General features: G+C 51.4%; 52 protein-coding genes (2 of these 52 running past the window's edge). 21 read left to right on the top strand and 31 right to left on the bottom strand.

Annotated elements, in window-relative coordinates; translation table 11 throughout:
* Together IE117_RS06535 and IE117_RS06530 are read left to right on the top strand one after the other, a co-directional pair.
* A protein-coding gene (locus IE117_RS06535) for a DUF1553 domain-containing protein (protein WP_189563501.1) crosses the window boundary here: on the top strand, positions 1-2,123 show its 3' portion. The gene continues 1,147 nt to the left of window position 1, outside the view; the window shows 2,123 of its 3,270 coding nt (coding positions 1,148-3,270); the start codon falls outside the window, past its left edge; it ends in the stop codon at positions 2,121-2,123.
* A 93-nt stretch (positions 2,124-2,216) separates the two neighbouring features.
* The gene (locus IE117_RS06530) at positions 2,217-3,740 is read left to right on the top strand and encodes a DUF1501 domain-containing protein (RefSeq protein WP_189563500.1); all 1,524 of its coding nucleotides are present in this window, start codon (positions 2,217-2,219) and stop codon (positions 3,738-3,740) included.
* 69 nt (positions 3,741-3,809) lie between these two features.
* On the opposite strand, the gene IE117_RS06525 is transcribed toward IE117_RS06530, so the two are convergent.
* The 4 genes from IE117_RS06525 to IE117_RS06510 all read right to left on the bottom strand — a co-directional run bounded on the left by IE117_RS06525 (position 3,810) and on the right by IE117_RS06510 (position 6,633).
* The gene (locus tag IE117_RS06525; protein WP_189563499.1) at positions 3,810-4,676 is read right to left on the bottom strand and encodes an aldo/keto reductase; all 867 of its coding nucleotides are present in this window, start codon (positions 4,674-4,676) and stop codon (positions 3,810-3,812) included.
* A gap of 41 nt (positions 4,677-4,717) precedes the next feature.
* Positions 4,718-4,903: a hypothetical protein gene (locus IE117_RS06520; RefSeq protein ID WP_189563498.1), complete on the bottom strand. Its 186-nt coding sequence runs from the start codon at positions 4,901-4,903 to the stop codon at positions 4,718-4,720.
* A gap of 225 nt (positions 4,904-5,128) precedes the next feature.
* Positions 5,129-6,217, bottom strand: coding sequence for an MBL fold metallo-hydrolase (locus tag IE117_RS06515; protein WP_189563497.1), 1,089 nt, complete (start codon positions 6,215-6,217; stop codon positions 5,129-5,131).
* A gap of 137 nt (positions 6,218-6,354) precedes the next feature.
* Positions 6,355-6,633 (bottom strand): hypothetical protein, encoded by a 279-nt coding sequence (locus IE117_RS06510; protein WP_189563496.1) that lies wholly within the window; start codon positions 6,631-6,633, stop codon positions 6,355-6,357.
* A gap of 176 nt (positions 6,634-6,809) precedes the next feature.
* On the opposite strand from IE117_RS06510, the gene IE117_RS06505 reads away from it, so the two are divergent.
* The 3 genes from IE117_RS06505 (at position 6,810) to hslV (ending at position 8,369) form a co-directional block, all read left to right on the top strand.
* On the top strand, positions 6,810-6,983 hold the full coding sequence (locus tag IE117_RS06505) for a hypothetical protein (protein ID WP_189563495.1): 174 nt from the start codon (positions 6,810-6,812) through the stop codon (positions 6,981-6,983).
* A gap of 31 nt (positions 6,984-7,014) precedes the next feature.
* Complete coding sequence (locus tag IE117_RS06500) at positions 7,015-7,677, top strand: MOSC domain-containing protein (protein ID WP_189563494.1); 663 nt, start codon at positions 7,015-7,017, stop codon at positions 7,675-7,677.
* A gap of 152 nt (positions 7,678-7,829) precedes the next feature.
* A complete protein-coding gene (gene hslV / locus IE117_RS06495; protein WP_189563493.1) occupies positions 7,830-8,369 on the top strand; it encodes an ATP-dependent protease subunit HslV in 540 nt (179 codons plus the stop codon).
* A 59-nt stretch (positions 8,370-8,428) separates the two neighbouring features.
* Here the strand turns inward: hslV and dacB are convergent, their stop codons facing one another.
* Positions 8,429-9,946 carry a D-alanyl-D-alanine carboxypeptidase/D-alanyl-D-alanine endopeptidase gene (gene dacB / locus IE117_RS06490; protein WP_189563492.1) on the bottom strand — a complete coding sequence of 506 codons (1,518 nt, stop codon included), beginning with the start codon at positions 9,944-9,946 and terminating at the stop codon, positions 8,429-8,431.
* 342 nt (positions 9,947-10,288) lie between these two features.
* Here dacB and IE117_RS06485 point away from each other — a divergent pair, with 342 nt between their 5' ends.
* The 5 genes from IE117_RS06485 (at position 10,289) to IE117_RS06465 (ending at position 18,030) form a co-directional block, all read left to right on the top strand.
* Complete coding sequence (locus tag IE117_RS06485; RefSeq protein WP_189563491.1) at positions 10,289-11,212, top strand: phytanoyl-CoA dioxygenase family protein; 924 nt, start codon at positions 10,289-10,291, stop codon at positions 11,210-11,212.
* A gap of 95 nt (positions 11,213-11,307) precedes the next feature.
* Positions 11,308-12,801, top strand: a complete 1,494-nt coding sequence (locus IE117_RS06480; RefSeq protein ID WP_189563490.1) for a Gfo/Idh/MocA family protein — start codon at positions 11,308-11,310, stop codon at positions 12,799-12,801.
* Positions 12,802-12,954: 153 nt separating this feature from the next.
* Complete coding sequence (locus tag IE117_RS06475; protein ID WP_189563489.1) at positions 12,955-15,315, top strand: DUF1549 domain-containing protein; 2,361 nt, start codon at positions 12,955-12,957, stop codon at positions 15,313-15,315.
* Positions 15,316-15,414: 99 nt separating this feature from the next.
* Positions 15,415-16,845: a DUF1501 domain-containing protein gene (locus tag IE117_RS06470; RefSeq protein ID WP_189564260.1), complete on the top strand. Its 1,431-nt coding sequence runs from the start codon at positions 15,415-15,417 to the stop codon at positions 16,843-16,845.
* Between the two features lie 153 nt (positions 16,846-16,998).
* Positions 16,999-18,030: a glycosyltransferase family 9 protein gene (locus IE117_RS06465; RefSeq protein ID WP_189563488.1), complete on the top strand. Its 1,032-nt coding sequence runs from the start codon at positions 16,999-17,001 to the stop codon at positions 18,028-18,030.
* Between the two features lie 22 nt (positions 18,031-18,052).
* On the opposite strand, the gene IE117_RS06460 is transcribed toward IE117_RS06465, so the two are convergent.
* Positions 18,053-18,724, bottom strand: a complete 672-nt coding sequence (locus IE117_RS06460) for a YggS family pyridoxal phosphate-dependent enzyme (RefSeq protein WP_229580410.1) — start codon at positions 18,722-18,724, stop codon at positions 18,053-18,055.
* Positions 18,725-18,837: 113 nt separating this feature from the next.
* Between IE117_RS06460 and IE117_RS06455 the strand changes: the two genes are divergently transcribed.
* The 4 genes from IE117_RS06455 to rplI all read left to right on the top strand — a co-directional run bounded on the left by IE117_RS06455 (position 18,838) and on the right by rplI (position 20,969).
* Positions 18,838-19,779 (top strand): DUF8428 domain-containing protein, encoded by a 942-nt coding sequence (locus IE117_RS06455; RefSeq protein WP_189563487.1) that lies wholly within the window; start codon positions 18,838-18,840, stop codon positions 19,777-19,779.
* 84 nt (positions 19,780-19,863) lie between these two features.
* Entirely contained in the window at positions 19,864-20,247 is a 384-nt protein-coding gene (rpsF, locus tag IE117_RS06450) for a 30S ribosomal protein S6 (RefSeq protein ID WP_189563486.1), read from the top strand.
* Positions 20,248-20,250: 3 nt separating this feature from the next.
* On the top strand, positions 20,251-20,502 hold the full coding sequence (gene rpsR / locus IE117_RS06445) for a 30S ribosomal protein S18 (RefSeq protein ID WP_189563485.1): 252 nt from the start codon (positions 20,251-20,253) through the stop codon (positions 20,500-20,502).
* 23 nt (positions 20,503-20,525) lie between these two features.
* A complete protein-coding gene (gene rplI, locus IE117_RS06440) occupies positions 20,526-20,969 on the top strand; it encodes a 50S ribosomal protein L9 (RefSeq protein WP_189563484.1) in 444 nt (147 codons plus the stop codon).
* A gap of 98 nt (positions 20,970-21,067) precedes the next feature.
* Here the strand turns inward: rplI and IE117_RS06435 are convergent, their stop codons facing one another.
* The 4 genes from IE117_RS06435 to IE117_RS06420 form a co-directional block, all read right to left on the bottom strand.
* The gene (locus tag IE117_RS06435) at positions 21,068-21,787 is read right to left on the bottom strand and encodes a superoxide dismutase (RefSeq protein WP_308439266.1); all 720 of its coding nucleotides are present in this window, start codon (positions 21,785-21,787) and stop codon (positions 21,068-21,070) included.
* 178 nt (positions 21,788-21,965) lie between these two features.
* On the bottom strand, positions 21,966-22,754 hold the full coding sequence (locus tag IE117_RS06430) for a hypothetical protein (protein ID WP_189563483.1): 789 nt from the start codon (positions 22,752-22,754) through the stop codon (positions 21,966-21,968).
* Positions 22,755-22,868: 114 nt separating this feature from the next.
* Positions 22,869-23,471 carry a recombination mediator RecR gene (gene recR, locus IE117_RS06425; protein ID WP_189563482.1) on the bottom strand — a complete coding sequence of 201 codons (603 nt, stop codon included), beginning with the start codon at positions 23,469-23,471 and terminating at the stop codon, positions 22,869-22,871.
* A 33-nt stretch (positions 23,472-23,504) separates the two neighbouring features.
* Positions 23,505-23,780, bottom strand: a complete 276-nt coding sequence (locus IE117_RS06420) for an ATP-dependent Clp protease adaptor ClpS (RefSeq protein ID WP_189563481.1) — start codon at positions 23,778-23,780, stop codon at positions 23,505-23,507.
* Positions 23,781-23,923: 143 nt separating this feature from the next.
* Here IE117_RS06420 and IE117_RS06415 point away from each other — a divergent pair, with 143 nt between their 5' ends.
* A complete protein-coding gene (locus IE117_RS06415) occupies positions 23,924-25,390 on the top strand; it encodes a sodium:solute symporter (protein ID WP_189563480.1) in 1,467 nt (488 codons plus the stop codon).
* Between the two features lie 233 nt (positions 25,391-25,623).
* Here IE117_RS06415 and IE117_RS06410 read toward each other — a convergent pair whose 3' ends face one another.
* The 9 genes from IE117_RS06410 to galE form a co-directional block, all read right to left on the bottom strand.
* Entirely contained in the window at positions 25,624-25,953 is a 330-nt protein-coding gene (locus tag IE117_RS06410) for an MGMT family protein (RefSeq protein WP_189563479.1), read from the bottom strand.
* Positions 25,940-26,527 carry a DUF3109 family protein gene (locus IE117_RS06405; protein WP_189563478.1) on the bottom strand — a complete coding sequence of 196 codons (588 nt, stop codon included), beginning with the start codon at positions 26,525-26,527 and terminating at the stop codon, positions 25,940-25,942. Before IE117_RS06405 ends, IE117_RS06410 begins: the two co-directional genes overlap by 14 nt.
* Before the next feature lie 90 nt (positions 26,528-26,617).
* On the bottom strand, positions 26,618-28,780 hold the full coding sequence (locus IE117_RS06400) for a LysM peptidoglycan-binding domain-containing protein (RefSeq protein ID WP_189563477.1): 2,163 nt from the start codon (positions 28,778-28,780) through the stop codon (positions 26,618-26,620).
* Between the two features lie 24 nt (positions 28,781-28,804).
* Entirely contained in the window at positions 28,805-29,449 is a 645-nt protein-coding gene (locus IE117_RS06395; protein WP_189563476.1) for an O-methyltransferase, read from the bottom strand.
* A gap of 346 nt (positions 29,450-29,795) precedes the next feature.
* A complete protein-coding gene (locus IE117_RS06390) occupies positions 29,796-31,721 on the bottom strand; it encodes a LysM peptidoglycan-binding domain-containing protein (protein ID WP_189563475.1) in 1,926 nt (641 codons plus the stop codon).
* A 289-nt stretch (positions 31,722-32,010) separates the two neighbouring features.
* Positions 32,011-32,331: an O-methyltransferase gene (locus IE117_RS06385; RefSeq protein ID WP_189563474.1), complete on the bottom strand. Its 321-nt coding sequence runs from the start codon at positions 32,329-32,331 to the stop codon at positions 32,011-32,013.
* A gap of 227 nt (positions 32,332-32,558) precedes the next feature.
* Positions 32,559-33,419: a glucose-1-phosphate thymidylyltransferase RfbA gene (rfbA, locus tag IE117_RS06380; protein WP_189563473.1), complete on the bottom strand. Its 861-nt coding sequence runs from the start codon at positions 33,417-33,419 to the stop codon at positions 32,559-32,561.
* 115 nt (positions 33,420-33,534) lie between these two features.
* Positions 33,535-34,599: a dTDP-glucose 4,6-dehydratase gene (gene rfbB / locus IE117_RS06375; protein WP_189563472.1), complete on the bottom strand. Its 1,065-nt coding sequence runs from the start codon at positions 34,597-34,599 to the stop codon at positions 33,535-33,537.
* Between the two features lie 96 nt (positions 34,600-34,695).
* A complete protein-coding gene (gene galE, locus IE117_RS06370; RefSeq protein WP_189563471.1) occupies positions 34,696-35,712 on the bottom strand; it encodes a UDP-glucose 4-epimerase GalE in 1,017 nt (338 codons plus the stop codon).
* A gap of 146 nt (positions 35,713-35,858) precedes the next feature.
* Between galE and IE117_RS06365 the strand changes: the two genes are divergently transcribed.
* Positions 35,859-36,698, top strand: a complete 840-nt coding sequence (locus IE117_RS06365) for a transglutaminase-like domain-containing protein (protein ID WP_189563470.1) — start codon at positions 35,859-35,861, stop codon at positions 36,696-36,698.
* Between the two features lie 121 nt (positions 36,699-36,819).
* On the opposite strand, the gene carB is transcribed toward IE117_RS06365, so the two are convergent.
* The 4 genes from carB to IE117_RS06345 form a co-directional block, all read right to left on the bottom strand.
* Complete coding sequence (gene carB, locus IE117_RS06360) at positions 36,820-39,663, bottom strand: carbamoyl-phosphate synthase large subunit (protein WP_189563469.1); 2,844 nt, start codon at positions 39,661-39,663, stop codon at positions 36,820-36,822.
* Positions 39,664-39,871: 208 nt separating this feature from the next.
* On the bottom strand, positions 39,872-40,687 hold the full coding sequence (locus IE117_RS06355) for a hypothetical protein (RefSeq protein ID WP_189563468.1): 816 nt from the start codon (positions 40,685-40,687) through the stop codon (positions 39,872-39,874).
* Between the two features lie 48 nt (positions 40,688-40,735).
* Complete coding sequence (locus tag IE117_RS06350; RefSeq protein WP_189563467.1) at positions 40,736-42,451, bottom strand: hypothetical protein; 1,716 nt, start codon at positions 42,449-42,451, stop codon at positions 40,736-40,738.
* 6 nt (positions 42,452-42,457) lie between these two features.
* Positions 42,458-42,988, bottom strand: coding sequence for an NADH-quinone oxidoreductase subunit C (locus IE117_RS06345; protein WP_189563466.1), 531 nt, complete (start codon positions 42,986-42,988; stop codon positions 42,458-42,460).
* A gap of 73 nt (positions 42,989-43,061) precedes the next feature.
* Here IE117_RS06345 and IE117_RS06340 point away from each other — a divergent pair, with 73 nt between their 5' ends.
* Positions 43,062-43,319 (top strand): (2Fe-2S) ferredoxin domain-containing protein, encoded by a 258-nt coding sequence (locus IE117_RS06340; protein WP_189563465.1) that lies wholly within the window; start codon positions 43,062-43,064, stop codon positions 43,317-43,319.
* A 91-nt stretch (positions 43,320-43,410) separates the two neighbouring features.
* On the opposite strand, the gene IE117_RS06335 is transcribed toward IE117_RS06340, so the two are convergent.
* The 3 genes from IE117_RS06335 to nuoB form a co-directional block, all read right to left on the bottom strand.
* Positions 43,411-43,941, bottom strand: a complete 531-nt coding sequence (locus IE117_RS06335) for a ferritin (RefSeq protein WP_189563464.1) — start codon at positions 43,939-43,941, stop codon at positions 43,411-43,413.
* A 116-nt stretch (positions 43,942-44,057) separates the two neighbouring features.
* Positions 44,058-44,402 carry a hypothetical protein gene (locus IE117_RS06330; RefSeq protein WP_189563463.1) on the bottom strand — a complete coding sequence of 115 codons (345 nt, stop codon included), beginning with the start codon at positions 44,400-44,402 and terminating at the stop codon, positions 44,058-44,060.
* Between the two features lie 123 nt (positions 44,403-44,525).
* Entirely contained in the window at positions 44,526-45,062 is a 537-nt protein-coding gene (nuoB, locus tag IE117_RS06325) for an NADH-quinone oxidoreductase subunit NuoB (protein WP_189563462.1), read from the bottom strand.
* A 186-nt stretch (positions 45,063-45,248) separates the two neighbouring features.
* On the opposite strand from nuoB, the gene IE117_RS06320 reads away from it, so the two are divergent.
* Positions 45,249-46,595 carry an autotransporter outer membrane beta-barrel domain-containing protein gene (locus IE117_RS06320; RefSeq protein WP_189563461.1) on the top strand — a complete coding sequence of 449 codons (1,347 nt, stop codon included), beginning with the start codon at positions 45,249-45,251 and terminating at the stop codon, positions 46,593-46,595.
* A 9-nt stretch (positions 46,596-46,604) separates the two neighbouring features.
* On the opposite strand, the gene IE117_RS06315 is transcribed toward IE117_RS06320, so the two are convergent.
* A complete protein-coding gene (locus IE117_RS06315) occupies positions 46,605-47,669 on the bottom strand; it encodes a hypothetical protein (RefSeq protein WP_189563460.1) in 1,065 nt (354 codons plus the stop codon).
* Between the two features lie 2 nt (positions 47,670-47,671).
* Positions 47,672-48,301, bottom strand: coding sequence for an ABC transporter ATP-binding protein (locus tag IE117_RS06310; RefSeq protein ID WP_189563459.1), 630 nt, complete (start codon positions 48,299-48,301; stop codon positions 47,672-47,674).
* Between the two features lie 106 nt (positions 48,302-48,407).
* Between IE117_RS06310 and IE117_RS06305 the strand changes: the two genes are divergently transcribed.
* Positions 48,408-49,265 carry a sterol desaturase family protein gene (locus IE117_RS06305; RefSeq protein ID WP_189563458.1) on the top strand — a complete coding sequence of 286 codons (858 nt, stop codon included), beginning with the start codon at positions 48,408-48,410 and terminating at the stop codon, positions 49,263-49,265.
* Positions 49,266-49,276: 11 nt separating this feature from the next.
* On the opposite strand, the gene IE117_RS06300 is transcribed toward IE117_RS06305, so the two are convergent.
* From IE117_RS06300 to IE117_RS06290, 3 genes are all read right to left on the bottom strand, one after another.
* Positions 49,277-50,995, bottom strand: a complete 1,719-nt coding sequence (locus IE117_RS06300) for a helix-hairpin-helix domain-containing protein (RefSeq protein ID WP_189563457.1) — start codon at positions 50,993-50,995, stop codon at positions 49,277-49,279.
* A 91-nt stretch (positions 50,996-51,086) separates the two neighbouring features.
* Entirely contained in the window at positions 51,087-52,604 is a 1,518-nt protein-coding gene (locus IE117_RS06295) for a SusD/RagB family nutrient-binding outer membrane lipoprotein (RefSeq protein WP_189563456.1), read from the bottom strand.
* Positions 52,605-52,734: 130 nt separating this feature from the next.
* A complete protein-coding gene (locus IE117_RS06290; RefSeq protein WP_189563455.1) occupies positions 52,735-55,911 on the bottom strand; it encodes a SusC/RagA family TonB-linked outer membrane protein in 3,177 nt (1,058 codons plus the stop codon).
* Positions 55,912-56,084: 173 nt separating this feature from the next.
* Here IE117_RS06290 and IE117_RS06285 point away from each other — a divergent pair, with 173 nt between their 5' ends.
* Both IE117_RS06285 and IE117_RS06280 read left to right on the top strand, forming a co-directional pair.
* Entirely contained in the window at positions 56,085-57,194 is a 1,110-nt protein-coding gene (locus tag IE117_RS06285) for a Gfo/Idh/MocA family protein (RefSeq protein WP_189563454.1), read from the top strand.
* A 76-nt stretch (positions 57,195-57,270) separates the two neighbouring features.
* Positions 57,271-57,671, top strand: the 5' portion of a protein-coding gene (locus tag IE117_RS06280) for a YybH family protein (RefSeq protein ID WP_189563453.1). It continues 121 nt past the right edge of the window; the window shows 401 of its 522 coding nt (coding positions 1-401); it begins with the start codon at positions 57,271-57,273; its stop codon lies off the right edge, out of view.

Genomic DNA, 57,671 nt, shown 5'->3' with positions numbered 1-57,671 from the left:
ACGCCATGCCCTCGCCCACCATGCTACTGCCCACACCTGAGCAGGACTCCATACTGGCTTTCATGCAAAATACTGTCGGACAGCAGCACAAACAGCTGCTTGACGCCCGGAAAAATGGCAAAGGTGATTTTGAGAATTGGTTAAAATCGAAAGCCTATACCCGTTTGAAAAGCCAAAGTATTCCCGGGAATGGTTTACAGGCCAAATTCAGCTTTGACAATAATTCGCTGAAAAATGAGGTCAATCCCAAGCAACTAGCCTACACGACACTGCAAGGCAATAACAAGCAAAAGGAGGTATTTGTGGCAGGGCACCGCGGACCGGGCGTTCACCTGGACGGCGACGCCTGGCTGGATCTGGATCGGGTCGGCATATTCAGCAAGTCCGAGCCATTTAGCGTAGGGATGTGGGTTAACATCCCGAAAGAAATGGAGGAGGGCGTGATTTTTCACAAGAGCCAGGCAGAGCGGTTGTATAACTTTCGGGGGTACCACGTATACTTGAAAGACAATAAGTTGGAAATGAGCATGGCGCATGTCGCGCCTTCCAACGCGATTAGCAAAGTCAGCCGCAGGGAAGTACCCCGTGCCAAGTGGATTCAACTCACCATGACCTACGACGGATCGTCCAAAGCCGCCGGACTTAAACTTTATCTGGACGGCGACCCTATGCCAATGCTGGTCACGAAAGATCAGTTGACGAAGGAAATTCTCTTCGACACCGCACGGGTGAAGCCGCAACCTGGTCTGCAGATTGGCGGTTGGTGGCGTGGGTACGGCCTCAAGAACGGTCAGGTGGACGACATCGTGGTCTATAACCGGGCGCTGACACCCTACGAGGTCGAGATTTTGAGCGAGAAAAAACGGTGGGAGGCAGTCGCTGCCAAAGCCCCCGGCCAATTGACGGCCGAGGATAGTCTGGCTTTGAAGGAGTACTATTTTTCGGCGGTCCATTCCCCGACTCTGGCGGCACAGAAAGCATTGATGAAAACCCGCATGATCCTTGCCGACAGTACCGAAAAAGTGCAGGAACTGATGATAATGCAGGAAACACCTAAACCAAAACAGGCTTTTGTACTGGAACGTGGGGATTACGATGCTTTGGGCGCAAAAGTATATCCCGGTACGCCGGAGCGGATTTTTGCTTTTTCGAAGAACCTGCCCAAAAACCGCTACGGTCTTGCCCTGTGGGTCACACACAAAGACAATCCACTCACCGCCCGCGTGGCGGTGAACCGTTACTGGCAGTTGTTTTTTGGTGTGGGCCTAGTCAAGACCGCCGAAGACTTTGGCAACCAAGGCGAGATGCCTTCACACCCCAAATTACTCGACTGGTTGGCGCTTACTTTTCAAGGTTCAGGCGGCCCCGCTCCGGCGAACCGGTCGTACGGGTGGGATGTTAAAAAGCTAGTCAAGACCATGGTGATGTCGGCTACCTACCGGCAGGATTCGAACGCTTCGCGGGATCTTTTGGCCACGGATCCACAGAACCGGATGCTGGCGCGCGGCCCTGCGCGCCGCCTGACCGCCGAAATGATGCGCGACAATGCCTTGGCAGCCAGTGGCCTGATGAACTATGAGATTGGCGGCAAAAGCATCAAACCCTACCAGCCCGATGGCCTCTGGCGCATCAACGGCGCAAAATATGAACCGGACAGCGGCGAGGTAGTTTACAAGCGGAGTGTGTATGTCATTGTGAAACGTTCCGTACCCAACCCGACACTGGGTACTTTCGACGCAACATCCCGCAGCTCGTGCATCGTACGCCGACAAAAAACTAATACGCCTCTGCAGGCCCTAGTGACGCTCAACGACCCGACTTACGTAGAAGCGGCCAAAGTACTGGGTGAGCAAATGACGAAGGAGAAGAATCCTCAGGTGGCCGTTGTTCAGGCTTACCGTAAGCTGACTGGCCGCAGGCCCGATCAAAAGGAAATAAGTTTGCTGCTGAAACTGAAAAGTCAGCAGACCGAGCTCTTTACCAAGTCTCCCAAGAAGACAGAAGGCTGGCTCAAAGCCGGACAATACAAAATCGACAAGTCGCTGAGTGCCGCCGAGCTTGCGGCCAACGCTGTGGTTGCTAGCACCATAATGAACTCCGACGCTGCTATCACGAAGCGCTGATTTACTCTTTCAAGAATAGAAGAATTGTATGTCGATGGGTAATACTGATATAAAAAGTACCACCGGAGCGATCCTGTGCCAACTACCAATGATATGAACCACCATGAAGACGAATTCAGGCTGCATACTCCGGAATTCAATAAGCTCAATACGAAGCTCGACCGCCGTCATTTCCTGACCAAAACATCGCTTGGCATGGGTGCTCTGGCATTGGGTTCGCTTTTTGGCGCCAACAAATTGTTTGGTGCCGGAGCGGCAGGCGCGGCTTCGCAGAATCCCGGCGAACTCTCCGAAGATTCGCAGGAAGCTATTCTACGGGCTTTGCCGCATTTTGCGCCCAAAGCCAAGCGTGTCGTTTACCTCTTCATGAGTGGCGGGCCTTCGCAGTTGGAAACCTTCGACTACAAGCCCAAGCTGAATGAAATGTTTGCAAAGCAATTGCCTGATTCAGTCCGTAAAGGGCAAAGGCTGACGGGTATGAGCGCCAGTCAAAGCAGTCTGCCGATTGCTCCCTCGGTTTATAAATTTGCCAAGCATGGGCAGTCTCAAACCTGGGTCAGTGAACTGATGCCCTACACCGCCAAAGTGGTGGACGATCTTTGTATCATAAAGTCGCTGTACACCGATGCCATCAACCATGATCCGGCCATCACGTTTTTCCAGACCGGCAGCCAACTACCGGGTCGCCCGTCTATTGGATCGTGGGTGAGCTACGGGCTGGGTTCGGATAATGAGAATCTCCCTACTTTTATTTCGCTGGTGTCCAAAAACGCCAGCGGACAACCCTTGTATGCCCGGCTGTGGGGCAACGGCTTCCTGCCCACCGAGCATCAGGGGGTGCAGTTCCGCTCAGGCAAAGACCCGGTGCTATTCCTGAACAACCCCGAAGGCTACGACGGGGCAGACCGCCGCGAAATGCTGCAGTACCTGAAGCAACTCAATGAGCTGCAAAATGCCCCCATTGGCGACCCGGAAGTCGATGCGCGCATTGCGCAATACGAAATGGCCTACCGGATGCAGACTTCCGTACCCGAGGTAATGGACACTTCGGATGAGCCGGATTCGGTTTTTGAGATGTACGGCCCTGACAGCCGCGACGCAGGCACCTACGCGGCCAACTGTTTGCTGGCGAGAAAACTACTGGAAAAGGACGTAAAGTTCGTGCAACTCTACCATCAGGGTTGGGATCAGCACGGCGGCTTGCCGGGCGGTATCAGACACCAATGCAAGAACACTGACCAGGCCACGGCAGCCCTGGTGCAAGACCTGAAGCAAAGAGGGTTGCTTGACGACACACTTGTAATCTGGGGCGGAGAATTTGGGCGTACGGTTTATTCACAAGGTCAACTAACGGAAGACAACTACGGTCGTGATCATCACCCGCGGTGTTTTACAATGTGGATGGCCGGAGCGGGTGTAAAACCCGGCATCAGCTACGGGGAGACGGATGATTTTAGCTATAACATCACCCAGAACCCCGTTCACGTGCACGATTTTCAGGCCACCATGCTACACCTGCTCGGCGCTGACCATGAGCGGCTGACTTATAAGTTCCAGGGACGTCGTTTCCGCCTGACAGACGTGCACGGCAAAGTTGTGAAGGATATCCTTACCTGACAGCTACGAAGAAGCCCCCACTTTGACCAAAGCGGGGGCTTTCAGGCTGTGAATATATGTACTTATCGATCAGGCTGTGGCCTCATTCAATTCTTGAAGATCTTCTTCTTCCAGCTTCAAGGAAGCTGCCGCTACGTTCTCTTCCAGATGCGCAACCGATGAAGTACCAGGAATAGGCAGCATCACGGGCGAGCGTTGCAACAGCCACGCCAAAGCCACCTGATATTCGGAAACACCGTGCTTCTTCGCGACCTTCTGGATCGTTTTCTGGCTATTGATGCTACCCGCTGAAAGCGGATACCAGGGAATAAAGCCTACATTCTGTGCTTCACACCATTTTAAGGAATCCTCCCAACGACGCTCGTTAAGGTTGTACATGTTCTGAACGGTAGCAATGTCTACTGTCTTGCTGGCTTGCTCCAATTGCTCCGCGCTCACCTCCGAAAGGCCGATGTAGCGAATGAGGCCTTCTTTTTGGGCATCTTTTAAAACGCCCAGACTATCTTCCATCGGTACTTCAGGGTCGATCCGATGAAGCTGGTACAAATCAATGCGTTCCACCTTGAGACGCTTCAGACTACCCTCCAACGCGGACCGCAGGTATCCGGGACGTCCGTTCGGCTCCCACTTATTAGGACCAGGGCGTGTCAATCCGCCTTTTGTCGCGATAAGCATCCCTTTCGAATAAGGATGAAGCGCTTCGGCAATAAGTTCCTCTGATACGTTAGGGCCGTAGCTGTCGGCCGTATCAATAAAGTTAACACCAAGCTCGGGTAGCCTGCGCAGTACGCGCAAAGCCTCTCTTCGATTATCGGGTGGGCCCCAGATTCCGCTTCCGGTAATGCGCATCGCTCCGAATCCCAACCGGTTTATGGTTAAATCATTTCCTATATTAAATTGGCCTGAGGAAGCCGCACTTAAAGTTTTATCATTCATTTTTGTCAAGTATTTTTCATTTTGAAAGGAAAAATGCCCCTTCAATAGATCCCCGCCAGTTGCATTCTTTTGAAGATACCCAGACTGTCGAAGTTGTCCGAAAGTAGTCGCCGTGCTTTGGCGCGTCTTCTCATTCGCCGCGTCGAGGCTCCTTCAAAGTACTGATGGTACTCGACCCAAAAACGATAAGCCGCTCTCCTGAATTTACTCCTCTTTCTCTCTTCCATGACCGCCAAAGTTTAAGGTAAAATAATGTATTCTTGAATTTCCCCAGTGAGTCAAAACTTCTGTGCCATTCCCCAAAAAGAAACAGGATTGCCGACTTAACTCGGCAATCCTGTCTAAAAGGTATATATACGTTGCTACGCTACGATGTTGTTGAGAAATTTAATCAACATAAATTGACTAAGGTGTTGGCCAAATTCCCGAGGAAGAGCTCATTTTTTGAGTTTTTAACGCCACCATGCATTACCAGGAAGATTTTCGCCAATCGTGAAGGGCTGCCCAATCATCGGTGTCACCAATGGCAGGCCCAGCTCCTGCGCCCGCAACGACACCCGCTCGATTGGCTCATACCACGGGTGCAAAGCGAGTGTAAACTTGCCCCAGTGTACAGGCAACAGTACTTTTGCCCGTAGGTCGAGAGCGGCCTGAGCAGTCTCTTCGGGCATCATATGGATGTAGGGCCAGTTTTGGTTGTACTGCCCACATTCAAGCAGTGCCAGATCGAACGGCCCGTACTTCTCACCTATCTCCCTGAAATGGGTATCGTACCCAGAGTCGCCACCCAGATACAGCTTGTAGCCAGGCCCGTCCAATACAAACGACGACCATAAGGTTTGACCTCGCTTGAAGAGTCGCCCCGAAAAGTGACGTGCGGGCAGCGCGGTGAAGCGGAGGCTACCTTCGAGTTGCGCCTCTTCGTGCCAGGCCAGTTCGGTTATCATTTCTGGTGAGTAGTCCCAGCGCTCCAGATGCGCTCCTACGCCCAGCGACGTCACCACTTGCTTTACTTTGGGACGAAGCTGGCTGATCGTTTTATAATCCAGGTGGTCGTAGTGATCGTGCGTGAGCAACAAAATGTCAATTTCGGGCATATCAACTACTCCATATACGTTGCTTCCAGGGTAGTTTTTACCAAAAAAGGCAACTGGCGAAGCATTTCCGCTAAATACCGGATCGACCAGAATCGTTTTGACCGCGATCTTGAGCAGGTAGGATGAGTGCCCGAACCAAACTACTGTGGCTCCGTCAGATGGTAAGGTACTTAGGTCGGTCTTTACAGAGGGCAGCGGTTGGCTCGGTTGGCGATCTTTGCCCGGCCGCAGATAATCCCGCATGCTGCTCGCCATGCTACCTTTGGCCATGACTGGCGTCGGGCTAATATTCTGAAAACTACCGTCGCGGTAGTTCGTGACTTCTTTGATGCGACTGAGTCGGGTTCCGGATGGAGTGTGCCCAAAGACACGGCTTCCCAGATATTTTTTTGCAATAAAAGCGAGGACTGAAGACGACAGGAGTACTATTAGTAGGAGAGGCATAGTTTGTATATTCCTTAGACTGGGCGATATTAAGCGAAAGGTAAACAGAATAGATTTTAGTCGACTTAATCAACGCGTCCATTTAGCCCTTCGCCGCTAGATTCTACCGGATTGCTTAGGAGTAGTTGGTGGGCAAATCACTTTCTTGCCAACTCAGCCATTGATTTTTTCACGCTCCGCCAAGACTCGGGAATACCCTTTATGGGCAGATATGTTTTTACCCAGATCCTTGCGGAAGAATCGTCCTTTTTATGTTCTTCGGAGAGCGGCCCCCAACCACTGCCACCCGGCCCGAAACCTTCCACAAAAGTCAACGGCAGGCGTAATATTTCGCTACCTTCCTTCTGCCCTTCTCTGTTTTGGCAAGAAGCAAAGATGCAAGCGGTTAGTAGAAAGAAAATCAGTCTATTTCTCATTTTGCCGGTTGCTGGTTTAGCATGGTCATCTTGGCTACCAAAAGCAGGCATCCCCCCCTCCCTACCTGCTGCTCCATCCTGAACGTTTGGCCATCAGACGCCGTTATCAATTCAATTCCGGAATAAACTGGCACTAATCTGCATTTTCCCAACATCTGGAAAAACCCCGGCACCATATGAATACTACGTCACCCAAAAAAACAAAGAAGCAGGATGAAGAAATCTTCATTCAGGATGAATGCGGCGATACCTTGTGGGACGCCGTATTAGCTCAACCCCATCTCAATCAGACAGTCCGCGAGGAACAACCGGCCAAAGACCCGAAGCGGAACTCCAAGCCTAAAAATTAACAAATTCCTTATCCTAAAAACGTGCTGAGTTGTGCAAATTCATTCTGTCAACGTCGGGCTGCCCCGTACGGTCGAGTGGGAAGGGCGGATAGTTACCACGGGCATTTTCAAAGAGCCCGTCACCGGGCCGATCCCGCTGAATTTTGTCAATTTGCAGGGGGATCGCCAGGCCGACTTAACCGTTCACGGCGGGCCTGATAAGGCGGTTTATGCCTACGACCTGACACATTATGCAGTTTGGAAATCTGAAATCGCCCGCTCCGACTGGACACCCGGTCTTTTTGGTGAGAACCTCACGACCGAAGGATTGCTCGAATCCGAAGTACGAATCGGGGATCTTTTTCGGGCAGGCACGGCACTCTTGCGAGCAGTTCAGCCCCGGTTTCCGTGTTATAAGTTAAACGTACGCTTCGACGACCCTGGCATGACCCGACGATTTGCTCAGCTGGGGCGTCCAGGCATTTATTTTCGGGTAGTCGAACCGGGGATCATCGCGGCGGGGGATGCTCTGGCACTTACAGAAGCCGCTGAAACTGACGTCACGATCCAGACGGTAAACGATGTCGTTTTAAAACAAAAGGGTGACTATGAACTCGTCGCCCGCTTAGCTTCGCTGCCGCATCTGGCCGAATCGCTACGCGCCAAGTTTTCCAATCATGTGTCGCGCCAGCAAAGTCAGGATAAGCTATCGTGAAGTCTTCGTAAAAGTGGGCATCATACGCCAAAAGAAGATTTGTAAAGTTTCGTTCCGAACGTTCCCACTCAAATCCCGGTTATACTTCCCGATTCAGGCTCCGGCCAGAATCATTTTTTTTAGGTAAGTACCTCCAATCATTATATATCAAAATGGAAAAGATACATGCTACCACCGTCCTGGGCGTCCTGCACAATGGGATGCTGGCCCTCGGGGCCGATGGACAGGCCACGATGGGAAATACCGTCGCCAAGAGTAATGTCAAAAAAGTTCGCGCTTTACAGGGCGGCAAAATCCTGGTAGGCTTCGCCGGGTCCACGGCGGATGCCTTTTCGCTGTTGGAAAAATTTGAGGAAAAACTCAACGCCTACGGCGGCAACATGAAGCGCGCCGCCATCGAACTCGCCAAAGAATGGCGTACCGATCGGTACCTGCGTAAGCTGGAAGCGATGATTATCACGGCCAATCAGGAAGAGATTTTGGTCATCTCCGGCACAGGCGATGTGCTGGAACCCGAAAACGGTATTGCCGCCATTGGGTCAGGTGGCAACTACGCCTTATCCGCCGCCACCGCCCTCAAAAAACACGCCTCTCAACTCACCGCCGAAGAAATGGTCCGCGAAGGGCTGATGATCGCGGGTGATTTGTGCATTTACACGAATCAGAACCTCACGGTAGAAAAAATTGGATAAAAGGAGATGGGAGGAAAGGAAACTACCTGCGCCAGCATCCTTTTCTCCCATTCATCCTTTCAAAGTTCCCCCAAAAGCACCAGCAATTCCCTAAGCCGAAGACTCACCGTGCGGCTGCCATCCGGAAGGTACTTGTGAGCGATCATCGTGAAACTAAGGCGCTCTCCTTCCCTGGTGGTGACGTAGCCCGCGTAGGCGCGGGTGCCACCGATAGAGCCACTCTTGGCGCGGACGTTACCGGCGGCCTTAGTGCGCCGGCCAATGTTTCGGACGGTTCCGGTTTCGCCGAGAACGGCGATGCTATTGTAGAAATCAGTAAAATTCTTGTCTTTGGTAGCGGCGTTCAGTACGTCGGTCAGATTCTGCGCCGTGAGCGATCCGGTGGGCGATAGGCCGCTGCCGTCTTTGACGAAAAAACCGCGCATATCCGCCCCTTTCTTTCGCCAATAATCTGCTTCGGCCTCGGCGGCTTCGTCAAAGTCTGGCTTTCCATTGAGGCGGACGCCCGCCGTTTTCAGAAAAGCGTCGGCGTAAAGATTGATGCTCCACCAATTGGTTTGCTGGGCCAATTCCCGTAGCGTGGGTGAGTTATATTGGTCGATGACGGTGCGCGGCGCGGCAATGGCCGGAGACTTGGGTAGTACGCCGGGTTCACCGGCAACCCCGACGCCGCCTGCTTTCAGGGCTTGTGAAAGGCCAAAAGCGGCCACGTAGGCGGGCCGCGGCACGGCTCCTTTCACCGTAAAAGCGGATGAGCCACGCGGCACCGTCCCGGTCAGCAGAACCTGGTCACCGAGCGGACTGGCGTAAATATACACCTGATCGCCCGACCCGGCTTCACCCGTTGTAACGCGGTTTTCCAACTTCAAATAAGACAAATCAGGTTCCAGCTTGATCACCTCGGTCGGGTCGCCTACGTCGCGGCCTGCCTTAAAGGAAACGCGGTACAGGTTCTCGCGGAAATTCAGGCCCTGCACTCCCGCACCATAGTAGTTGCCCAGATCACCCCACACCCAGGTATCAGCAAGATTCTTATCATCAAAAATGGTAGGATCGGCCACAACCTGCCCCTGCACATAGCGGATGCCCGCCCGGCGCACGGCGACGGTCCAGCGGTTGAGCAATTGATCGCCGTCGGGGACACCGTCGAAACGGTCGCTGCCCAGCGACGGATCACCCGTACCGCGCAGGTAAAGGTTGCCCCGTAAGGTATCTTGAACGATTTGTCCGTCGTACTCCAGGTAGGTAGGATACGTGTAGTCCCCGCCCAGCACTGACAAAACGGTGGCTGTGGAAACCAGTTTAAGTGTGGAGGCCGAGGGTACTGACTGCTCTTGGTTGATACCCAGAATTGTCCGATCGTTTTTGGCAGATTTCAGGCAGAAGGTAAAAACGCCGTTCCGCATGAGTTCGGAGTTCTGCAGCTCGACTACGGCATCCGACAATCGGTCCAGGGCCAGCGAATCGATCGACTGAGCGTGGAGTGTTCCTACGCCTAAGACCAGTGAGAAAATCAGATACGACTTTTGGGCAATGACTTGAACGTTACGCCGAAAACGTTGGAGGGAATGGTACATTTCAGTGGATTGGTAGTATCTCTTTGAGCGGAGAAATCTCCTTTTGGCAACTACATTTTTGATGCCCTTGGAACAAAACTACGCGGGCAGGTTTAACTTTCTGACCTTTTGGGTTTGAAGAATCTTCACGAAAACAGAATCAGCCGAAAGCCAGTGCTGGATTCAACCTTACGACCTTTTTTGAATTTCGCCAAAAATTCCTCCAAACTACCCATCACATAAAAGGTATGCCATTGGCAGAAAAGCTATTTTGATTAACTTCGGGTTTCAGACTATTAGGCAGATAAAGTCGTAGTAGTCCCTATTCAAGGTACATTCAATACTTCACAATCCTCCTCAAAAATGAAAGACTATCACATGAATACGCCCTGGGTCGATTCACCCTTTTTCCAGCAGGAACTGGAAGAATCGCCTTTGGATGAAGCCACCAAAGAGATGGCCCGCCAGTACGCTGAGCGTGGCTATCTCATCATGGAGACCGGCTTGCCGGAAAGTACCTTCGACCGGATTGTCGAGCTTCTTGCCCCGCACTACAACGACCCGAGGTTGCAGGATGCCTGGAAAATCACTCCGCTTGTAAAAGAAGTGGCGGGCTGCGAGCGAATCATGGACATGCTGCGAATTCTGTATCGTCGGGAGCCTTTCCCCTTCCAGACGCTCAACTTCCACGTGGGCTCGCAGCAGAAAACGCACAGCGATTCAATTCATTTCTATTCCGTGCCCCAGCGCTTCATGTGCGGTGTATGGGTGGCCCTGGAAGACACCGACGAGTCGAACGGACCATTGCATTACTATCCAGGCAGCCACAAACTACCTTTTTACGACATGGCCGACATCAGTCTGCAGGGCTCGAAAGATGTCACGCAATACAACCAGTACCTCACCTATGAGAATTTTGTGCAGGACCTGATGGAAGCAACCGGGCAAAAGAAAGAGGTGTTTCACGTCAGGAAAGGGCAGGCGCTGATCTGGTCGGCAAACCTGTTTCACGGAGGTGAGCCCATTCTGCGACCCGGCAGCACCCGGCACAGCCAGGTGACCCATTATTTCTTTAAAGATTGCATGTATTACTCGCCCATTTGGTCGGATATCCCCATCGAAAAGATGTATATGCGTCGCCCGACTAACATTCTTACGGGTGAATTGATCGAAAATACCTATCTGAACCAGCCCGTTATGGGCCGGACAGGCTACAGCCCTTTTACCGAATACAAGAACAACCTCGAGAAGACGTTAAGAAGTCTGAAACGCAGCTTGTCCAAATAAAACCAAATTTTCCAGCAACAGAAAGAGGGTAATTTGTACTAAAAGCCCCCTTTTATATTTTATACGTTGTATCAAAAACCTAGTTAACCTTAATCATGGATCATAAAGACCAAAAAGGCACCGTTTCGCGGCGCAAATTCTTAAAAAACGGCACGGCGGCAGCAGTGGGTGCCTCCGCACTCGGCAGCTTCTTCATTGTGCCGCGTCACGTGCTGGGTAAAGGCTTCCGCGCGCCCAGTGATAAGCTGAATATCGCCGGTATTGGTATAGGCGGCAAAGGTTCATCCGATGTCAGGAATGCCTTTAATAATGGTAAAGAAAATATTGTGGCCCTCTGCGACGTGGATTGGGAACGCGGAAAGCAGAGTTTCGATGCGCATCCCAATGCCAAGAAATACAAGGATTTCCGTAAGATGTTTGATGAAATGGGCAAAGATATCGATGCCATAACCATCTCGACGCCCGATCACCAGCATGCCGTGGCCGCCATGGCCGCCATGCAGCTCGGCAAGCACGTATACGGTCAGAAGCCGCTTACGCACGACATCTACGAAACCCGAATGCTCACCGAAGGCGCCCGGAAATACAAAGTCGTAACCCAGATGGGCAACCAGGGTGCTTCCAATCCCGGTCAGCAGCAGATGATCGACTGGTTCAAGAAAGGACTGATCGGTACCGTAAATGAGGTGCACATCTGGACCAACCGTCCCGTGTGGCCGCAGGGTATTCCGGTACCCACGGGCAAAGGTCCCGCACCTTCTACTATCGATTGGGATTTATGGGTGGGCACTGCTCCCTGGGTGGAGTACACTCCCGCGTATCATCCCTTCAAGTGGCGGGGATGGTGGGATTTTGGTACGGGCGCTCTTGGCGACATGGGCTGTCACCTGATCGACCCTCCTTTCCGGGTGCTGGGTCTGGGCTATCCCACGGAAGTGGAGTGTAGTGTGGGCTCGGTGTTCCTGAAAGACTGGGACCCTGAGTACATTCCGGAGGGCTGCCCCCCCTCGTCGCGCACGCAACTGAAATTCCCGGCTACTAAAAATAACAAATCGGAAGTCAAGATGGTGTGGTACGATGGCGGCCTGCGCCCCGCCCACCCCGACTTGATTCCCGCCAACGATCCGCTGGGCGACGATGACAGCTCTAACGGTGCCATCCTGATCGGCGATAAGGGAGTGATGACCTGCGGTACTTACGGCCTCGTACCGAAGCTTTACACCAAAGACGGTAAGAAAATGGAAATGACCAAGAGCGGTGAGTTCGATACCAAGTACACACCATTGCCTGAGTATGGTCACCATGTCGCCTGGACCGACGCCTGCAAAGCTGGCTTTAACAGCAAGGAACACAAAGAGCTGCGGTCGTCTTTCGACTACGCTGGTCCCTTGAACGAAACCGTCATCATGGGTAACCTCGGCATCCGCAGCTACACGCTTCGCGAGCCACGCGCCGACGGTAAGGGTTTCACTTTCCCTGGCCGCAAAAAACTGTTGTGGGATGGCAAGAACATGAAAGTGACCAACTTTGATGCCGCCAACCAGTTCGTGAAGCGTGACTACCGCGGAGACTGGACGCTGGGAGCGTAAAGTTTTCAAATTTTTGTGATTTAGCGAGACCATTTTCGGCTCCTCTATCCTGTAATTAATTGAAGGTCTGCTGGTGGCATCGGCAGACCTTCTTTTTTAGTAGAACTTCTGCCCTGTTACCTTTATTCTTAACAAGAAAAAAAATCACCTCTGATGCAGGAAGCAATACAAAACTTCTGGCTTTGGCAATTTCTGGGCCGGCTCCATCCGCTGATTGTACATTTCCCGGTAGGTTTGTTGTGCGTGGCCCTGCTACTGGAAATTCTCGATTGGCGCAGTCACAACAAAAACTTTCGCGCGGGTACCGCCGCCTTGGTCTGGATCGGCACGGTGAGTTCGGTGGTAGCGGTGGCGTTCGGATTATTGCTGGCCAACGTGGAAGACTACAGCGGAGAAGCGGTAGAATTTCACCAGTGGGCGGGCATAGCCACCATGTCGCTGTCATTGCTGACCCTATGGCTGCTACGCTCAGGGCGTATGGGGGCATTTCATTCCATGCTGATTCTCACCGTAGTTGGAGTCAGCGTCGCGGGACATTACGGCGCTATGCTCACTCATGGCGACGACTACCTTACCAGCGTTCTGCCTCATACTAATGAAGCACGGGAAACTGATTTTGATGCGACTCAATTTTCATTTGCTTCCAATGATGGTCAGCCCCTTTCCGAAACACAGGTGGCGGAATTGAACCTGGAAGTACGCTCCATCCTGGCGCATAACTGTTACAGTTGCCACGGGGCTACCAAGAGCAAAGGTGAACTACGGCTCGACAAGCGGGAGTTTATCGACAAAGGCGGCGAAAACGGTATCGTATTGGTGGCTCGTCAGCCCGAAAAAAGTGAAATGATCCGGCGTATCAAACTACCCACTGGCCACGACGATGCCATGCCAACCAAAGGCAAGCGACTTACAGAGAAAGAAGTGGCAGTTCTCGAATTCTGGATCAAGCAGGGTGCACCCTGGCCCAGTGGGGAGGAGAAGAGTATTTTCCGCGTCGCTCCGCTCGAGCCGCGTAACCCTGATTTACCGCCTGCCGTGGCCGGGCTCTCCAATCCCGTGGACCGATTTGTCAACGTTTATTTTAAGCAAAATAAAGTCGCCTGGCAGGAATCCGTGAGTGATCGTGTTTACATCCGTCGGGTATTTCTGGATGTGATCGGTTTGTTGCCACCGCCTCAAAAGGTAGTAGCATTCATGGCGGATAGCCGCCCTGACAAAAGGGAAACACTGGTGCGGGAACTACTGAACCGTAACGAGGACTATGCCCAGCACTGGCTCACGTTTTGGAACGACGCCCTGCGCAACGATTATTCGGGCACGGGCTACATCACGGGCGGGCGCTCCGATATCACGAAATGGCTGTATAATTCCCTGAAATCCAACAAGCCCTACAACTGGTTTGTGCGTGAACTCGTGAGTCCTACCAAAGAGTCCGCTGGATTTGTGAAAGGCATCAAATGGCGCGGTACTATCAATTCCAGCCAAAGGGTCGAGATGCAGGCCGCGCAGAATGTGGCGCAGGTATTTTTAGGGTTGAACCTCAAATGTGCTTCGTGCCACGACAGCTTCGTGAGCGACTGGAAGCTGGCCGATGCCTACGCTTTTGCCAATATTTTTTCTGACACGCTCCTGGAAATCAATCGCTGCGACCAGCCCACCGGGAAGATGGCCGGACGGGCCATACTTTTCAAGGATTTAGGCGAAATTAGCGTAGACGCTCCTACTGAGGAACGGCTCCGCGAACTGGCCGATTTCCTGGTCCAGCCTAAGGACGGACGTCTGTACCGTACACTGGTTAATCGGATTTGGGCGCAACTCATGGGGCGCGGAATCGTCGAGCCGGTGGATGTAATGGACAATCTGCCATGGAGCCAGGACCTGCTCGATTGGCTGGCCTATGACTTTGTACAAAACGGCTATGACATCAAAAAACTGATGTTTACGATACTGACTTCTAAAACCTATCAAATGCCTTCTGTCGGTGTAAAGGAGCCGGACATACTCACCTCACCCAATTACGTCTTCAACGGCATGGTACGCCGCCGCCTCACCGCCGAGCAGTTCGCCGACGCGGTGAGCGTGGCCTTCAACCCCGTCTACCCTGATTCAGCGGTTGAGTTCAAGCGCTTACCCGAAACCATCGCCCAGGAAATTCCCTTCCCCCGGGCTGCGCTAGTGAAAAACGACCCGTTCCTGACCGCGTTGGGACGGCCCAATCGCGAGACAGTAAGTACCGGCCGCAGTTCACAGGCGAACTTGTTGCAAGCCCTCGAACTGACTAACGGTGAGAAGTTCAATTCTTCCATTGAGCAGGGAGCGGAGCGCTGGAAAGCCAAGTACCCGCAGTCAGATGCTCTCATAAAAGCTCTTTATCGCCGGGCATTAGGTCGAAATCCGGTTTCAAAGGAACTAGCGGTGGCCGAAAAAATGCTGGGTAAGACCCCCAGTGTCGAAGGAATAGAGGATTTGGCCTGGGCAATTGTGCTGCATCCTGAATTTCAGCTGATATTTTGAAGGAAGGATAAAGGCAAAAAGGACTTTACAACTTATGAAAACTACGGCGCCAGAAATTTTACTCCCTCCTCCTTCATGCGAACGTTACTTAAAAGTACCATGACACAAACCTGGAATCGCAGAGAATTTTTACAGCGCACAAGCGCTGCCACGCTGGCTGCATTGGCGGCGGGTGCGCCGGTGTCCGGTTTTTTATCAAGTTGCAGCAAAGTACAGGGCCGCACCGATGGCACCGCTGACACGGTGATCCTGTTGTGGATGGCCGGAGGCATGGCCCATACCGAAACTTTCGACCCCAAGCGCTACACACCTTTCGAGAAAGACATGGAAGGTAATCGCGTGCTAAGTACTTTCCCTTCGGTACCGACGGCACTGGATGGCATTCACTTCTCCGAGGGCCTGGAAGCCATTGGTAAAGTGATGGACAAAGGCGCATTGATCCGCTCCTACGTTGCCGCTGACCTGGGCCATATCCTGCACTCCCGGCATCAGTACAACTGGCACACCTGCTACGAACCGCCCCAGACTGTGGCCGCACCGCACATAGGGGCATGGATTGCCAAAGAATTAGGCCCCAAAAACCCGGTCATTCCGGCTTTTGTGGATATAGGACAGCGGTTCACCGTAGGTGAGGCGGAAGAATTAAAAGCTTTTCACACGGCGGGATTTCTGGGCAATGAGTTTGGTCCCTTTTTCATTCCCGACCCGACGCAGGGACTGGATAGCGTCCGCCCGCCCATAGGCATGGACGCCAAACGATTCGAGCGACGCAACCAGCTGTATAATGATCTGATCAGCAGCAGCCCGGTGGGCGAATACGGCAGCGACTACCAGAAGGAATCACTGCGCCGCTCGATGGAGCAAGCTTATGCACTGCTTAATTCGCCCGAGGCCAAAGCCTTCGACCTCAGCACCGAACCGCAGGAAAGCTACGATAAGTACAACACCGGAAAATTCGGCCTAGGCTGCTTGCTGGCGCGTCGGCTCACTGAACAAGGTGCGCGGTTCATCAGCGTCACGACCGAGTACGAGCCGTTCAAAGGCTTCGATACCCACGAGAATGGGCATACCCGGATGGCCGATATGAAGAAGATGATCGATGGCCCCGTGGCGCAACTAATTAAGGATCTGGACCAAAGCGGGCATCTCGACCGCACGCTGGTGGTACTGGCCAGCGAATTCAGCCGCGACATGATGGTGGAGGGCCGCCCCGATCAAAAGGTCAAGGAACAGGTTAATCAGCCGGATATTCTTTCGGATATGAAGTTCTACGGCATGCACCGCCACTTCACCGATGGCTGCTCCATGCTGATGTTTGGCGGTGGCGTGAAACGCGGCTTTGTCTATGGCAAAACCGCCGACGAACGGCCCTGCAAATCCATCGAAAATCCAGTAAAAATCGACGGTATTCATCAGACGATCTACCACGCGCTGGGCATCCCACCGGATACTAACTACGAGGTTGAGAGACGGCCTTTTTATACTACCCCGGATGGCAAAGGGAAAGCGGTGATGGAGCTGCTGGGGTAATAGGAGGTACTTTCCGTATCTGCCTCCTTTATGTACAATTCTGTATACGTCCAAAACTCTATCTTTCAGCCACAAGAAAGTACCAAACGCCAGGCACAAACCCCAAAACAATTTTCTTCCCTAACTTGCGGCGCAAATGAACGCCGCACACGAATGAGCCTGCAATCCTTTATCGCCCTCTGGAAGCACCGCTACCGCAAGTATAGCCATATCGCCAAAGCACATCTTCTGGCTTACCGGGCTCAACTTTATTTCAGTTCGAAGAAGAGACGTCTGAAAAAAGATTTGGTCGCCGTGATCCGTACGGAGCACTTCGGCGATATTGTGGCCGTCGAGCCGCTGTCGCGGCAGGTTCGGGCCTTACACCCCGATGCCCACATCGTTTGGTTTGTCAAACCGGTATTCAAAGAACTTGTGGACACGAATCCAAACGTAGACGAGTCCTTCCCGGAATTCTGCGTGACCCAGCGGCAGGTACTTCTGAAAACGAGCGTGTTTGATCAGGTCTACGAATTGCAATTCCGCAACAACAATCATTGTCCGGTCTGTGATGTGTTTGTAGAAAATCCGCTGGCGATAGCAAAGGGTATCAACGTGCACACCTATTTTAACTTCGGAAATTTGCTGGAAGTTTTTGCGCAGGTAGGCGGACTACCCATTCCGAAAGATGAACAGCCCAGGCTCTATTTGCAGGAAAGGCACCAACGGAAAGTGGATACCCTGGAACTACCTGAGCGCTTCATCGCCGTGCATTGCCAGTCGAACTACGCCCCCAAGGATTGGCCCGCTGACCGTTGGAATGCATTGATTCCGCAGCTGGCAGACAAGTACGGGATGCCAGTCGTGGAAATGGGCCTGGCGAGCAATTTAGCGGTTTCCCATCCCGCTTACCGCAACCTCTGCGGCAGGTTGTCGATTCTGGAAACGGCGGAGGTGATTCGGCGAGCCGAATATTTCATCGGGCTGGACAGCGGCCCGGCGCATCTGGCCAACGCCAGCGGTACTTTCGGCTTCGTACTTATGGGTTCTCTAAATGAATTTGCGTCATACAACCCCTATTCCGGTGCCTATGGCAGCGGAGCGAACTGCGTTCTTATTCGCCAGGAAGGCTATCCCTGCTCACAACTACCTCTGAACACCGTACTGAGTGCCATTGACAAGAAGGTTTCCGTTCCGGCAAAATAATAAGCGGGTTTCTGAAAGTACTTCATTTTCTGGCTCCGAAAATAGCGCTGCCCACTCGCACCATCGTGCTGCCTTCTTCAATGGCAATCAGGAAATCGTTACTCATGCCCATTGACAGAATCTGCATGTTCATTTTTTCGCTTTCCCTTTTCTTCAGATCCTCAAAAATCCGACGCAATCCACCGAACTCTTTCCGGAGTTGGGCATCGGGCGCATCGTAGGTGGCCATACCCATCAACCCTTGGATACGAATATTATCCATGGCCCCGAATTCGCCAGAATCCAGTAGGTCCGCTGTTTCCTGCTCCGACAGCCCAAACTTGGTTTCTTCCTCGGCAATATGGATTTGCAGCAGACAGTCAATGGTTCGGTTGTTCTTTTTGGCCTGCTTGTTGATCTCTTTAAGTACTTTCAGGCTGTCCACCGAATGAATGAGCGAGACAAAGGGTGCGATATATTTGACTTTATTGGTCTGCAGGTGACCGATCATATGCCACTCGATATCCTTGGGTAGTTCCTCGTGTTTTTCGACCATTTCCTGGACCTTGTTCTCACCAAAGACTTTGCAGCCTGCGTCGTAGGCCTCCTGCAGAATATGCAGGGGCTTGGTTTTGGTGACGGCCACCAGTGTAACACTGGGCTTCAAATGACTTTCGACTTCGGCAATATTTTCCTTTACTGATATATCTCCCATTAAAAATCTGACTACTAACTACTTATAATTGATGTAAAAATAATATGGTATATTTGCGGCTTATTTAAAGAACCGATTCTACCACGATTGCTTTAACCTAACTGAAACTCCGTATGGATTACAATCAAGATCAAAAACAAGACCGCCGCACCCTGCTTTGGGCTGCACTGGCCGTTTTGGCTATTCTGAACGTCGTGCTATTTTATTTCTACTACCAGGAAAGGCAGAATAACCGCGACAAAGATACCATCATCGCCGCCAAGACCGACGAGGTGCTGTCCACCAAGAACAAACTTGATTCGATCTCAGTGCAGTTGGATGCCAAAATTGCCGAAATTCAGCAATTGGGTGGTAGTGTAGATTCACTAATCGTGCTGAAGCAGGAGCTGGAGCGGGACCGGCAGGCGCTGCGAAATTCCAATGCCTTCTCAGCCAAAAAATATGAAGACAAAATCCGTAACTACGAATCGATCCTGAATCAAAAAGATACCGAAATCGCCCAATTGAAGGAGGAATTGGGGATCGTCACGGCCAAAAATGAGGAGCTGAATCTGGCCGTAACCGGACTGGAAGACGAAAAACAGTTGCTTTCGGATTCGGTCACCAACTATGCCGTACAAAACCGCGAACTAAACGAAAAAGTCACGATTGCCTCTGCCCTTCGCGCTGAGAACATTTCGGTAAATGCCCTCTCCTCGAAAGGAAAGGAACGCGACGGTGGAAGCTACAAGGCGCGCCGCATCGACAAATTGAGGATCGACTTCCGGCTGGCACCCAATGCCGTAGCCAAGCAGGATCGTAAGGAGGTATATCTCCGCATCCTCGACCCGGACGGAGCCGTACTTTCCGACATGGCCACGGGTTCGGGGGCTTTCATTCATAATGGTCGGGAGATGATTTACAGCTCCAAGGAAGCCATCAACTTCAACAACACTGGCCAAACAATGGACATCATGTATGGCCGTGGCGGAGTCCCTTTCAAAGATGGCAAGTACACCGTCGAGCTATACAGTGAAGGATTCAAGATCGGGCAGGGAGATTTTATAGTGAAATAGACAGTCGATTTGCTTTTTCCGCTGAAAACTCCTACTTTCGCACCCTCATTTTGAGAAAATTAACAAATAACCAATTCATTTCGTATGAACAATCAGTATGAAACGGTGTTCATTTTAACTCCCATCTTATCTGAGGCCCAGATGAGGGACGCCGTTGACAAGTTCCGTAAAATCCTCACCGACAACGGCGCGGAACTGGTACACGAGGAAGACTGGGGACTGCGCAAGCTGGCCTACCCTATCCAGAAGAAGAACACGGGCTTCTACAATTTGATGGAGTACACCGCACCGGGCAACGTCATCGCGTTGCTCGACACCGAATTCCGCCGCGATGAGCGTGTGATCCGTCACATGACTGTCGCACTCGACAAGCACGCCATCGCCTATAACGAGAAAAAGCGTAAGGGGCTGATGAATAAGCAAAAGGAAGCCGCTATTGATGAATCTCAAAAACCAGCTGAAGCATAAGCCATGACACTTGTAAACGAACCAATCGACAAGACCCAGAATCGCAAGAAGTACTGCCGTTTCAGAAAGGCGGGCATCAAATACATCGACTATAAGGATCCCAACTTCCTGTTGAAGCTCGTCAATGAGCAAGGACGTATCCTTCCCCGCCGCCTGACCGGCACCAGCCTGAAGTACCAGCGCAAAGTGGCCCAGGCCATCAAGCGGTCGCGCCACCTGGCACTGATGCCGTTTGTCGCCGATCAATTGAAGTAATCACGTAAAAGAGATCGCAAGAAATGGAAATCATATTATTGACAGATATTGCCAAAGTCGGCTATAAGAACGACATCGTGTCGGTGAAGAACGGCTACGGCCGCAATTACCTTATCCCACAAGGATACGCGTTGCTGGCCAATTCCTCCAACCGAAAGGTGGTGGAAGAAAACATCCGCCAGGCGGCACACAAGGCCGAAAAGATGAAAAACGAGGCCGAAGAAATCGCGGCCGCTATTGGTGAGGCAGAAATTAACATTCCTGCCGTTGTGGGTGAGAGCGGCCGCATTTTCGGTCGTGTTACCAACACGCAGGTAGCCGATGCTCTGAAAGCCAAAGGTTTCGACATCGACCGTAAGAAAATCACCGTGGAGGAAGTAAAATCAGTTGGTACTTACGACGCCGTCATCGACCTGCATAAGGAGGTGAAGCACACGATAAAAATCAACGTTGTTCCTGCTGAGTAGGCGTTGCTTTACGAGTTTTTGAAAACAAAAGAGGCCCGGTCGATTCCGGGCCTCTTTTGTTTTCATCCTGAATAGTCTTGAAAATGAAAATCCCAGAATTAAGATTTTCCGTTTTTCATCAGCTCCGCCACGCGATCCCAGTTGACTATGTCCCAGAATGCACTCACATAGTCGCCGCGTTTGTTCTGGTACTTGAGGTAGTAAGCGTGCTCCCAAACGTCGAGTCCCAGCAAGGGCCTTCCCTTGAATTCAGAGATGCCCATTAACGGGTTGTCCTGGTTGGGCGTCGATCCAACGGCAAGTTTGCCATCCTGCTCTACCAACCATGCCCAGCCCGAACCAAAGCGGCCTGATGCTTCTTTGCCAAATGCCTCCTTGAAGCTGTCGAATGAACCGAATTGCCCGTTGATGGCCTCGGCGACTGCACCCGTTGGCGTGCCACCCTTTCCCGGTGCCATCGCCTCCCAGAAAAAACTGTGATTCCAGTGACCGCCACCGTTGTTACGGATCGCTTCGGGGGCGTTGCTGATGTTTTTCAGGATATCGTCCAGGCTCATTTTTTCGTACTCCGTACCCGTCACGGCAGCGTTGAGCTTGTCAACATAGCCCTTCGCATGTTTGTTGTAGTGGATATCCATCGTTTGTGCGTCAATGGAGGGCTGCAATGCTCCAAAATCGTAAGCAAGGGGCTTCTGGGAATAGGGAGCCATCATTTCGGCACTTTCCTTGGAGGAAGTCTGGCAAGCCGACTGGGTGGACAACGCGCCAACGGCCAGTGTGGTACCGGCCAGCGAACGTAAAAACTCAATGCGATTCATACTAGTTGTGGGTCTTAGGGTTTGAAAAAGAGTTGGAAGCTTACTTGGTGTTGCTATTTATCACTTATTACGGCTTTTTAGCGCAAAGTTTTGAAAAAAAATCGGGGCTTTAACCAAAAAGAATTCCGTGTAAGTACTGCACGGAATTCTTTTTGGTCTTGGATTAAATGCTGCTTGCTCATTCTTTCAGGGTTACCGTGCGGGTCACTTCGTTGAACCCTCCTGGAATCAGGTTACCATCAGCATCGAGCAGTTCGAGCTTGATAGTCACTTCTCCTTTTGGAAGTCCCTTGATAACCTGTGGCGCCCATTCGGTGATCATGAACTCGTTGCCATTGATCGTTGCCCTTACCTTGTTTCCGTTTTCTGACAGGGTAGTATTAAGCAGGAAAAAGTCGAGCAGGAGGTTCTCGGTGTCCGCACCGCTGTATTCGCCTTTGGGACGGCTATAAATCATGGTAGGCTTTTCCAGATCCACATTCATATCGTCGGTTCCGGCATCACCCACAACCAGCTTTCTGGCTACAAACGAGTTTGAATTTTTTACAGACTCGTGGTATGATCGGCTCAGAAAGGCCACCATGTAATGCGTTCCGGCGGGAATGTCCTTTTTAAAATCAGGCTCATAGTGAGCAGAGTAAGGATCATTGTCCAGAATGAAATGGATATGCTGCCCCTTATCTGAGTTGGCCAACATACTTTTCACCGGGCTGTCTGTCTGTGTACCCAGTTCGTAATCTCCCACTTTGAAAGCAAAATCAGTTTCGCCTGCGGTACCAATAGTCGTATTTGCGGGACTCACCAGCGCCAAAGAAGCGCCGGGATATTGAGCCGAACCTTCCAGCTTTTCGATTGTGATGGCAGAACTGTCTGCCGTGGTCGTATCACCTTCACCTTGCTTGGATTCCTGACAGCTTACGGCCATTATGGAAACAATTGCGAGGGTACTCAGTATTTTGACTTTCATCGTTTTGGATTTGGGTTATAAAAAAAACACTTCATTACTAAGGTATGCATTAATCAGACCCAGTTACGCTCTAATCACCGATGAACAGACAACGCTTTCCTATAAAGCCAGTAATTAATCGTAAGCCACCCGACTCACAATGCTCCGACCCAGTGTCACTTCATCGGCATATTCAAGGTCACCACCGATAGGAACGCCCCGGGCAATGGTACTGATTCTCACTCCCGTAGGTTTAAGTTTTTTTTGCAAATAAAAAGCCGTTGTGTCTCCTTCCATCGTAGGGTTAAGAGCCAGAATGACCTCTTTCACTTCCTCATCACCAATGCGGCTTAACAGTGATTCGATATTGAGATCGGCGGGACCAATGCCTTCCAGTGGCGAAATAATGCCTCCCAGAACGTGATAGGTGCCATTGAACTGGCTGGTGTTCTCAATCGCCAGCACGTCGCGGGTATCCACAACCACACACAACAAAGAGGGGTCACGCTTGGGACTACTGCAAATATTGCAGAGTTCGCCATCCGAAATATTATGACAGCGGCTGCAAAATCGGGTCTGGGTGCGCATGGCCAGCAATGCATCGGCCAGCGTACGGGTCTGTGGCTCCTCCCTTTTAAGCAGGTGCAACGTTAAACGCAACGCCGTTTTTTTACCAATGCCCGGAAGCTTGGAAATTTCGTTAACGGCGTTTTCAATCAATTGCGAAGGGTAATTCATACGGTAGCGGGCGTGGAATAAGCGGGAGCAGCGTCAAAGAATTTCCGCCGAGATACCCCGACGGCATATCTCGTTCCGCATACTCACCAACGAATCGAATTCTCCCTCCTTTACTGAGCATTTGCCCTTAAAATGGATAATCAAAGTACATTGTTCAGCTTGTTCCGGGGCATGGTCGCAGACTTTTATCAGCGTTTCAATCACCCAGTCGAAAGTGTTTACTTCGTCATTGAACACCACCAGCGATCGCACTTCCGTTTCCACGGTTTCTTCCAAAATTTCAATGTCGGTATCTATATCAGTTTGCATTCCAGTCAAATTTACGTTTGCTTGCAAAATTAATTAAAAAACAGCACTTTTCGAAGGTTTATCCCCTTTCAAAACCAACAAACTACCCAATTGTTTGCCTTGTCCGGCCCCTCCTGTAATCCACTATCTACCACCAATTATTAATGAATCCTTACATTGCTCTTGCCATCCTGGTTGCTTACTTCGGGATGTTGATTATCGTCTCGGTTTACACTTCCAGGGGTGCCGACACCGCTACCTTTTTTACCGCCAACCGACAGTCTCCCTGGTACCTGGTAGCCTTCGGGATGATCGGCACCTCCCTGTCCGGTATCACGTTCGTATCGGTTCCGGGTGCGGTCCTGAACATCCAGTTCTCCTATTTCCAGGTCGTTTTAGGGTATATTCTCGGCTATCTGGTCATAGGCACCGTACTCATGCCGCTTTATTACCGGCTAAACCTTATTTCCATTTACTCGTATTTTGATCAACGCTTTGGATTCTGGTCATACAAATCAGGGTCGGCGTTTTTCCTGCTGTCGCGCACGCTTGGCTCAGCTGTCCGGCTTTACGTGGCTGCGGGCGTGCTCCAGATTGCCCTGTTCGGCCCCTTGGGTGTGCCGTTCGAAGTGGCCGTGGCAATTACCATCCTGTTGATTTGGATTTACACTTTCAAAGGTGGCATCAAAACGATCATTATCACCGATACGCTGCAAACTACCTTTCTGGTTACGGCGGTGGTGCTTACCATCGTGCTGGTGTCCCGTGAACTCAACCTTTCCGGTTTCTCCGAAATGGTTTCCACCGTTAGCCAAAGCGAGTATTCCAAAATCTTTTACTGGGACGCCAACGACCCTAAGAACTTCTTCAAACAATTTTTTGGCGGCGCATTCATTGCCATCGTTATGACGGGCATGGATCAGGATCTCATGCAAAAAAACCTTACCTGCAAGAATATTGGCGAAGCGCAAAAAAACATGTTCTGGTTTACTGTCGTGCTGGTCATCGTGAACCTGCTTTTTCTGTCGCTGGGAGCGTTGTTATACCTCTACGCGGCTGAGAAGGGAATTCCTTTCCTGGAAAAAACGGATGATTTTTATCCCATGCTGGCCCTGAACAATCTGGGATTGCTCGTCGGGATTACTTTCTTGCTTGGAATCACGGCTGCCACCTACGCCAGTTCCGATTCCGCCCTGACTGCCCTGACTACCGCTTTCTGTGTGGATTTCATGAATGTGGAGGGTAAGCCCGAAGCCCAGAGATCACGCATCAAGTTCTGGGTTCATATCGGCTTTTCAGTACTGTTCTATTTGGCAATTCTTGTATTCAACCGACTGAATAGCAAGGAGGTTATCACGGCGGTGTTCGATCTTGCAGGCTATACCTATGGACCTTTACTGGGCTTATTCAGCTTCGGAATGCTGCTGAAACTACCCGTCCGCGACCGATTGGTGCCCATCGTCTGTGTAGTGGCTCCGATCTTGACCTACATCATTAACGAAAATTCTGCCGCCTGGCTTGATGGCTACAAACTGGGTTTCGAGCGATTGATCCTGAATGGGGTATTCGTGTTCATCGGCTTGTGGCTCATATCGCTCGGAAAGCGTGGAAGTGAATTGCGCAGTGCGTGAGACAAGCTGTGAAATCAGTTCCCCATTTCCCCAAAAAAGGCAAGTTTGGACAGTCTGGTTTGGTTTTTTTACGGCGTTCTGCTGTAAAACCAAACGTAACTACACATACAAGACCTTACATGGAAGCATTGCTATTCTTTATGGCCTCAATCACAGCGGGAGTCTGGTGTTCTTACTACGTAGAATATCTGGAAGACAAGAAATTAAAAAGTGAATCGAATAAGCAGCTTGGTTTATAACAGCTCGATTCCCGGATCCCAAAAGCATTCTTTGAAGGCGACCAATTGGTCGCCTTCTATTTTTACCCCGTCTGCTTCGAGCAATTCCTGCATTTCGGTGCTGCTCCCAAAGAAATTTTTTCCGGTCAGTACGCCATTCCTGTTCACCACCCGATGGGCGGGCACATCAGGCCTTCCGTGGGCGTTATTCATGGCCCAGCCTACCATGCGCGCCCCCCGTTTGGATCCCAGATAGGCCGCTATAGCACCGTAGGTAGTCACTCTGCCCACCGGCACGAGCTTTACCACTTCGTACACATTCTCAAAAAAGTCACTTTGCGCCATCAGCTGCCGCAATTTTTTCTTCCACCTCCCGGACCAACTCCTGGTACCAGGCTTCACCGTAGGCCCGAATAAGCGGCTCTTTCAAAAACTTGTACAACGGTACGCCCAACTCGGCCCCGAAGGCACAGGCAGGATTGCAAATATCCCAGCGGTCGTAATTGATGGCGTGGTACTGCTCGTACTTCGTGACCCTTATGGGGTAAAGATGGCAGGAGATGGGTTTTTTGAAATCGATTTTCCCATCATTGTAGGCTGCTTCGATACCGCATTTCAGAATATTTTCTTTGTCATAAAAAGCATAAGCGCACTCCTTACCCTCGATCACTGGCGTGACGACATCGCCTTCCCAGTCCTTGGTATATACGCCCTCCGCCGCAATGACGGCCTTTCCTCTCTCAGACAGGTAAGGTTCCACATGGCGGTATATCTGCTTCATAATAGGCAGTTCATGGTCTTCCAGCGGCGCACCCGAGTCACCTTCCACGCAGCAGGCTCCTTTGCACTTGTCAAGATTGCAGACAAAAAACTGGTCGGCAATGTCGTCGCTTACGCAGGTATTATCTATTAGAATCATGGTTTTTTTAAAGTGGCAAAGTACCTATGCAAAAATCGATACTGGTCGCTGCCTACTATACAAATTGTAAAAACTCAGGTACTCAACAGCTTATTTCCTTGGTATTTTTAATGTTTCCCCCAGCTTTACATTGGTGTCCGGCATATTGTTGAGGTTTTGGATTTCCTGCATCGAAACGTCGTAGGTTTTGGCAATGCGGAAAAGCGTTTCCCCCGATACAACTTTGTGCGTGATATAACCACTCCCCGAAGTTGCGGGAGCCGTACGGCTGGTAACGGCGGTCGGATTCACGATCAGCTTTTGCCCAACGGCCAGTTTGTCGTTGGTCGTGAGTCCGTTCCAGGCCAGCAGATCGTTGATTTCGACATTGTAAAGTTTGGAAATACTGTAATACGTCTGTCCCGGTTCCACTGCGTGGTACTTATTGCTGGTGCTGCCGGAAGTAGCCGGAGTGCCAAAAGTAGAAGCAGGGCGGCTGGTAGAAGCGCTCGGGCTACTGGTGGCCGTACTCGGATTGCTCCGTGGCGTAGTCGGACGGGGCGTACTGGTCCGGGCGGGTTCAGAGTCAAAATCCGGCGTTTTATCCTCTGCCCCCTGCTGTTCAATAATGACGATCCGGTCGTTGTTAGCGCTCGAAGTGCGCGTTGGAGTCGTAGTAGCAGGTGCGTTGGGCTTGGTGTACACTGAGGACTCGCGCGGTGTTTCCTCGGTCACTTCCGGCGAGCTGACACCCGTTGTATTCGCGGGCTCAGCGGTTGAGTCAGCCAGTTTGGGTTTATATTTCCTTCTTTCGCTGGCGTTTTTCGGCACATCGCTGGTAGAACCAATAAGTTCGGGTTGCGTGTCAGGCTGGGCAGCAGGAGCGGTAATGTTTGGGGAAGGACGACCTGGCACCGTGCCTCCCGATGGGGGCAGGTTGATGATTTCGACAGGTTTGTTGGCCGGCCTCCGTTTCATGAGCCACATTACCCTCCCTGTTTGCAGTCGCTGGTTGCGACTACTGATACGATTGTATTTCAACAGGCGGCCCGTTCTGACGCCATAAATCTGAGAAATACTGCGAATGGTTTCGCCTTCACGAACCGTATGGAAAGGCACCATGGCCTTCTTGTTTTTCTTGGCCAGATAATAAACATCGCCGGGAACCAACGGATCGCGACTACCCAGATCGTTGTATTTCAAGAAGCTGGAAGTCCTGACTTTGGCAGCTTTGGCCAGATCAGCAGCCTTGTCACCGGGCCGGGCCTGAATGCCGGGCAAGCTGTTAATTTCGTAAAATATCGGGTCATTACGTCCTTTCAGTTGTACACTGGCTTTGCTCAAAATCGGAAAACCGATGTCTTCGTCGGCCAGGCTAACGGTCGGGTCCTCCCGGGTGATCAGAAGCAGTTCCCGGACATTATTGATCTGATTGGAGGCCACGGGCAGGGTAACGATGTACTCACGGTCGGCTGGAATCTGATCCGAGTCTGTCCACAAGTTATAGCGGCGAATTTCGAGGGGATCGAGACTCAACTCGCGAGCAATGGAAGAAAAGGATCGTCCGCGACCTTTGCGGTATTCCAGCAACACGATAGAATTGGCGGTCCGGTAGCGCTCCATACCCGATTCCAGTGCGATTTTATGGGCGAAAAAACGAAGTACGTATTGGTCGGTCTTGCCATCGAGGGTAATCTCCTTGGCGTAGGCCCAGTTTTTCGGGATGATTTCCTTGATGCCGCCAACGCCCAGGTAGTAAGAATACAGGGCCGACACCCAGTTATTGTACTGCTCGTTACTACGTTTCAGATAGCGGGCGGCGGCGCGGGTAGAGGCCGTAATACTCTTGCGTTCGTCTATCTGGTTATTCACCAAAAGGCCCAGTTCCTGCGCGGTTTCTTTTTTAAATTGCCAGAAACCCACGGCGTCGGAAGTCGACACGGCGTCGGGTGTGAGCGAACTCTCCTGCACGGCGAGGTACTTGAAGTCCAATGGTACTTCTTCCTCGATCAAGACACCTTCCAGGATAGGGAAATACAGAATAGCGCGGTCCATCTTGGCTTCCCAAAATCGCTTGTTGGACATCAGGCTGCGAATGTCGGCTTCAATCGCCCGTTTGGCCCGATTGTCGAACCGGACGTTGATGCCGCCAAACATGACGTTGTCCGGCACATCAGGGATTTCCTGAGCCTGAGCACTACCTGGCCAGCTGAGAGCAAACGCACAAAGAATCGCTAAGACTTGGCGAATTGGGTTGATAGTTCTGTAATTCATGGGGTTAGAATAAGGTATACAATCTCAAAGAACCTGGGCAATCATAATTCCATCTCTTATGGGAAGAAGCAGACACTTCACCCGCGGGTCATTTCTGACATATTCGTTAAACGCCAGTAAGGCCGGAGTTTCCTTGTCTCGTTTGTGCGCCGATGGGTCGGCGACCTTGCCACTCCAAAGTACGTTATCGGCCAGGATTAGTCCGCCTGGTTTCATTTTTTCTACAATTAAATCGTAGTAAGCCCGGTAGTTAACTTTGTCGGCGTCGATAAAAACAAGGTCGAAAGTTTCGTCCAGCGTAGCGATAATGCCAAGCGCCTCTCCGATTCTGAAGTCGATGCGGGAGGCGAATTCCGATTTTGCAAAGATACTACGGGTGAAAGTTTCTAGCTCCTCGTTTCGGTCAAGGGTAATTAGCAGACCATCGTCGGCCAAACCTTCACAAAGGCAAAGCGCGGAGTACCCCGTATAGGTGCCGATTTCGAGAATACGCCGGGGACGGATCAGCCGGGAAAACAGGGCCAACAGGCGCCCCTGCGCGTGCCCCGAAAGCATCCGGGGGCGCATAATTTTGGCGTGAGTTTCACGGCTGACGTGCCGAAGCAGATCGCTTTCGGATTCGGTATGCGCCTCGGCATAGGCCTCGATTTCCCTGGGTAGAAATTCCATTCGGGGGAGTGACGGTAAAAATTTAGTAGGTAACCATCACTTCAAATATACCAAACAACGCCGATTTTCCCGAATTCTTGTAATAAATGCCGGGATCTGTAACCCATTTTTGCCCCCTGCAACCCATTCAATAAAGTGTTGCAACTATCTTCCCAAACTACCCCATACTAGTGGTGCCTCGATTCGGCCAAGTCGTCCCTTTCAATTTCAACTCCTGAAATCGAGCCCTATCCATTGATTTTTCGGTGGATGTCATCACGGTCAATTCATTTGCACTCCTGTAATTCGGATAGCTGCAAGCGTTGGTTCAGAGGAGAGTTCCGGGATTTTGAGGTGGCTTACAAAATTAATTTTTGGGAATTTTCATCGTTTCGCCGAGTATCACGATGTTATCAGACATGTTGTTAAGTTGCTTGATCTTGGCCATATCGGCTTTATAAATCTGGGAAATCCGGAAAAGGGTTTCGCCCGGACGTACCTTGTGGAGCAGGTATTGATCTTTGCTTGCGACTTCACGGCTTACGGGAGCACGAAAAGAGTCGGGAACAGGGCTGACGATCAGGCGTTGTCCAACCTCAAGCAAATTCCGGGTTGTGAGATGATTCCAGGCGAGCAAATCCTTTACCTCCACGTCGTAAAGCTGGGCAATGCTAAAATAAGTCTGTCCGAATTCTACAGTATGGTATTCGGGGGATTCGACACTATCCATGGGGGCCGCGGCTCCTCCGGCTTGGGTCAATGAGGGCAGGTTAGGTTCTGCAGTCCGAATTACGGTTATGGGTGTTGGTTCGGGGACTGCCACAGAGGATGTCGGTTCTTTCATTTTAGATATCACCACGATCAGCATCTTGATCTCTTCATCGGCAGACATTAAATCTTTCAAAAGAGCATTGACTTCCTCCATTTCGTTCACCACGGTTAGGGGCACTTTATACGTCGGCCGAGACGCTTCCAGGTCTTCAACCTGGTTAGTCAGGGCGCCAGGAGCTGCACTGGCAGTATCGTTTGAGTCAATATCCATCGACTGCGGCGAGCTGATCGGGTTTTTGGGTGAATTCAGCGCACTGCTGTCAATTTTGGCAATGGTTCCTGAGCTGTCGGTCGAGGTTTCGTCCAGCAGGAACGGCCGGCTTATTATTTCCACCGGCATATCCTCCGGACGTTGTTTCATAAGCCACATGAGCCGGCCAATCTGTAATCGTTGATTGATTGTGTTGATCCGATTGTATTTCAGCAATTGGCTGGCTCTGACCCCATAAAGTTGAGAAATGCTCCAGATCGTTTCTCCCGCGCGGACGACATGGAAAGGTATGACAGCTGCTTTATTTTTTTTTGCCAGATAATACACTACTCCCGGCGTAAGAGGGCCTGGGGCGTCGAGGTCGTTGTATTTAAGAAAACTCGATACACTTATTTTAGCCGCTTTAGCCAGATCGGCAGCACCGTCATCCAATCTGGCCTGAGCGCCTGGAAGCCCGTTGATTTCGTAGTAAGTGGGCTCGTTACTTCTTTTGGAAGAGATGCTCACTTTTCGTAAAACTGGAAAACCAATGTCCTCTACGGGAAGATTTGCAGGCTCAGAAGGCTGCGTGTTCCGGGATAGCTTTTGCTGCACTGCCTCCTTCCGGCTGGCTGGCACCGGCAGCAGCACCGGGTAGCCTTCGTCGGGAATTTTAGCTGTTTCCAGCCAGCGGTTATATTGGCGGAGTTCGACAAGATCCAGGGCGAGCTCGCTGGCTATGGATTCAAGCGTGCGCCCCCCTGAATTTTGATACTCGAGTAGAACAATGGTGTCTGATGACGTTTGCTGGGCTGCTTCCATTGCAATTTTATGGGCAAAAAAACTAAGAACATACGGTTCCATTCGACCGTTGACCACTACCTCTTTGGCATAAGACCATCTTTTGGGAATGGTACTTTTGTTAACATCAACCCCAGAGTAATACGTGTATAACGTCGAAAACCAGTTGTTAAAATGGGAATTGCTACGCTTGAGCAAACGCGCGGCGGCGTGGGTTGAGGAAACGATGTTTTTGCGCTCGTCCACCTGCTTGTTCACCATTAGCCCCAGTTCTGCGGCGGTTTCCCGCTTGAACTGCCAAAACCCTACTTCTGCAACTATGGAAACCGCATCGGCCATGAGTGAACTCTCCTGCACAGCCAGGTATTTGAAGTCAAGCGGAATACCCTCCTGGGCAAGAATATCTTCAAGAATCGGGGAATACAATGCGGTGCGGTTGACTTTTGATTCCCACAACCTCCTGTCAATCATAAGTCCTTGAATATTGGCCTCAATAAGCCGCTTAGCGCGCTTATTAAATTGGACATTGATACCTCCAAAATTCAAATTGTCGGGTACAACGGGGAGAGGCTGTGACTGAGCACTACCTGGTAGATGTAGTAAGATTAGTGCGGCTCCTATGAAGACAGGTATCCTGGCAGACAAATAGAAAACAAGCTTCGTATTCATGATCAAACTTATTAGTGTGTGTGTATTTCTTTCGGTATGCGTACTAAAAAAATTGCCTGCACAATCATCATACCAGCCCTGACTGCAAGCACTATTGACTTATCCGTAGTTCTCGCGCTACTTTCTCATTGAAATACAAAAGCATAGGGGTTTCCCAAAGCAGGAAAATACTACTAGTAACCTGACCAATAAGGAAGTTTATACAGGAATCGTATTCGGATGAGTCAATAAAACTTTGGATGGCCCCCTGCTCGTTCCGGTCGATGAAAAGGAGAAAACCATCGTGGGTGAGGCCTTCGCAGAGGCATAGGGCCAACGAACCGGTGTAGGAGACCGTTTCAGGAATGCGCCGTGGTTGGGTCAGTCGTCCCAACAAGGCGGGTAAGCCGCCTTGGGTATGGCCGGAAAGCATGGGAAGAATTCTGGCATGCGTCTTCCGGCTTACGTGCCTAAGCAGGTAACTTTTAACGTTCTGGTTCAGTGTGTGCTAGGGCATAGGCCCCTATTTACTTCGTTGAGAATTCCATGCGGGTACTTAGCCCCAAAGTAACAAAAAATCCGTTTTATTAAAAATGTTTGAAAAATCCGCCTTGCCCCGATTCTATACAGGAAATAAGCGGACTAATTCTAAGCAGGGTGTTAGTTTAGCAAGCTTTGAAGGTACTTTCCATAACCGCTCTTCACCAGTGGCTGAGCGATTTCGCCAAGCTGTTCCGCCGAAATGAAACCCATGCGGTAGGCGACTTCCTCGATGCAGCCGATTTTCAGCCCCTGCCGTTCCTCGATGACCTGCACGAACTGACCGGCCTGCATCAGCGACTGGAAGGTACCCGTGTCCAGCCAGGCCGTTCCCCGGTCCAGCACGCCGACTTTCAGTTGGCCGCGGTTCAGGTACTCGCGGTTGACGTCCGTGATTTCCAACTCGCCGCGCGGCGAGGGCTTGATGTTTTTGGCAATTTCCACGACCTGATTGTCGTAAAAGTACAGCCCCGGAATGGCGTAATTGGATTTGGGCTTTTCCGGTTTTTCCTCGATGGAAATCGCTTTCAGGTCCTTATCGAACTCCACCACGCCGTAGCGCTCGGGGTCCTGCACCTGGTAGGCATACACCACGCCGCCCTCGGGGTCATTGTTGGATTGCAAAAGACGGGTGAATCCCGAGCCGTAGAAGATGTTGTCTCCCAGAATCAGAGCCACCTTGTCGTTGCCGATGAAGTCGGCTCCGATGATGAACGCCTGCGCCAGCCCATCGGGGCTCGGCTGCTCGGCGTAGGAGAAGGAGCAGCCCAGCCGCTCGCCGTCGCCCAGCAGCTTCTCAAAGTGCGGCAGGTCGTGCGGCGTCGATATGACCAGGATTTCCCGAATCCCCGCCAGCATCAGCACCGAAAGCGGGTAGTAGATCATCGGCTTGTCGTAGACCGGCATCAATTGCTTGCTGACGGCCAATGTGAGCGGATGTAATCGCGTGCCGGATCCCCCGGCGAGTATGATTCCCTTCAAAAGATTTTTAAGTTTAAAGTTTATGAGTTTAAAGTTTGTCGCGGCAATCCGTGATGTTTAAGGGTTAGTCATGAATACAACTTTAAACTACCAGGCGGCCTCTGCTTCAAACTCCTCAACCGTACATTTCCTCGTAGTACTTCTTGTAATTGCCCGAGGTTACGTTGTCCAGCCACGCCTGGTTTTCCAGGTACCAGTCCACGGTTTTTTCTAGCCCTTCTTCGAATTGGAGGGAAGGCTCCCAGCCCAGTTCGGTTTTCAGGCGCGTGGCGTCAATCGCGTAGCGCAGGTCGTGGCCGGCGCGGTCGGTGACGTAGGTAATGAGCGATTCGGCCGTGCCGGGTTCGCGGCCCAGCTTATCGTCCATAATTTTGCATAACAGCAGCACCAGATCGAGGTTTTTCCACTCGTTGTGGCCGCCGATGTTGTAGGTCTCCCCCACTTTCCCCCGGTGGAATATTGTGTCGATGGCGCGGGCGTGGTCTTCCACGTAGAGCCAATCGCGCACGTTTTCCCCCTTTCCGTAAACAGGAAGCGGCTTCTTCTGCATGATGTTGTGGATCATCAGCGGAATGAGCTTCTCGGGAAAATGGTTGGGACCGTAGTTGTTGGAGCAGTTGGAAATTACCACGGGCATCTTGTATGTATTGTGGTAAGCCCGCACAAAATGATCAGAAGATGCCTTCGACGCCGAATAGGGGGAACGCGGGTCGTAGCTGGTAGTTTCCAGAAAAAACTCGTTAGGATCGTGCAGTTCGCCGTATACCTCATCCGTCGAGACATGGTAGAAAAGACGGTTGGTCGCACCACGGTTCGCCAAGTCATCCTTCCACGCTTTCCGGGCGGCGTTCAACAAGTTGACCGTGCCGATCACGTTCGTCACCACGAACGCCAGCGGGTCGCTGATCGAGCGGTCCACGTGCGACTCGGCGGCCAGGTGAACGACGCCGTAGAAATCAGTATTGGCGAAGAGTTCATCCAGAAAAACCGCATCGGTAATGTCGCCCTTTACAAAGGTGTAATTGGCCGCGTCCTCCACGTCCCGCAGATTTTCCAGATTGCCCGCGTAGGTCAGCGCGTCGAGGTTGTAGATATGGTAGTCAGGGTATTGGTTGACAAAACGACGCACCACGTGCGAACCAATGAAGCCTGCCCCGCCCGTAATCAGTATTTTTTTCATTAAGATGTTATTAGTTGTGAAGTGGTTAGATCTTCGTTAGCCGTCATGCGACCATTTTCAACAGCGTAGACTACCGCCTTAGCGCATCCCGCTACTTTAACTTTCCACTAATTTCGACTGCCAGCGCCAGGCATCACGTAGGGAATCGGCTAGTGATTTTTCAGCTTTCCAACCCAGAACTGTATTGGCCTTATCCGACTGGGCCCAAATCTTCTCCACATCGCCGGGACGACGCGGACCGATCGTGTAGTTAAGCTTTACGCCGTTGGCTTTTTCAAAAGTATTGATCAGCTCCAAAACCGTATTGCCGTCGCCCGTGCCGACATTGAATACGTCGTAGTAATTGGCTTCCGGCTGTTTTTCCAAAAGTTCGATGGCTTTCACGTGCGCCTTAGCGAGATCGACTACATGAATAAAATCACGGACGCAAGTACCATCCGGCGTATCGTAATCGTCGCCAAAAACTACCAATTTGTCGCGCAATCCGGCCGCTGCCTGAGTCAGGTAAGGGACCAGATTACTGGGTACACCATTGGGCAGCTCACCGATCTCGGCCGAGTGATGCGCCCCGATCGGGTTGAAGTACCGAAGGGAAATAGCTTTTAAAGCGGGCTTTGAGTGAACATAGTCGCGGATGATGTCCTCGCACATGACCTTGGTATTACCGTAGGGAGAGGTAGCGGGCTGCCGCGGCGTATCCTCCGTAACAGGCAAAGTATCGGGCTGACCATACACCGTGCAGGAAGATGAAAAGACAAAATTACTGACCTTGAATCGGCGCATAATCTTTAACAACACCAGCAGAGAGTCAATGTTATTCTGGTAGTACTTCAAGGGCTCCTCCACCGATTCGCCCACGGCCTTGTAGGCTGCGAAATGGATTACTCCATCGAATTGTTCTTTTTCAAAAAGTTGCCTTACCGCTGCTTCGTCGGTACAATCGATTTCGAAAAAAGGGATCTCCTGCCCAACAATATTTTTCAGTCCTGCCAGCACTTCCCGGTTGGAATTGTACAGGTTGTCGGCAATCACGGGTTGGTAACCCGCCATTTGTAATTCCACTACGGTGTGCGAACCAATGAATCCCGCTCCGCCGGTGACGAGTATTTTCATGCAATCGTTTTAGGTAAATGGGCCCCTGCATGCCCGTTTTGGGGTCGAATCGGTATTTTTTTACCGGGCAAAAGTAGAAAATTTGACCGCTATTCAAAAATTGTTTTTATTTAAGAATTCGTAAACGGGAAACGAAACGAGGAGCCATGAAGGAAAAAGAAATAAAGGCGCTGGTCTCACTGCTGGACGACGACGACACAGAAGTGACCACGCTGGTCGAAAACAAAATACGTTCCATGGGTAAGGGTATTATCCCATTTCTGGAAACGGAATGGGAGGAGAGTTTCAGCCCCATTGCGCAGCGTCGCATTGAAGAGCTAATCCACGAGTTGCAGCTTGGCGGAATGGCCGAGCGGCTGGTCCACTGGAAAAACGGCGGAGCACTCGACTTGCTCGAAGGGATGTCGATTATCGCCACCTACCAATACCCCGACCTCAATTTCCAAAAGCTGCGCGACGAAATAGATCAGTTTCGCTACGATGTCTGGGAGCAGTTCGGCAGCGAGATGAGTCCGGTGGATCAGGTCAAAGCGTTAAACGGGGTCTTTTACAGCGTTCTGGGCTTCGGGGCCAATACCAAGAATTTCCACTCGGCTTCGAATTCCATGATCAACATCGTGATGGAAAGCCGCCGGGGCAACCCCATTACCCTGTGCGTCATTTACATGCTCATTGCGCGGAAATTACAAATGCCCGTATACGGCGTGAATCTACCCAACTTGTTCGTCCTGACGTATAAGCGGGATACCACGCAGTTTTACATTAATGTCTTCAATCGGGGGATTATTTTTTCCAGGACCGACATTGATCATTACATCGCCCAGCTTAACCTCAGCCCCAAAGAGTCATTTTACCAACCCTGTACGCACCTCGAGATCGTCCAGCGGGTACTGCGCAACCTGATTGTGAGCTACGAAAAAGCGGGTGAGCCGGAGAAAATCCGGGAGGTAGAGCGGCTGCTGATGGCGATGATTGATGAGGAGTAGACTTATTCTCGCTGACCATTCTCCGGTTTCAATTCCTGACCTGATAAAAAAACGGGTAGTTCCGAAGAACTACCCGCTAAAACATAAGGCGCTGAAAGCTGACAGCCAATGGCCAACAGCTCTACCGACTCATATACATATTCCGCTCTCCGTATACCTTTAAAAAGAACTCGTCCTGTAGATCATCGATGAAGAAAATGCCCTCGCCCGTGGATTTCATCTCGGGGCCAAGTTCTTTATTGACGTTCGGGAATTTATTGAACGAGAATACGGGAATTTTGATCGCCCAACCCTTCTTAACGGGCTGGAAGTTGAAGTCGGAGATTTTCTTATCACCCAGCATAAGCTTTGTGGCGTAGTTGACGTATGGCTCCTGATACGCTTTGCAGATGAAAGGTACCGTGCGCGAAGCACGGGGGTTGGCTTCAATCACATATACAACACCGTCTTTGATGGCAAACTGCACATTGAGTAGTCCTTTCACCCCCATTGCAAGCGCAATGCGTTTGGAGTACTCCTCAATCGTTGCGATTATTTCCTCTGAAAGGTCAAAGGGCGGTAAGGTAGCATGCGAATCGCCGGAGTGAATACCAGCGGGCTCAATGTGTTCCATGACACCGATGATGTAGGCATCCTCCCCATCGCTGATGGCGTCAGCTTCGGCCTCGATGGCCCCTTCCAGGAAGTGGTCGAGCAGGATGTTATTGTCGGGAATATCGTGCAGAATCTTGACTACATGCTGTTCGAGCTCCTGCTCGTTGATGACGATCTTCATGCTTTGACCGCCGAGTACGTAGCTCGGGCGAACCAGGAGCGGAAAGCCCAATGAACGTGACAACTCCACTGCCGCATCGGAGGTACGTACCGTACCGAACTTGGGGTATGGAATGTCCATTTCCTGCAATAGCTTCGAGAACCTACCCCGGTCCTCGGCCAGGTCAAGGGCCTGGTAGCTGGTACCGATGATTTTGATGCCGTACTTGTCCAGTTTCTCAGCCATTTTCAGAGCGGTTTGCCCTCCCAGCTGCACAATGACACCCTCGGGCTTTTCGTGCTCGATGATGTCGAAGACGTGTTCCCAGAAAACAGGCTCAAAGTACAGCTTGTCCGAAATGTCCGGATCAGTCGAGACCGTTTCGGGGTTACAGTTGATCATGATGGTCTCGTAACCAGCCTCCTTAGCGGCCAGCACGCCGTGAACGCAGGAGTAGTCGAACTCGATGCCCTGCCCAATACGGTTGGGCCCGGAACCAAGTACCACAACCTTCTTCTTGTCGCTGACGACAGATTCGTTGTCGGGATCCTCCTGCGAAGTATTGAAAGTCGAGTAATAGTAAGGCGTAGCAGCAGCAAATTCGGCAGCACAGGTATCCACACATTTATACACCCGCTTAATTCCCAGCTCCTTGCGCTTCGCATACACCTTACTTTCCTTCACACCAAGCAGATGTGCGATTTGGCGGTCAGCGTAGCCCTTTTGTTTGGCTTTCAGCAACAGGGCTTTCGGAATGTCGTCCAGTTCGTACTTCTGCACCTCGTGTTCGGTTTCGATCAGTTCCTCAATCTGACGCAGGAACCACGAATCGATCTTCGTCAATTTTTGGATAGACTTGAAGGAAAGTCCGATTTTGAAGGCATCGTAAATATGGAACAGCCGGTCCCAACTCGGGTGCGCCAGGCTGTGCTTGATTTTTTCCTGATCGCGAAGTTCGCGGCCATCGGCCCCCAGGCCATTGCGACGGATTTCCAGCGACTGACAGGCTTTTTGCAGGGCTTCCTGGAAATTACGCCCGATCCCCATCGCCTCACCCACCGATTTCATCTGCAGGCCCAGCGAGCGGTCGGCTCCCTGGAATTTATCAAAATTCCAGCGGGGTACTTTCACGATTACGTAGTCGATGCTAGGCTCAAAGAAGGCCGAGGTCGTGCCCGTAATAGGGTTGGTAAGTTCGTCGAGATTATAGCCGATTGCCATTTTGGCGGCAATTTTGGCGATAGGATATCCGGTAGCCTTGGAAGCCAGCGCCGATGAACGCGACACGCGCGGGTTGATTTCGATGACGATGATGTCGTCCGTTTCGGGATTGACCGAAAACTGAATGTTACAACCACCCGCAAACGAGCCGATGCCCGCCATACAACGGATGGCCAGGTCGCGCATTTTCTGGTAGGTAGTGTCGGGCAGAGTCATGGCCGGGGCCACGGTGATGCTGTCCCCCGTATGGACGCCCATCGGGTCAAAATTCTCGATGGAGCAGATGATGATAAAGTTGCCGTTGCCGTCGCGCAGCAGTTCCAGCTCGTATTCCTTCCAGCCCATAACGCTTTGCTCCACAAGTACCTCGTGGGTAGGAGAAGCGTGCAGACCGTTGGTAAGGGCGCGGTCAAAGTCCTCGGGCTTATCGACGAAGCCGCCGCCCGTGCCGCCCAGCGTGTAGGAAGGACGGATAACCAGTGGAAAGCCTATTTCCTGGGCAATTTCCTTGCCTTCCAGAAAAGACCGGGCGATGCGCCCCTGACAAACGCCCGCACCCAGCTCTAGCATTTTAAGCCGGAATGCCTCGCGGTCCTCGGTAGTTTCAATGGCGCGAATGTCAACGCCAATGAGTTCCACTCCGTATTTTTTCCAGATTCCTGCCTTCTCGCAATCCATCGCCAGGTTCAGCGCCGTTTGTCCGCCCATGGTGGGCAACACCGCGTCGATGGGTGTTCCGGCATCCTGGTGTTCTTTGAGAATCTGGGTGATGTACTTTTTTTCCAAAGGCAGCAGGTACACATGGTCAGCGTTGATCGGGTCGGTCATGATGGTGGCCGGGTTGGAGTTGATCAGGCTAACTTTGATGCCTTCTTCGCGCAGCGAGCGAGCGGCCTGGGAACCCGCGTAGTCAAATTCGCAGGCTTGACCGATGACGATAGGACCGGAACCAATGATGAGGATGGACTTGATGTTGGGGTTTTTCGGCACGGGAAAACGGGAATGATAAGTGATAAATGATGAATGATAGCACTAGGGGTAGGCCCAAAAATTCCACAAAGTTAAGGCGTAGGAACGTAAAAGGCTTGCCTTAGACCATAAAAAGGATTTATGTCAAGGATAATTCGGAAAGAAAAATCTGGAAATTAACGAGAATACCTCAGTCGGTTGTAGCTGATAGTCAGCCCTATTCGAGATTTCACCTGGCATATTCACGCCTCGTCTTTTCATCGAAAACTACTGTTACCATCCAGGGAACGGGTTCGGGTTTTCCCCGGCGGTAGTACATGTCCCATTCGGGTAAAGATTTGAGGACGTGCATTGCCTCCTGGTCGAGTGGAGGGTAATACGATTTTTTTAAGAAAACGACCGAATCGGGCCTGGGGCGGTCACCCGCGATGATTTGGAGAAACACCTTAACTTTTTTGTCTCCCAAATTTGGGATTATGGACCAGTCGATATGGCTGTAGAGGTACTCGTGAAAAACTCTGGCGCTCTTTGTAAATCTGGATTGATAGTTTCCTGAATTATCAAATTGCTCTTCTTTTACCAAAGTACCATCCTTCATGGTCAATATGATTTCCCCTTCATAGGACGAATTGGCCGGTGTTCCATAGTAATGAATCAGCTCCCCAACGGGAATCATTAGTTCGCCTTCCACCCAGTCGGCCCGTACTTTTCCGCCGGAGTAGCGATTGGGGAAAAGCAGCGCCAAATCAACCGGGAGGTTCACGCCAGAGCCTTTGTATACAAATAGTCGGGTTAGGTACAACGTATCATGTGACAATTCCCAGTACCCGATTGTGCCAATTCCGCCACTTAGCGCCTCATAAAACTGTTGGCTTCGGGCACTGTCATCTCTTACCTCAGCTAACTGAGCGTACCGAACCAATGGATAAGTGAGAAGCCTGAGCGTATCATCGCCTCTGACGAGGTAGTTTGCATCCGTCACCGTGGCCCGCGCGGTAATTGGCAGCAGAAAGACAACCAGAAAACACCACTTAAATCGGTTCATACCAGTCGATATCCTACGAATACAAATCGAAAGAGATCTCCTTCCAAACTACCTTCCCCTTCGCGCATCTAAAATCGCCTGTGCAGCCCGTTGGCCGTTACTCGGTGATTGAGCATTGCGCGAGTAGTACTTTCCATTGGGGGCGATGATGCTGTAAGTAGAGTAGGCCAGCGGATTGAGTTTGAACATCAACTGCGCCGCCTGGCTTTCGTTGACGAACATATGAACGCCTTTCAGCTTATTCCGGACAATGAATTTCTTCCACAGTTCGGGGCTGTTCACCGTTTCGGTGTCCGGCAAGTGGATGTACAGAAACTCAACATCAGCGGGTAGTTGGGCGCGGAGAGCCGGTGCGTAAAGTACCTCGTTGCGGCTTTGGTCGTCGAAGAGATTCCATTTGAGGACGTAGAGCGTCCTGCCACCGTAAAGCTGCTGGATATTTTTCAGCCAATCCTTTCCGTTGTCCCGCGACTGCGAAAGCCAGATGCCACTCAGTACTTCGGTGGGTGTAGCGGTCAGGTCTGTTCTTTGCCCAATGAGCCTTATGTACAGGCTGTCCTTGACTTCCAGTTGATATAATTCATTCAACGATTGCGCAATGGCCGGGACTTCGATTTTGGTTTTGATATAATCATAAAGCAACTCCTGCTCCGACAGCGATAATTGGTAAAACCGCTGCACCAGCAGCCGGGCGTTTAGCAGGTCAGTGGCGGTTTGGCCAAATTCGTCTGCGTAGGCTCGGTTCTTTTTTTCAATCAAGGTCACCAGGTCCATCGTGCGGCGGTCCCGGGCATAGAGTCTGTTGAGAAAATCCAGTTCGCTCGTCGTAGCGCTTCCCTGCTGGATCATGCTATTCAGCCGTCCGGTTTCCTCCGCCGAAAGCGGTTTAATGTAACGCTTAATTAGCTCAGCCATCGTCTCCACCCGCAAAGACTTGGAACGCGTCGGATTCTGGTAAGCCCGCTTTTCGAGCAGGCGGTCGGCGTAATCGCCAAAACGCACTACCCACTGCACCCGCTGAAAGGTCATTACACCCGCAGCCAGGCGGCGCAAACTATCTTCGGTGGCCTTGTTTACTTCCGTATCGGTAACGAGGGCATGTTCGTACAGTGCAGAGAGCTGTTCCTCGCTCACAATTGCTTCTACCCACTTCCGTAGATCCGGCGACACGCCGCCTTTTTGCGAGAGCGGCAGCAGAGCAGACATCCGCAGGTCAGCGCGACGCTGCAAAGCCTGACGGGCATCGCCAGCATCCAAATCCCAGAAAGTATCGAAAAAGGCTTCGCCGTACCGTTTGTTCTGCTTCATCAACCGCCCTTCTTCCGTCATATACTGGATGTACTGATTATTGGCCCCGGCGTTGACGCCCGCGTAGTAGAACAGCCGCTTGGCCTTGTACATCGAGTCAGCATCGAAGGTGAGTTGCAGCTCGCCCGGAGCGGCCAGAAAAGTTGTATAAACTTTGCCGCCATAATCCAGATACACTTCCTCCTGCGGATAAATCAGCGGCATCGTGATCGTGAAACTACCATCGGCCTGCAACGGCGCCTGCCGCGTCAGTTCGCTTTGGGGTTGCAGTATATTGTTTCGGGTAAAAGTGATCGCCGGAGCTTCCCGGTACAGCCGCGGGGTAAGGTTAAGTACCCGCCCGCTAATGACCACCGAATCCGGCTGGGCAGAAGCCCCCCTGCTCAGTAAAACGGAAACAACTAAAACAAACGCTACAAAAAGGCTCTTAAAAAACCCGGGCATTTCATCATTCATAATTTCTCATTCGTAACTCACTTTGATTCCATGGTACAAATCCTGTTCCACGTAGTCTCTCCGAAGTGGATGGCCTTGCCAGTCCGTCGGCAACAGAATGCGCCGCAGGTCAGGGTGACCCGTGAACCGGATTCCCAGCAGGTCATAGGCTTCGCGCTCGTGCCAGTCGGCAGTGCGCCAGAGGTGGCTCAGCGTGGGTACTTCGGGCAGTGGCTCGCCTTCCTGATTTCGGGCCAAAACTACCTTCAGAACCATTGAGTGCCCGTAAGGAATGGAATTGAAATGATAGAGTATCTCCATCGTTCCGACCGGCGCTCCGGCCACCGATGCACCAGCCTCGGGGCCATTGTCCAGAGCAGTCAGGCAACTCAACTGATCGAAAAAAAGCCGCTCGTCACGAAAAAGCAACTCAGCAACCTCCGTTAAACGATCCGGCACCACGACCAGAAAGGGTTGTGGCGCATCCGCCACGGCCTGAGTAAAGGCCTCTTCGCCCACTCGTTCGGTCAAATGCAAATAAATATCGGTAAAATTCATACGACAAAGATAACTAAAGCCGAACTTAACGGGCGGACGTTTGTTTTTTTACAAATCTTGAAAATAAAAACCTATGGGCAAATCGGGCTTCCCGGAGAAGACAATTTTTATTTGTGACGGAAAAAAGTGCGGAAAATATTCCGAGATCAGAAAACTCTGCAAGGAGGCGATCAAAGAAAATGGATTAAAAAATGAAGTGGAGCTCGTCAAGATGAGCTGCACCGATCGGTGCAAGCAAGCGCCGGTCATTTGTTTTCAGCCCGCCAATGCGTGGTATACCGAAGTCACAGAGAAACAAATCCAACAGCTTTTCAAAGAGCACATTACCTAAAAAAGGAGCCGATTGTGGCTCCTTTTTTTAACGTACGGGTATCGTGTCTATGGGCCGACGTTACGACTTTCGCCATAACCTACCCTGCCCATCAACTCAAAGTACCTCCCACTTTTCCGATTTCCTGATCCAGAATGAATTTCCCGGTAGCGCTATCGGCGTCGATCAGATCGAACAGTTCCATGACCCGGCGGGCGTTGCGCTCTTCCTCGCGCTGTTCACGGACGTACCACATCATGAATTCTTCGGTGGCATAGTCATTCAGTTCCCTGCACTTAGCCACGATTCGGTTGATGGAATGCGTTACGGCAATTTCGCTCTGCAGGGCGGTTTCAAAGACATCGCGCAGCGAAGCGAATTCCTGCTGCACTTCGCTAGGGGTAGGCGTGACAGCCGTGCCGCCTACTTCGGTGATGTACTTGAATATTTTCAGAAAATGCTCGCGCTCCTCCTCCGCCTGGGCATAAAGATAGCCCGCCGAGTAGTCGTACCCGTTGCGATCCAGCCAGGCGGCCATTGCCAGGTACTTTAATGAAGCCTCAGCTTCCATTTTACACTGCGCGTTCAGCGCCATTTCTATGTCTTCTGTTAAAGAAGTATGCAATCTTACCAGATCTTTCATGTCAAATATAAGGTTAATGTAATCTTCATTCAGAAATAAAAAAGAGCCAAGAATAGTTCTTAATCATCTCATGACTAAGCAAATATATAATTGGTCTTAATAAAGAGGTGCTAATTCTATACCAACGACACAACGCCTAAAGCCTCATGCAGCAGGCTGTTGAGTTTGAGGGCAAATTTCGTACCATCCAGAAGTTCGCGCAATTGAATAAGATCGCAAAGGGTGAGTTGCAACGATAGCCCGTGTTGAGGTGCTTCAATTATTTCAAAGTCTCCGTCATCTGAAAGGTCATAGAGACGTTCGTGAATATTGACCGCCGTTATTTTGCGCTGGAAGACAGAAAAATCACGCATCTTAAATGCGATATGCGTTTCCCCGAATTGCAGATGAATCCGGTTTGTGAGGTCGCACTGCCAGGAAGTACCTTTGGCAGTTTGGTATAGTTCGTTAGTCAAATGCACGAAGAATTATTCCCTTTTTTCAAAAATGAACAGCACAAAAATAGGGATTCTCCGAGCAAGTCCCAAGCCTATTTGAAATTATTCTAAATAAATGAAAGAGATCAGTTTTTAAGAGAACTTAAATCATACTTTGGCTTCTTCCTCAGCCTCCATTTGCAGTAACAAAGTGGGTGCAGGCTTATTCTGACTCAGGGGATGCTCGCCGCGAATCTTTTCCTGTAATTTCATAAAGCCCCCAATCAACGCCTCGGGGCGTGGCGGGCAACCCGGCACGTACACATCTACCGGGATAATGCGGTCCACGCCTTTTACCACATGGTAACCGTGTTCCCAGTAAGGTCCGCCGCAGTTCGAACAGCTTCCCATCGAAATCACGTAGCGCGGCTCGGGCATCTGCTCGTAAAGCCGCCGGACGCGGTCGGCCATTTTGAAGGTAACAGTACCGGCCACGATCATGACGTCGGACTGCCGGGGGGAGGGCCGGGGAAATATACCGAACCGTTCCAAATCATAATGTGAGGCGAAAGTCGCCATCATCTCGATCGCACAGCAGGCGAGGCCGAAGCCCATCGGCCACAGCGATGAGAGCCGCGCCCAGTTCAGCAAATCTTCGGCGCTGGTAAGGATGATGCCACCGTCGCCGGTTTTTTGGGGAGTCATTGTAATGGTGAATTAGTGAAAACGGAGTGTCAGATAAAAATAGGTGTAGAGTAAGCGGGCGCAAAGGGTGCCGTACAATAAAAAGGGGTTGAAAATTAGCAATTTAGGCTTTTTTCTTCGTAGGTTCAGCCGCACAATACCTCGCAAAGATACCCATTCATTTCTAACCTAAACGGACATACTACCATGAATCGCTTTTATAAAACCGTCCTACTTATGGCTTGCACGACATTTTCTGTGTTTCCGACCGCAGCACAATCACAGTTTAATCTTAAAATAATAAATCCAGCCACCACGCTCGAAGGAAATGAAAATACCCTGATAGGTCCGCAAAACGGATATGCCACTATTTCAGGCGATTACAATGTAGCGATCGGGAGCCGCACGGCGCAGCAAACCACTTCGGGCAGCGACAATACATTTGTGGGAGGCTATGCCGGGTATGCCAATTCAACGGGCGACCAAAACACTTTTGTGGGTAGATCTGCCGGCGGAACCAACAAAAGCGGAAACCATAATTCGTATTTTGGGGGTGAGGCCGGTTTCTATAGCACCACTGGGGACTATAATTCGTTCTTCGGCGATAATTCCGGAAGAGCAAACACCACGGGCTACGAAAATTCCTTCATCGGCGCCCGGGCTGGTATCAAGAATACGAATGGAATCGCCAATGCTTACCTGGGATTCGAAGCCGGAAACAACACCAATGCCAGCTACAACGTATTCGTGGGACACCAGACCGGCTACAATAACCTGCAAGGAAATCGTAATACATTTGTGGGCAATGGAGCAGGCGGCAACAACACTAATGGCGCGAGAAACACTTTCCTTGGCTACCTGGCCAACAGCACCGGCGCGAACAGCACTACGCTGCAACGCACTACAGCCATCGGGTACCTGGCCCAAGTGGGTGTCAGCGATGGCCTGGTACTGGGCGACACCAGTAATGTAAAAGTGGGCATCGGTACGGCTTACCCCAACGAACGCTTTACGATTCGGGGCAATGTCAATTTTTTGGCCTTCGACAATTCCCTGCGGCTGCGCGGCCAGCCTTTCCTGCACTGGGACGAACACGAAAACATGGCCCTCGGCATAGGTTCCACCATAGCGGAGGGAGCCGAAAATACGCTGGTGCTGGGAGGCGGCACTACCCGGGTAGTTATTGGAGACAGCCCATCGGGTGCATCGGCTTTGGTGCTTTCTCAGTTTGCCCAAAAAAACAACGACGGGAAAATCCTCGGTGTCGATGAAAATGGTGAAGTCTTTCTTGCACACCCCCGGCTGCGGGTCGCTACTGCCGCCGACTGGGCCGACCGGGTTTTTGAAAAAAATTACTCTCTGCTTCCCTTGCCGGAACTGGAAAGGTTCGTGCGCGTTCACAAACGCCTTCCCGGTATTCCTTCGGCGCAGCAGATGGCGACCGAAGGCACTGAACTCAACAAAATTGTTTCCAAACAAATGGAAAAAATCGAGGAGTTGACACTGTACATCGTAGCGTTGGAAAAAAGACTTTCAGCTCTGGAAAAAGATTGAATACTTTGGTTATCCGTACCAGCGTCGCCAGCCCAGCCAGGCTCCACTCAGCAGAATCAGGGCCAGCAGCGCAACGGGTATTTTGTATAGTATGACTAAGGTAAGGATAATGAAGCCGATCGCCACGGTTTGCAGGGTTTCTTCCAAGAGCAGCTGGCGCCGATAAAGTTGGGCATGGTAAAGAAGCAAGGTACTTACCCCAAGGGCATAAAGCTGCGCCAGTTCGTACCATTCGAGGCGGGTACCGTAGCTGACCGCCAGAAATGCTTCGGGCAGCAGCAGAATTGCGTGTAAAATCAGAATTCGCCCGAAGCGGGTTGTTTTTCCAAATGGCAGCGATTTCCCCCAAAGCCAAATCTCGTTCTCCCAGCGGTATAGTTCGTAGGAAAGTCCCGCATTGAGCAAATACGCCAACGTAAAACCTACGGCGGGTAGCCGCAGGTCGTAGGTTCCAGTGCTATCGTATACTAGAGCGGCAATCATGAACAAGAACACGCCTGCTTTGCTCAGTAGCAGGGTGAAGCCACGCTCGCGCAGCAGCCATTCCAGCGTCCAGAAGATGAAGTTAGCCGGACGACGAAATGGCAGTCGGAAAGCGATTTTGGTAGCGGTGGCAATGTCAGGATTCCGTAAACGCCACTCGGCCACCGCCACCAGAACCAGACTTAGCAGCAACCAGTAAGGAAAAATGGGCCAGGTTCGTTTCAGTATATTTTCCTGGCGGGCGATGGTTAGAACATAAATTCCGTAAAAAATCAAGGGCAGGATGAAGCCCAGCGCCATAACCATTAGCCGCCTCATCCGCTTCCACGGTGGCCATAGGAAAGTACTATGTAAAATGACGTACTCGGGGCGGGTCAACTGATGGGCTAGAAACTGGGCGCAAAGCAATGTATAGGCGACCCAGGCGACAAGCAGAGCACTCATCCCCCATTCGTCGGTCAGGAAGAAGTGGGCAAAGGCGTAGTGTTCCCGTCCGGTCAGGAATCCGAATAGGATGAAAATCACGACCAGAAAGAATCCCGCCCGCTGACGATAAAATTCGCGGACGGTAGAAAGGAGCAGTACTTTCATATTTATAGGGCAACCAAAGTACGGTTTTGAAGCGCAAACCCTCCGGTAACGGGCAGATCATCGTCCGCAAATGGCTGATGGGAAGACAGCAGGAACGCCACGCCCCGCGCATGGTACTTTTTGATAAGCGCAAATAAATTGCCGCGAGCTTCCAGATCGATGGTGATCAGCGGCTCATCCAGAATGATGATGCTCGGCTCACCGAGAAATGCCAACGCCAGCGAAGTCTTCTTAACCATACCACTCGAACAGGAACCCATTGGCTGATCCAGGTAGTTGATGCCAAAGGCTTCTACCAATTCTTCTACTTGTCCGATGGGATTTTTCTTGGCCTCAGCCACGAAACCCAGCAGGTCGGCGGGCGTCAGGAACGACGGGTACAAGGGCTCAGCCTCGCCGAGGTTCAGCCGCAGCCGGTAGGCAACGGCATCTTTTTTCAGGTCAAATTTCTGTTCTAAAACTACCTTTCCTTCAAAGGGCAGCATCCCCGCCAAGGTGCGGAACAAAGTAGACTTCCCGGCCCCGTTTTCGCCCTGAATCCAATAGATGCCCTCGCCGATGCTCCACTCGGGTATAGAAAGTACCTCATGGGTGCCGTAGTTTTTCCGCAAATTCATGACCTGCAATTTCATATTTCAGGATAGAAAACGTTTTATAAAATATTATTTTTGTTCAAATCACAGATATTTTAAGCGAACGTCTGAACAGCCCGGAGCGACCAAAAATGTATTCTTCCATATGCAACAACTAGCTGATTACTTCGCTACCATTCCATCCACTCACCGCAGCGCGATTCTGGTGGGGGGCATCACTTTGTTCTGGCTTATTGAGGGAGCTTTGCCGCTTTTTCGGTTTAAGTACAACAAATGGAAACACGCCGGGATCAATATTTTCTTCACCATCACGACCATCATCATCAACTTCGCGATGGCCTTCGTATTGGTCAAATCCAGTGACTGGGCCATTGCCCACGACTTCGGGCTGCTGCAATGGCTGCCCGAAATGCCGCTCTGGGCTTACGCTTTGGTGGGAATGCTGCTCCTTGACCTCATCGGCGCGTACTTCGTGCATTGGACCGAGCACAAAGTAAAGTGGATGTGGCGCTTTCACCTTATTCACCACACCGACACCCATGTGGACACAACTACTGCCAACCGCCACCATCCCGGCGAAAGCGTGTTCCGCTTCGTGTTCACGACTGCCGCCGTGGTACTTACGGGCGCACCCATGTGGTTGGTGTTTCTGTACCAGGCGCTATCGGTGGCTTTATCCCAATTCAATCACGCCAATATCAATCTACCCGACTCGGTCGACAAAGTACTTAGCTGGATCATCGTGACGCCCAACATGCACCACGTTCACCACCATTACGTGCAACCCTACACGGACACGAATTACGGCAATATTTTCTCGGTCTGGGATCGACTGTTTGGGACTTTTGCGCGGGAAGACGGCGACAAGCTGGTGTATGGCATCGATACACATATGGCGCCGCATGAAAATGGTCGCATCAAGAATCTATTGAAGATACCATTCCAAAAGTACCGCCCGCCGGTGGGCGCGAAGTTTTCGGAGGAGAGTTTTTCTAAAAAATGAATGAATTCTGATTAATTAAAACTTTTTCTTTTGCTAATCAGGTACTCTTCCATTTCTCCCAACGACAACGCATTGAAAGTCATATCCTTGGTCAGTCCACCTTTGCGGCCCATCGCTACGCCATAGTGCATGTCAAAGTACCCTTGCGTGCTGTGGGCATCGGGGTTGATACTCAGTTTGACGCCTTTTTCCAGACAGTAGCCAATCCACCGCCAATCCAAGTCGAGTCGCCAGGGACTGGCGTTTATTTCCATAATGACGTTGTGCTCGGCGCAGGCATCGATGATGGCCCGGTAGTCGATCGGGTAACCGTCTCGCGAAAGAAGTAACCGTCCCGTCGGGTGGCCAAGAATGGTCGTATAGGGATTGGCGATGGCGGTCAGCAAACGCTCCGTCGCTTTTTCCAGTGACATCGTCAGATTGCTATGGACAGAGGCCACCACGTAGTCGAAAGTACCTAATACGTCGTCGGCGTAGTCCAGCATCCCATCACCGAGAATGTCGGATTCGATGCCTTTCAGGATTTTGAAAGGTTTTGCAGGGTTTTCGGCGGCGAAGCGGGCGTTGAGTTGGTCGATTTCGGCGTGTTGCTGCCGTACTTTGTCAGGACGGAGGCCGTTGGCGTAAGCGGCGGTTTGGGAGTGGTCGGCAATACCCAGGTACTCGAAGCCCAGATCGCGGCAGAAAGTCGCCATTTCTTCGAGGCTGTTGTTTCCGTCGGAATAAGTACTGTGGTTGTGCAGGATACCTTTGAGGTCATCCCAGGTCACGAGGTCGGCAGGCGTATGCTTTTCAGCCCAGAAAAACTCGCCGTAGCCCTCGCGCATTTCGGGAACGATAAAGGGTAGTCCGGCTTTTTCGTAAATTTCTTCTTCCGATGCTACCGCTTCGGCCCGGGCGATTTGTAACAACGAGCGGCCCTCGGCAGATGGATGAGCCAGATGGCCTTCCGCGCTACTGCGTATGAAAAGTTCGTTCTCAATTTTAGCGGTAGTAACTGAGACAATTTCCACCAGAATATCCTGATCAAACGCCTTACCCCGCCACACAAAAGGCGTGGAATTTTTAATATCCTGATGCAGAACTTCAATTTTGGAAAGTACCTCCTGTACAGCCACGGGCGAGTCGGCAGGAATCAGAAAGCGGAGCGTTTCGACGGCTTCGGTCTTGCGGCGCACTTCGCCCGCCACCTCCACGCGGTCGAAGTTTTGCTCCAGAACATCTAGAACCAGCTGCGAGAGCGTTTCGGCCTGATTCATTCGCAGCTTCCCTTTTTGGCTGCGCAGAAAGGCCATCGAATCCAGAATTTTCTGCTGGGTACCTTCACCAAAACCTTTAAGTTTCGCCACACTACCGTTCTCGCAGGCAGCTTCCAGTTCGGCAATGGTCTCGACGCCCAGGTCGCGCCAAAGTACCCCTATTTTTTTGGGGCCGATGCCCTTGATTTTGAACATCTCAAGTACCCCCGGCGGTGTACTTTCCAGAAGTTCGTCGAGTTCCTGGAAACTACCCTTTTCGATGAGCTCAATGATCTTTCCGGCCACGCCTTTCCCAACACCTTGAATTTTAACAAGATCGCCGAACGAGAGTCCGGCGATCTGTTGGTTGGTCAATTTATCCAGATTGAAAGCCGCCGCGCCGTAGGCTCTTATTTTGAAGGTGTCGGCTCCGTGTAGTTCCAGCAGGCGGGTAGTCAGCTCGAGAGCTTCAATTATTTCAGGATTCGTCACTTAAATTGAGAATTAGTGATTAAGAGAATGAGCGAACATTGCTTGCGCCAAATTTATTCACTCATTCTCTCAATCTCTCATTCAAACCTAATTATTTATCCCACCATACCTTGGTGTCGAGGTCATCGGCTCCCATGCGGCTAATGGCGGCCTGTACATTCTCGCTGTTTACTGAGATTTCCGAGTTAGGGTACGTCAGGCGGTTGATAAAATTGCCCTTGATCGACTTACCGGGAAATGGGTTTGGCGTCAGTTTTGGGAAGCTGCTACGCCGCCAGTTGGCAAAAGACTCCGGTCCGTTCATAAATGAAGCTACCCAATACTGCGTGTTAATTTGTTCCAAAGCCGTAGCAGCCACAAGGGGATGAGTCGCGATATAGGCATCGATGGCAGCCTTGGGAATGGCCGAACGCTCGTCGTAAAGTGCCATTTGCTCCATGTGCGCCCGGATACCCGCGCTGAAATAATCAGCGGCGGAACCCGTGATCCAGCCGCGCTGTGCGGCCTCGGCCAGGTACAGTTTATTCATCCCGGCAGTAACCAGGAACATGGGCGCCTGTTGCTTGGCCAGCCGTGTTTTGTCGATTTGGCTGTACGCGTAAAAACTGGTTAGCCCCTCCTTAATAGCCTGGGCCACAATGCCACCATTATCGAAGCCAAAAGGCATTCCTATTTGCACTTTCGGATCGATGACCGCATTGGCCGGAATTTGCTGCGGCCCGGAGGCGGCATTGACGTAACGAACCGCGATGGACCCCAGGCGGGGGTCGTCGTTGCTTTTCAGGTAATTCACGAAGGGGGCAGCCAGATAGTAGTTGTTGGCCTCGGTACCGTTCAGGATACTACCCAAGCTATTCTGGTAGTTGGCATTGTGCCGGATCACGGCGTTGTTGGCGTTATCCTCAATCACGCCGCCCGCAAAGGCCGCCTTCACTGTCGCCTGAGCAAGGGTCAGGTCCACTTCGGTCAGCCGCATTCCGGCGCGTAACAGCAGGGAGTACCCCAGCTTTTTCCATTTGGCAATATCCCCCTGATAAAGAATATCGGCATTCTCCTTCGGCTTAGAGGCATCCAGAGCGGCGGAGGCAGCAGTGAGTTCCTTGATGATGTCCTTGTAAATAGCCTCTTGCGCGTCGTATTTAGGCTTGGTGTTTCCATCGATAAAACCTACTCCCGCTTCGGAGTAAGGGATATCACCGTAAGTATCGGTAAGTACCATAAAACCATGAGCCTGCCAGATACGGGCCATATTCACCAGATTGCTCCGGGCGGGGTCTTTTGAAGCCAGGTCGATGGCCGTCTTGGTGTAGCGGATCACCTCAGGGAAGTACCGCAACCAGTTCTGCTGGGTGTAATCCCGGTTGTCCTGGTTGAAATTTGCGCCTGCCAACACACCGGAGTTGGGCGTGACCGTCTGCTGCACGATACTCATGTCGTACTGCAAAGTCGTGTTGACATGTGAAGAATTGATCACCGCGTTGTTTAGCAGGAAAGCCGGGTTGACTGTCGTGGCCGCCGTCGGGTTGGTGTTCAGCTCATCGAAGCCCTGATCACAGGACGTCGTAAACAGGCATAGCGTAATGCCGGATAATATTAGTAGCTTTTTCATAATTTCAATTAGTGAATTATGGAATGTTGAAATGTCGGAATTAGTTGAGTAGGCTTTCAATCAAGATGATCGTCCACACTATGAAATTTATTATTCACTAATTCCGATATTCACTAATTCCAAATTGATTTTAAAACTTAACATTCAGGTTAAAGCCCATGCTCCGGGTCGTGGGTAGTCCCGTTGATTCCAGGCCCACGATGTTGTCTGAACCGTAGCCGAATGACTCAGGATCGATGTTAGGCACCCATTTTTTGAGCATCAGCACGTTGTTGGCCACGAAGCTTAGGCGCAAGCCTTTGAGTGGCGATTTGGCAGGGAGGTACTTCGAGAAATCGTAACCCAGCGTGACCTGGCGCAATTTCCAGAAACCAGCGTTATAAATGATTGGCTCCACCAGAGCCAGCGAACGCACCACTTCCCAATACTGCTGCACCGGTGCCTTCACGGTGTTGGGTTCGCCCTGTTCATTCACGCCCTCCCCGACGATACCACCCTGGTCTCTGCCTGGCAGTGTTTGCTTATGTAGGCCGTGGCGGGTGGCATTGAAGTTGGTACCGGACATCATATTGTGGCCCAGCTTGAAGTCGATCAGGAATGAAAGGTTGATCCCTTTATAATTCAGGGTATTGGTAAAACCGCCCACCCATTTGGGAATGGCCGAACCGAATGAAATCAGAGACGGGGTACGCTTGGCGACGCCGTTTCCGCTGTATACGATTTGGCCCTGATCATTGCGCAGATAGCCAAAGCCATAAAGCGAAGCCATCGGCTCGCCCACCACCTGCCGCAGTTCACCGTTGAAGACGTGCGTACCCACCGTGATTCGCTCACCCGGGGTGTCGGTCAACAGGCTGAGTACCTTCGTTTCGTTATATGAACCATTGAAGGTAAAGTCCCAACTGAAATCATTGCTGCGCACGATGCCGAAATTCAGCAGCAATTCCAATCCCTGATTTCGGCTGCGGCCACTGTTGATAAGTGTAGTACTGAAGCCGGAAGCGTTGGAAATCTGGGCGGCCACGATCTGGTCTTCGGTGATTTTGCGATACATGGCAAAGTCCACTCCCACGCGGTTGTTGAACATTTTCAGTTCCAGACCTACTTCGGACTCACTCGTCCGCATAGGTTTCAGATTGGCGTTGGGTACCGTGGAGCTCGTAATGTTGCCCACGGGCTGGGCGGCGCCCGCTACGTTGGGGAACAGGTTGGCGTTGATCCCGTAGAAAAGGTTGTTGGAGTAGGGCGAAACGTCGGTATCGCTACCTACTTCGGCGTAGGCGACCCGTACCTTACCGAAACTCAGCCAGTTGAGGATATCGGCCAATGCCTGAGAGAATACAAAACTACCCGAAATGGATGGATACAGGATGCTGCGGTTGGCAGGGGCCAGTGTCGAAAACCAGTCGTTTCGGGCGGTGACGTTTATATAAAGAAAATCTTTGTACGAAAATTCGGCGGCCCCGTAGAGGGAGTTGACCGCCCGCTCCGACAAGCTGTACAAAGGGTCCTTCACCCGGCCATTCTGCACCGTGTACAGATCCCGAACGACAAAGTCGGTGACCTGAACGCTGTTCAGGTCGGCGCGGCGCGACATCTGGTTGCCTCCCAGCGTCAAATCCACCCCGAAAACGCCGAATTTGCGGTTGGCTCCGATGAGAAAATCCTTGTTAATCTCGCGGAAACGCCGGGCTTCCTGCGTGTAGATGCCGTTGACAAACCCTTCGGGCGCAGGTCCCAATGAAGCCTTGCCGGTCGGTTGGTTGGTGTAGTCCTGGTCACGCGACCAGTAGTCCTGCCCTACCCGTACCTGCGCGTAGAGCCAGTCGGTAAACTTGTAACGAACGGCAATATTGCCGAAAATCCGGTCACGGCGGATGTTCTGCATTTGCTCGGCCAGCACCCAATAGGGGTTGGTGCGGTTCCGGAAACGGGAATAGACAAACTCATCGCCATCGGCATTGTACTTTTTCTCGTCCAGCAGATCCAGCGGCATAGTGTTAGCCATGTTCATCAGCGAGGTCGGGGCTGAGTTGTCCTGCTCGGCAACTACGGGCGGGTTCTTGTTGTACTCGTTGGAGTAGTTGATGTTGCCCGTCACGCTGAGATGCTTGGAAAGATCATAGGCAAAACCCAGGTTGACCGTCTTGCGGTTGAAAGTATTGTTGGGCATGATGCCCTTGTTGTCCATGTTGGCCAGCGACAGGTTGAACCCGCCTTTATCTCCGCCTGACGAAAGCGAAAGCGTGTTATTGAAGTTGGTGCCATTACGATAAAACTTGCGAATGACGTTCCGTTGTGCCTCATAAGGAACGGTCACGCCGTCGAACAGTACCTGTGTCATACCGGGTACGATTTTCTCGCCGAACGACCATTGTCCCGAAGTCGGGTTTGGCGTTGTGGGCCGTATACCGGTCTCGCCCTGTCCATATTCGTATTGGTAGTCCGTAAAATCGAGAGGTGTATCGACTGTAAAGTTGGAGTTGTAGCTAACACCAATGCCCCGGCCATCGCCGCGCGTTTTGGTCGTGACCATGATGACCCCGTCCTTGGCCCGGGAGCCGTAGAGGGCCGCCGCCGTGGCACCTTTCAGTACCGTCATGCTCTCGATGTCGTCGGGGTTGATGCTGCTCAGGCCGTCGCCGCCGTCGGAGGTATTACCCCCGCCTCGCACGGCGATGGCACCATCCGATGCCTGGTTACCGGGATTGGTACCGAAGTTGGTATTGTCGATGGGTACACCGTTTACCACAATAAGCGGTGAGTTCTGGCCCGAAAACGACGACTGGCCCCGGATGCGGATTTTGGAAGTACCGCCCGGCCCGGTACCCAGACTGGTAATATTCACGCCCGCGATTTTACCCTGCAGGGTATTGATAAAGTTGGGCGTCCGGTTGACCGTGATGGCTTCCGAGCCGACAGTCGTGGTAGAATAGCCGAGTTTCTTGGACTCTTTCTTGATACCAAGGGCAGTCACGACTACTTCGTTGAGCGCAGTGGAGCTTTCGTCCAGCGTCACGTCCACCATGGAACGGTTGTTCAGAGGTACTTCCTTGGTACCATAGCCGATAAAGCTAAATACCAGCGTAGCGTCCTGCACAGCATTCACGGAAAACTTACCATCGGCATCGGTGGTCGTGCCCGTATTGGTCCCTTTGACCAGCACGGAAACGCCCGGTAAAGCTTGATTGTCTTTGGCGGCTGTCACCGTTCCAGACACACGGCTGACTTGAGCCACGCCTGTAAAGCTTAGCATTAGCGCTAACCCCAAGGTCAATAGGTTTTTGAGAGGAAATTTTCTTTTCATAGTTGAAACGGGTTTATGTATTAGTGTTAAAGCGACAATAAATACTATTTCTACTTTTACTGCAAAAAAATATTTATTTCTTATAAAAAACCACTTTAACAGCTATTCCGAAAAAAGTCAGACATAGTAAGACTATGATGAACTTTACTTTTACCAGAAAAACACGCGAAACAATGAATGATAAAAACTCAACTACTCTCTACACTCGCCGTAATTTCCTGACGGCCGGAGCGGGCCTGGCCGCTACCGCCGCCTTCTCTCCTTATGTGATCGGCCGCACCAAAGCCAAGGACAAGCTGGGCGTTGCGCTGGTGGGCCTGGGATACTACAGCACCGACCTGCTGGCCCCCGCCCTGCAACTCACCAAAAACTGTTACCTCGCGGGCATCGTGACGGGAACACCTGCCAAAGCCGAGGCCTGGAAGGAGAAGTATAAGATTCTGGATAAAAACATTTACAACTACCAGACCTTCGACCAAATCGCCAACAACCCCGACATTGACGTGGTGTACGTGGTACTACCACCCTCCATGCACCGCGAGTACGTGGTGCGAGCGGCCAAAGCCGGCAAGCATGTCTGGTGCGAGAAGCCGATGGCCCCTACCGTGGCGGATTGCAAGGCGATGATCGAAGCCTGCGAGAAAAACAAGCAGAAACTGGCCATCGGCTACCGCAACCTGCACGATCCTAACATGCAGGCCTGGATGAAACTCGCCAAAGAAGGTACTTTGGGCAAACCGCGCCTGGTAAACTGCGCGGCGGCGTATGTGGACAACCGCACCACGCACTGGAAGCAGAAAAAGGACATGGGAGGCGGTGTCATGGGCGACATGGGCGTATATTCCATTCAGGGTGCGCGCCATGCGATTGGGGAAGAACCCATGCTGGTGACGGCGCATTTTTTCAACAATCGTCCCGAAATCTACCACGAGGTGGAGGAAACATCCATGTATCAGATGCATTTCCCCAGCGGAGCCCTTTCCAACTGTACTGCCAGCTTCGGAATCAACTCTAACTTCCTCAAAGTAAACTATGAGAAGGGTACATTGATGATGGAGCCATTTTCATCTTATAGCGGCAACAAGGGTACTTACTCAGGCGGCGTCATCAACATTCCTGTCCCGCTCAACAATCAGCAGGCTAACCAAATGGACGACGATGCGCTGGCCATCATGCAAAACAAGCCCCTGATTGCTCCGGGCGAAGAGGGCATGCGCGATATTAAAGTGGTGGAGGCCATTTACGAAGCCGCCAAGACGGGGAAGGAGGTTAAGATAGGGTAATCTCTTACTCTTCACCTCGAGGAAGCCTCCCTGGCAATACTAGATGACATGTTTTGATGGGATAATTGACAAAATCATGCGCAGAAATCTCAATACAACTAGTTGCACTCTCATTGGCCTGATGCTGAGTTGGGGTACATTATTTGTGTTCAGCTCCTGTCAGTCAAATTCTCAAAATGACACCAGTACCCCTCAGGCCCGGCAGGAAAACGAGGAAGCATTCAGGACCACGATGCAGAAGCACCTCGGCGCGGTCGCCAACAAGGATCTGGCCACGTTGAAATCCACGCTTTCGCCCGATGGAAAAATGGTGCTGATTTTGCCCCAAACCGAAATCACCAATACGGTGGACGAATTCATGAAGTACCACCAGGAATGGTTTCAGGACACTACCTGGACTTTTGAGACGAAAATTCTGACCACTGAGATTGCTGACAGCCTGGGTATGGCCATTACCGAAATCGTGTACCGTGAACC

It is taken from the genome of Persicitalea jodogahamensis (assembly GCF_014651615.1).
Classification (GTDB): Bacteria; Bacteroidota; Bacteroidia; order Cytophagales; family Spirosomataceae; genus Persicitalea; species Persicitalea jodogahamensis.
This window is presented reverse-complemented; position numbering and strand designations above follow the sequence as displayed.

Excerpts from the sequence above, each read along its gene's own strand:
- IE117_RS06405 (WP_189563478.1), bottom strand. The coding sequence starts at position 26,527 with ATGATTCTAATAGATAATACCTGCGTAAGCGACGACATTGCCGACCAG.
- IE117_RS06340 (WP_189563465.1), top strand. The coding sequence starts at position 43,062 with ATGGGCAAATCGGGCTTCCCGGAGAAGACAATTTTTATTTGTGACGGA.
- rfbB (WP_189563472.1), bottom strand. The coding sequence starts at position 34,599 with ATGAAAAAAATACTGATTACGGGCGGGGCAGGCTTCATTGGTTCGCAC.
- IE117_RS06485 (WP_189563491.1), top strand. The coding sequence starts at position 10,289 with ATGAAAGACTATCACATGAATACGCCCTGGGTCGATTCACCCTTTTTC.
- IE117_RS06430 (WP_189563483.1), bottom strand. The coding sequence starts at position 22,754 with ATGAAAGTCAAAATACTGAGTACCCTCGCAATTGTTTCCATAATGGCC.
- IE117_RS06345 (WP_189563466.1), bottom strand. The coding sequence starts at position 42,988 with ATGAATTTTACCGATATTTATTTGCATTTGACCGAACGAGTGGGCGAA.
- IE117_RS06520 (WP_189563498.1), bottom strand. The coding sequence starts at position 4,903 with ATGGAAGAGAGAAAGAGGAGTAAATTCAGGAGAGCGGCTTATCGTTTT.
- rplI (WP_189563484.1), top strand. The coding sequence starts at position 20,526 with ATGGAAATCATATTATTGACAGATATTGCCAAAGTCGGCTATAAGAAC.
- IE117_RS06305 (WP_189563458.1), top strand. The coding sequence starts at position 48,408 with ATGCAACAACTAGCTGATTACTTCGCTACCATTCCATCCACTCACCGC.
- IE117_RS06415 (WP_189563480.1), top strand. The coding sequence starts at position 23,924 with ATGAATCCTTACATTGCTCTTGCCATCCTGGTTGCTTACTTCGGGATG.
- galE (WP_189563471.1), bottom strand. The coding sequence starts at position 35,712 with ATGAAAATACTCGTCACCGGCGGAGCGGGATTCATTGGTTCGCACACC.
- IE117_RS06525 (WP_189563499.1), bottom strand. The coding sequence starts at position 4,676 with ATGAATGATAAAACTTTAAGTGCGGCTTCCTCAGGCCAATTTAATATA.
- IE117_RS06350 (WP_189563467.1), bottom strand. The coding sequence starts at position 42,451 with ATGAATGATGAAATGCCCGGGTTTTTTAAGAGCCTTTTTGTAGCGTTT.
- rpsF (WP_189563486.1), top strand. The coding sequence starts at position 19,864 with ATGAACAATCAGTATGAAACGGTGTTCATTTTAACTCCCATCTTATCT.
- IE117_RS06400 (WP_189563477.1), bottom strand. The coding sequence starts at position 28,780 with ATGAATTACAGAACTATCAACCCAATTCGCCAAGTCTTAGCGATTCTT.
- rpsR (WP_189563485.1), top strand. The coding sequence starts at position 20,251 with ATGACACTTGTAAACGAACCAATCGACAAGACCCAGAATCGCAAGAAG.
- dacB (WP_189563492.1), bottom strand. The coding sequence starts at position 9,946 with ATGTACCATTCCCTCCAACGTTTTCGGCGTAACGTTCAAGTCATTGCC.
- IE117_RS06290 (WP_189563455.1), bottom strand. The coding sequence starts at position 55,911 with ATGAAAAGAAAATTTCCTCTCAAAAACCTATTGACCTTGGGGTTAGCG.
- nuoB (WP_189563462.1), bottom strand. The coding sequence starts at position 45,062 with ATGACTCCCCAAAAAACCGGCGACGGTGGCATCATCCTTACCAGCGCC.
- IE117_RS06390 (WP_189563475.1), bottom strand. The coding sequence starts at position 31,721 with ATGATTGACAGGAGGTTGTGGGAATCAAAAGTCAACCGCACCGCATTG.
- IE117_RS06320 (WP_189563461.1), top strand. The coding sequence starts at position 45,249 with ATGAATCGCTTTTATAAAACCGTCCTACTTATGGCTTGCACGACATTT.
- IE117_RS06480 (WP_189563490.1), top strand. The coding sequence starts at position 11,308 with ATGGATCATAAAGACCAAAAAGGCACCGTTTCGCGGCGCAAATTCTTA.
- IE117_RS06310 (WP_189563459.1), bottom strand. The coding sequence starts at position 48,301 with ATGAAATTGCAGGTCATGAATTTGCGGAAAAACTACGGCACCCATGAG.
- IE117_RS06335 (WP_189563464.1), bottom strand. The coding sequence starts at position 43,941 with ATGAAAGATCTGGTAAGATTGCATACTTCTTTAACAGAAGACATAGAA.
- IE117_RS06285 (WP_189563454.1), top strand. The coding sequence starts at position 56,085 with ATGAATGATAAAAACTCAACTACTCTCTACACTCGCCGTAATTTCCTG.
- IE117_RS06365 (WP_189563470.1), top strand. The coding sequence starts at position 35,859 with ATGAAGGAAAAAGAAATAAAGGCGCTGGTCTCACTGCTGGACGACGAC.
- IE117_RS06420 (WP_189563481.1), bottom strand. The coding sequence starts at position 23,780 with ATGCAAACTGATATAGATACCGACATTGAAATTTTGGAAGAAACCGTG.
- IE117_RS06530 (WP_189563500.1), top strand. The coding sequence starts at position 2,217 with ATGAACCACCATGAAGACGAATTCAGGCTGCATACTCCGGAATTCAAT.
- hslV (WP_189563493.1), top strand. The coding sequence starts at position 7,830 with ATGGAAAAGATACATGCTACCACCGTCCTGGGCGTCCTGCACAATGGG.
- IE117_RS06475 (WP_189563489.1), top strand. The coding sequence starts at position 12,955 with ATGCAGGAAGCAATACAAAACTTCTGGCTTTGGCAATTTCTGGGCCGG.
- IE117_RS06505 (WP_189563495.1), top strand. The coding sequence starts at position 6,810 with ATGAATACTACGTCACCCAAAAAAACAAAGAAGCAGGATGAAGAAATC.
- IE117_RS06455 (WP_189563487.1), top strand. The coding sequence starts at position 18,838 with ATGGATTACAATCAAGATCAAAAACAAGACCGCCGCACCCTGCTTTGG.
- IE117_RS06460 (WP_229580410.1), bottom strand. The coding sequence starts at position 18,724 with ATGGGAGATATATCAGTAAAGGAAAATATTGCCGAAGTCGAAAGTCAT.
- IE117_RS06435 (WP_308439266.1), bottom strand. The coding sequence starts at position 21,787 with ATGAATCGCATTGAGTTTTTACGTTCGCTGGCCGGTACCACACTGGCC.
- IE117_RS06295 (WP_189563456.1), bottom strand. The coding sequence starts at position 52,604 with ATGAAAAAGCTACTAATATTATCCGGCATTACGCTATGCCTGTTTACG.
- IE117_RS06515 (WP_189563497.1), bottom strand. The coding sequence starts at position 6,217 with ATGCCTCTCCTACTAATAGTACTCCTGTCGTCTTCAGTCCTCGCTTTT.
- IE117_RS06395 (WP_189563476.1), bottom strand. The coding sequence starts at position 29,449 with ATGGAATTTCTACCCAGGGAAATCGAGGCCTATGCCGAGGCGCATACC.
- IE117_RS06510 (WP_189563496.1), bottom strand. The coding sequence starts at position 6,633 with ATGAGAAATAGACTGATTTTCTTTCTACTAACCGCTTGCATCTTTGCT.
- IE117_RS06410 (WP_189563479.1), bottom strand. The coding sequence starts at position 25,953 with ATGGCGCAAAGTGACTTTTTTGAGAATGTGTACGAAGTGGTAAAGCTC.
- IE117_RS06355 (WP_189563468.1), bottom strand. The coding sequence starts at position 40,687 with ATGAACCGATTTAAGTGGTGTTTTCTGGTTGTCTTTCTGCTGCCAATT.
- recR (WP_189563482.1), bottom strand. The coding sequence starts at position 23,471 with ATGAATTACCCTTCGCAATTGATTGAAAACGCCGTTAACGAAATTTCC.
- IE117_RS06315 (WP_189563460.1), bottom strand. The coding sequence starts at position 47,669 with ATGAAAGTACTGCTCCTTTCTACCGTCCGCGAATTTTATCGTCAGCGG.
- IE117_RS06465 (WP_189563488.1), top strand. The coding sequence starts at position 16,999 with ATGAGCCTGCAATCCTTTATCGCCCTCTGGAAGCACCGCTACCGCAAG.
- IE117_RS06385 (WP_189563474.1), bottom strand. The coding sequence starts at position 32,331 with ATGCTTTCCGGCCATACCCAAGGCGGCTTACCCGCCTTGTTGGGACGA.
- IE117_RS06470 (WP_189564260.1), top strand. The coding sequence starts at position 15,415 with ATGACACAAACCTGGAATCGCAGAGAATTTTTACAGCGCACAAGCGCT.